At 70.5% G+C, this 57,464-nt stretch carries 49 protein-coding genes, 1 tRNA gene and 2 pseudogenes (2 of these 52 running past the window's edge); 25 read left to right on the top strand and 27 right to left on the bottom strand.

Annotation, left to right across the window (positions count from 1 at the left end; genetic code table 11):
• A protein-coding gene (locus tag ACWGJM_RS18830) for an alcohol dehydrogenase catalytic domain-containing protein (RefSeq protein ID WP_453412786.1) crosses the window boundary here: on the bottom strand, nt 1–852 show its 5' portion. It extends 360 nt beyond the left edge of the window; the window shows 852 of its 1,212 coding nt (coding positions 1–852); it begins with the start codon at nt 850–852; the stop codon falls past the left edge of the window.
• Between the two features lie 182 nt (nt 853–1,034).
• On the opposite strand from ACWGJM_RS18830, the gene ACWGJM_RS18825 reads away from it, so the two are divergent.
• The 3 genes from ACWGJM_RS18825 to ACWGJM_RS18815 all read left to right on the top strand — a co-directional run bounded on the left by ACWGJM_RS18825 (nt 1,035) and on the right by ACWGJM_RS18815 (nt 3,473).
• Nucleotides 1,035–2,327, top strand: a complete 1,293-nt coding sequence (locus tag ACWGJM_RS18825; RefSeq protein ID WP_453412785.1) for an ROK family transcriptional regulator — start codon at nt 1,035–1,037, stop codon at nt 2,325–2,327.
• 119 nt (nt 2,328–2,446) lie between these two features.
• Nucleotides 2,447–2,908 (top strand): GntR family transcriptional regulator, encoded by a 462-nt coding sequence (locus ACWGJM_RS18820; protein WP_453412784.1) that lies wholly within the window; start codon nt 2,447–2,449, stop codon nt 2,906–2,908.
• Between the two features lies 1 nt (nt 2,909).
• Nucleotides 2,910–3,473, top strand: a complete 564-nt coding sequence (locus ACWGJM_RS18815; RefSeq protein WP_453412783.1) for an HD domain-containing protein — start codon at nt 2,910–2,912, stop codon at nt 3,471–3,473.
• On the opposite strand, the gene ACWGJM_RS18810 is transcribed toward ACWGJM_RS18815, so the two are convergent.
• Nucleotides 3,461–3,934, bottom strand: a complete 474-nt coding sequence (locus tag ACWGJM_RS18810) for an NUDIX domain-containing protein (RefSeq protein ID WP_453412782.1) — start codon at nt 3,932–3,934, stop codon at nt 3,461–3,463. The genes ACWGJM_RS18815 and ACWGJM_RS18810 overlap by 13 nt on opposite strands.
• A gap of 3 nt (nt 3,935–3,937) precedes the next feature.
• Nucleotides 3,938–4,705 (bottom strand): helix-turn-helix domain-containing protein, encoded by a 768-nt coding sequence (locus ACWGJM_RS18805; protein WP_453412781.1) that lies wholly within the window; start codon nt 4,703–4,705, stop codon nt 3,938–3,940.
• Nucleotides 4,706–5,307: 602 nt separating this feature from the next.
• Here ACWGJM_RS18805 and ACWGJM_RS18800 point away from each other — a divergent pair.
• The 13 genes and pseudogenes from ACWGJM_RS18800 to ACWGJM_RS18740 all read left to right on the top strand — a co-directional run bounded on the left by ACWGJM_RS18800 (nt 5,308) and on the right by ACWGJM_RS18740 (nt 16,302).
• The gene (locus tag ACWGJM_RS18800; RefSeq protein WP_453412780.1) at nt 5,308–5,532 is read left to right on the top strand and encodes a hypothetical protein; all 225 of its coding nucleotides are present in this window, start codon (nt 5,308–5,310) and stop codon (nt 5,530–5,532) included.
• 112 nt (nt 5,533–5,644) lie between these two features.
• A complete protein-coding gene (locus tag ACWGJM_RS18795; protein ID WP_453412779.1) occupies nt 5,645–5,914 on the top strand; it encodes a DUF6284 family protein in 270 nt (89 codons plus the stop codon).
• Nucleotides 5,911–6,189, top strand: coding sequence for a DUF6303 family protein (locus ACWGJM_RS18790; protein WP_453412778.1), 279 nt, complete (start codon nt 5,911–5,913; stop codon nt 6,187–6,189). Before ACWGJM_RS18795 ends, ACWGJM_RS18790 begins: the two co-directional genes overlap by 4 nt.
• A complete protein-coding gene (locus ACWGJM_RS18785) occupies nt 6,186–7,046 on the top strand; it encodes a protein spdB (protein ID WP_453412777.1) in 861 nt (286 codons plus the stop codon). The genes ACWGJM_RS18790 and ACWGJM_RS18785 overlap by 4 nt, the downstream gene beginning before the upstream one ends.
• Nucleotides 7,046–7,372: pseudogene (locus tag ACWGJM_RS18780) on the top strand (RRQRL motif-containing zinc-binding protein); the annotation flags it as partial. The gene ACWGJM_RS18785 and the pseudogene ACWGJM_RS18780, both read left to right, overlap by 1 nt.
• A gap of 22 nt (nt 7,373–7,394) precedes the next feature.
• Nucleotides 7,395–7,712, top strand: a complete 318-nt coding sequence (locus tag ACWGJM_RS18775) for a hypothetical protein (RefSeq protein WP_453412776.1) — start codon at nt 7,395–7,397, stop codon at nt 7,710–7,712.
• A 127-nt stretch (nt 7,713–7,839) separates the two neighbouring features.
• Entirely contained in the window at nt 7,840–9,957 is a 2,118-nt protein-coding gene (locus tag ACWGJM_RS18770) for an FtsK/SpoIIIE domain-containing protein (RefSeq protein WP_453412775.1), read from the top strand.
• Nucleotides 9,958–10,161: 204 nt separating this feature from the next.
• Nucleotides 10,162–10,626, top strand: a complete 465-nt coding sequence (locus ACWGJM_RS18765; RefSeq protein WP_453412774.1) for a hypothetical protein — start codon at nt 10,162–10,164, stop codon at nt 10,624–10,626.
• Nucleotides 10,627–10,812: 186 nt separating this feature from the next.
• On the top strand, nt 10,813–11,859 hold the full coding sequence (locus ACWGJM_RS18760) for a DNA cytosine methyltransferase (protein WP_453412773.1): 1,047 nt from the start codon (nt 10,813–10,815) through the stop codon (nt 11,857–11,859).
• A complete protein-coding gene (locus tag ACWGJM_RS18755; RefSeq protein ID WP_453412772.1) occupies nt 11,856–12,704 on the top strand; it encodes a bifunctional DNA primase/polymerase in 849 nt (282 codons plus the stop codon). The genes ACWGJM_RS18760 and ACWGJM_RS18755 overlap by 4 nt, the downstream gene beginning before the upstream one ends.
• Nucleotides 12,705–12,706: 2 nt before the next feature.
• Nucleotides 12,707–14,176 carry an ATP-binding protein gene (locus ACWGJM_RS18750; protein WP_453412771.1) on the top strand — a complete coding sequence of 490 codons (1,470 nt, stop codon included), beginning with the start codon at nt 12,707–12,709 and terminating at the stop codon, nt 14,174–14,176.
• A 453-nt stretch (nt 14,177–14,629) separates the two neighbouring features.
• Nucleotides 14,630–14,830: a helix-turn-helix domain-containing protein gene (locus ACWGJM_RS18745; protein WP_453412770.1), complete on the top strand. Its 201-nt coding sequence runs from the start codon at nt 14,630–14,632 to the stop codon at nt 14,828–14,830.
• A gap of 65 nt (nt 14,831–14,895) precedes the next feature.
• On the top strand, nt 14,896–16,302 hold the full coding sequence (locus ACWGJM_RS18740) for a tyrosine-type recombinase/integrase (RefSeq protein ID WP_453412769.1): 1,407 nt from the start codon (nt 14,896–14,898) through the stop codon (nt 16,300–16,302).
• 45 nt (nt 16,303–16,347) lie between these two features.
• On the opposite strand, the gene ACWGJM_RS18735 is transcribed toward ACWGJM_RS18740, so the two are convergent.
• The 11 genes from ACWGJM_RS18735 to bldG form a co-directional block, all read right to left on the bottom strand.
• Nucleotides 16,348–16,421: transfer RNA gene (locus ACWGJM_RS18735), tRNA-Thr, on the bottom strand.
• Between the two features lie 119 nt (nt 16,422–16,540).
• On the bottom strand, nt 16,541–18,199 hold the full coding sequence (locus ACWGJM_RS18730) for an alpha/beta hydrolase (protein WP_453412768.1): 1,659 nt from the start codon (nt 18,197–18,199) through the stop codon (nt 16,541–16,543).
• Nucleotides 18,200–18,287: 88 nt separating this feature from the next.
• Nucleotides 18,288–19,493 carry a DNA polymerase III subunit delta' gene (locus tag ACWGJM_RS18725; protein WP_453412767.1) on the bottom strand — a complete coding sequence of 402 codons (1,206 nt, stop codon included), beginning with the start codon at nt 19,491–19,493 and terminating at the stop codon, nt 18,288–18,290.
• 99 nt (nt 19,494–19,592) lie between these two features.
• Entirely contained in the window at nt 19,593–22,784 is a 3,192-nt protein-coding gene (tmk, locus tag ACWGJM_RS18720; RefSeq protein ID WP_453412766.1) for a dTMP kinase, read from the bottom strand.
• 202 nt (nt 22,785–22,986) lie between these two features.
• On the bottom strand, nt 22,987–25,806 hold the full coding sequence (topA, locus tag ACWGJM_RS18715; protein WP_453412765.1) for a type I DNA topoisomerase: 2,820 nt from the start codon (nt 25,804–25,806) through the stop codon (nt 22,987–22,989).
• A gap of 262 nt (nt 25,807–26,068) precedes the next feature.
• Nucleotides 26,069–26,266 (bottom strand): hypothetical protein, encoded by a 198-nt coding sequence (locus ACWGJM_RS18710; RefSeq protein WP_453412764.1) that lies wholly within the window; start codon nt 26,264–26,266, stop codon nt 26,069–26,071.
• An 851-nt stretch (nt 26,267–27,117) separates the two neighbouring features.
• Complete coding sequence (locus tag ACWGJM_RS18705) at nt 27,118–28,656, bottom strand: DUF7059 domain-containing protein (protein WP_453412763.1); 1,539 nt, start codon at nt 28,654–28,656, stop codon at nt 27,118–27,120.
• A gap of 19 nt (nt 28,657–28,675) precedes the next feature.
• Nucleotides 28,676–29,290, bottom strand: coding sequence for a small secreted protein (locus ACWGJM_RS18700; protein WP_453412762.1), 615 nt, complete (start codon nt 29,288–29,290; stop codon nt 28,676–28,678).
• Between the two features lie 195 nt (nt 29,291–29,485).
• Complete coding sequence (locus ACWGJM_RS18695; RefSeq protein WP_453412761.1) at nt 29,486–31,891, bottom strand: sodium-translocating pyrophosphatase; 2,406 nt, start codon at nt 31,889–31,891, stop codon at nt 29,486–29,488.
• 319 nt (nt 31,892–32,210) lie between these two features.
• A complete protein-coding gene (locus ACWGJM_RS18690; RefSeq protein ID WP_453412760.1) occupies nt 32,211–32,642 on the bottom strand; it encodes an ATP-binding protein in 432 nt (143 codons plus the stop codon).
• Nucleotides 32,643–32,927: 285 nt separating this feature from the next.
• Nucleotides 32,928–33,269, bottom strand: coding sequence for an anti-sigma factor antagonist BldG (bldG, locus tag ACWGJM_RS18685; RefSeq protein ID WP_010986038.1), 342 nt, complete (start codon nt 33,267–33,269; stop codon nt 32,928–32,930).
• Between the two features lie 81 nt (nt 33,270–33,350).
• On the opposite strand from bldG, the gene ACWGJM_RS18680 reads away from it, so the two are divergent.
• Entirely contained in the window at nt 33,351–35,894 is a 2,544-nt protein-coding gene (locus tag ACWGJM_RS18680; protein ID WP_453412759.1) for a DEAD/DEAH box helicase, read from the top strand.
• Here the strand turns inward: ACWGJM_RS18680 and ACWGJM_RS18675 are convergent.
• The 7 genes and pseudogenes from ACWGJM_RS18675 to ssd form a co-directional block, all read right to left on the bottom strand.
• A pseudogene (locus ACWGJM_RS18675) lies at nt 35,863–36,255 on the bottom strand (Rv3654c family TadE-like protein); the annotation flags it as partial. The gene ACWGJM_RS18680 and the pseudogene ACWGJM_RS18675 overlap by 32 nt on opposite strands.
• Nucleotides 36,252–36,614: a TadE family type IV pilus minor pilin gene (locus ACWGJM_RS18670; RefSeq protein WP_453412758.1), complete on the bottom strand. Its 363-nt coding sequence runs from the start codon at nt 36,612–36,614 to the stop codon at nt 36,252–36,254. The gene ACWGJM_RS18670 and the pseudogene ACWGJM_RS18675, both read right to left, overlap by 4 nt.
• Nucleotides 36,615–36,684: 70 nt before the next feature.
• Entirely contained in the window at nt 36,685–36,885 is a 201-nt protein-coding gene (locus ACWGJM_RS18665; RefSeq protein WP_453412757.1) for a DUF4244 domain-containing protein, read from the bottom strand.
• Nucleotides 36,886–37,014: 129 nt separating this feature from the next.
• Nucleotides 37,015–37,803 (bottom strand): type II secretion system F family protein, encoded by a 789-nt coding sequence (locus ACWGJM_RS18660; protein WP_453412756.1) that lies wholly within the window; start codon nt 37,801–37,803, stop codon nt 37,015–37,017.
• Nucleotides 37,800–38,675, bottom strand: a complete 876-nt coding sequence (locus ACWGJM_RS18655) for a type II secretion system F family protein (RefSeq protein WP_453412755.1) — start codon at nt 38,673–38,675, stop codon at nt 37,800–37,802. Before ACWGJM_RS18655 ends, ACWGJM_RS18660 begins: the two co-directional genes overlap by 4 nt.
• Nucleotides 38,668–39,906: a TadA family conjugal transfer-associated ATPase gene (locus tag ACWGJM_RS18650; RefSeq protein WP_453412754.1), complete on the bottom strand. Its 1,239-nt coding sequence runs from the start codon at nt 39,904–39,906 to the stop codon at nt 38,668–38,670. Before ACWGJM_RS18650 ends, ACWGJM_RS18655 begins: the two co-directional genes overlap by 8 nt.
• Complete coding sequence (ssd, locus tag ACWGJM_RS18645; protein WP_453412753.1) at nt 39,903–40,997, bottom strand: septum site-determining protein Ssd; 1,095 nt, start codon at nt 40,995–40,997, stop codon at nt 39,903–39,905. The genes ACWGJM_RS18650 and ssd overlap by 4 nt, the downstream gene beginning before the upstream one ends.
• A gap of 585 nt (nt 40,998–41,582) precedes the next feature.
• Between ssd and ACWGJM_RS18640 the strand changes: the two genes are divergently transcribed.
• Nucleotides 41,583–42,413 carry an HAD family hydrolase gene (locus ACWGJM_RS18640; protein ID WP_453412752.1) on the top strand — a complete coding sequence of 277 codons (831 nt, stop codon included), beginning with the start codon at nt 41,583–41,585 and terminating at the stop codon, nt 42,411–42,413.
• A 365-nt stretch (nt 42,414–42,778) separates the two neighbouring features.
• Here ACWGJM_RS18640 and ACWGJM_RS18635 read toward each other — a convergent pair whose 3' ends face one another.
• On the bottom strand, nt 42,779–43,603 hold the full coding sequence (locus ACWGJM_RS18635) for an oxidoreductase (protein WP_453412751.1): 825 nt from the start codon (nt 43,601–43,603) through the stop codon (nt 42,779–42,781).
• A gap of 100 nt (nt 43,604–43,703) precedes the next feature.
• Here ACWGJM_RS18635 and ACWGJM_RS18630 point away from each other — a divergent pair, with 100 nt between their 5' ends.
• Nucleotides 43,704–44,684: an ATP-binding protein gene (locus tag ACWGJM_RS18630; protein WP_453412750.1), complete on the top strand. Its 981-nt coding sequence runs from the start codon at nt 43,704–43,706 to the stop codon at nt 44,682–44,684.
• Nucleotides 44,685–44,702: 18 nt separating this feature from the next.
• Here ACWGJM_RS18630 and ACWGJM_RS18625 read toward each other — a convergent pair whose 3' ends face one another.
• Nucleotides 44,703–45,968 (bottom strand): hypothetical protein, encoded by a 1,266-nt coding sequence (locus ACWGJM_RS18625; RefSeq protein ID WP_453412749.1) that lies wholly within the window; start codon nt 45,966–45,968, stop codon nt 44,703–44,705.
• Between the two features lie 321 nt (nt 45,969–46,289).
• Here ACWGJM_RS18625 and ACWGJM_RS18620 point away from each other — a divergent pair, with 321 nt between their 5' ends.
• Nucleotides 46,290–48,590: a SulP family inorganic anion transporter gene (locus tag ACWGJM_RS18620; RefSeq protein WP_453412748.1), complete on the top strand. Its 2,301-nt coding sequence runs from the start codon at nt 46,290–46,292 to the stop codon at nt 48,588–48,590.
• 91 nt (nt 48,591–48,681) lie between these two features.
• On the opposite strand, the gene ACWGJM_RS18615 is transcribed toward ACWGJM_RS18620, so the two are convergent.
• Nucleotides 48,682–49,323: a hypothetical protein gene (locus ACWGJM_RS18615; protein ID WP_453412747.1), complete on the bottom strand. Its 642-nt coding sequence runs from the start codon at nt 49,321–49,323 to the stop codon at nt 48,682–48,684.
• Nucleotides 49,320–49,973, bottom strand: a complete 654-nt coding sequence (locus tag ACWGJM_RS18610; protein ID WP_453412746.1) for an RNA polymerase sigma factor — start codon at nt 49,971–49,973, stop codon at nt 49,320–49,322. The genes ACWGJM_RS18615 and ACWGJM_RS18610 overlap by 4 nt, the downstream gene beginning before the upstream one ends.
• 149 nt (nt 49,974–50,122) lie before the next feature.
• Here ACWGJM_RS18610 and acs point away from each other — a divergent pair, with 149 nt between their 5' ends.
• From acs to ACWGJM_RS18585, 5 genes are all read left to right on the top strand, one after another.
• A complete protein-coding gene (gene acs, locus ACWGJM_RS18605) occupies nt 50,123–52,078 on the top strand; it encodes an acetate--CoA ligase (protein ID WP_453412745.1) in 1,956 nt (651 codons plus the stop codon).
• Nucleotides 52,079–52,260: 182 nt separating this feature from the next.
• A complete protein-coding gene (gene nhaA, locus ACWGJM_RS18600) occupies nt 52,261–53,706 on the top strand; it encodes a Na+/H+ antiporter NhaA (RefSeq protein WP_453412744.1) in 1,446 nt (481 codons plus the stop codon).
• 55 nt (nt 53,707–53,761) lie between these two features.
• Nucleotides 53,762–54,253 carry a phage holin family protein gene (locus ACWGJM_RS18595; protein ID WP_453412743.1) on the top strand — a complete coding sequence of 164 codons (492 nt, stop codon included), beginning with the start codon at nt 53,762–53,764 and terminating at the stop codon, nt 54,251–54,253.
• Nucleotides 54,250–55,197, top strand: coding sequence for an alpha/beta fold hydrolase (locus tag ACWGJM_RS18590; protein ID WP_453412742.1), 948 nt, complete (start codon nt 54,250–54,252; stop codon nt 55,195–55,197). Before ACWGJM_RS18595 ends, ACWGJM_RS18590 begins: the two co-directional genes overlap by 4 nt.
• 185 nt (nt 55,198–55,382) lie before the next feature.
• On the top strand, nt 55,383–55,562 hold the full coding sequence (locus ACWGJM_RS18585; RefSeq protein WP_355938962.1) for a hypothetical protein: 180 nt from the start codon (nt 55,383–55,385) through the stop codon (nt 55,560–55,562).
• Between the two features lie 62 nt (nt 55,563–55,624).
• Here the strand turns inward: ACWGJM_RS18585 and ACWGJM_RS18580 are convergent, their stop codons facing one another.
• Both ACWGJM_RS18580 and ACWGJM_RS18575 read right to left on the bottom strand, forming a co-directional pair.
• Entirely contained in the window at nt 55,625–56,824 is a 1,200-nt protein-coding gene (locus ACWGJM_RS18580; protein ID WP_453412741.1) for a MarP family serine protease, read from the bottom strand.
• Between the two features lie 13 nt (nt 56,825–56,837).
• A protein-coding gene (locus ACWGJM_RS18575) for an NUDIX hydrolase (protein ID WP_453412740.1) crosses the window boundary here: on the bottom strand, nt 56,838–57,464 show its 3' portion. 105 nt of this gene lie beyond the right edge of the window; 627 of the gene's 732 nt are visible here — the last part of the coding sequence; its start codon lies off the right edge, out of view; it ends in the stop codon at nt 56,838–56,840.

Here is a 57,464-nt window from a genome sequence, read left to right as displayed (position 1 = left end):
ATTAAGACCGGACAACAGGTAGATCACGCCTCCGGGTTCGACGTGATGCTCAGCCTCAAGGATCGCCGCGACGCTGTTGGCAGTGACGATGACCAGAGGGAACCGCCTGCTGCGATCACCCGGGCCAAAGCGCCGGGCGCGGGGAGTGTCGAGCACCCAGACCGCGATGTCGACCCGCTGGGCGAGATCGTCCTTCATGACCACCTCAGCACAGCCCTCATCCAGAAGCACAGCACCAGCCAGTGCGCCGATGGGGCCGACTCCCAGAATCAAGCTGCTCGCGACAGAGCCACCCGCTTCACGAACGCCTGCCGCGGTAAGCACCTGCTGCCGGAGGAGGGACGCCGATCGGACGCACGCGAGCGGCTCGACCATGGAGAAGAGAGCGGCAGGAGGAAGGCCCAGGATGCCCTTAGGCACAGACGCCGGAGGTATCTTCACAAGCTGGCCCACCGGAAACAGTCCGACGGTGCAGAAGGAGCCGTCCCACCGGAAGCCGGCGTGTGTCGTGCAGCCCCGTCCCTGACATCGAAACGTCAACGGGTCGGAGGCGTTGGGGCACCACGTGTCATGTCCAGAGACCCACTGGTGCGGCCTGAGCACTACGAGATCGCCACGCTCAAGCCCATGGGTGCCAGGGCCGACTTCAATCACCCTTCCCACCAACTCGTGACCGAGGCGGACGTTGACTCGGTGACCGATGTCCTTTTGCCCAGCCACAGTGTTGAGGTCCGAGCCGCAGAGGGTGCACGCAACGGGTTCCACCCAGCACTCCCACAACCCGGGGTTGGGCAGTCGCCGGGCGACCATGAGTGCCTGCCGGCCGACGAGGCGAATCTCTGTGTTCTTCATGGTGGACTCCGATGTTCCCCGAGGAACTTAAGGCGCAGTTTACTCGCTGAAGCAAGACTTGCGGTAGTGAAGACTGACGTAAGTCAAAATCACTCAACTTCAACGGGTAACTCAAAGCAACACCGAGTAAGCTCTGAGTCAGTGCACCCCTCGGTGCCAGACGACGATCGAGAGGCGAAGTCATGTGGGACCGGCTCGCGATGCAGGTGGCGGGGCCTGAAGCGCCGGTAAGCGGCGCCGTCCAATCGCAGGTGCTTCGCTCGATCGCTCAGCATTCCGGCCAAGTCATTCGGCGCGACTTGGCCGAAGAGCTCGCAGTCTCCCCTGCCACCATCAGTAAGGCGGTAGCGCACCTTCAGGCTCTGGGGCTCTTGACTGGGAGCCCGACAATCGCGGGTAGCGTGAAGGGCCTGGGTCGCCGCGGCGAAATCCTACAGTGGGCAGATAATTACGTCCTCCTCGGAATTCGGATCGTGGACGCAGAAAACAGGCCGTCCGAACTCGTCGGCATGGTCACCAATCTCGGACGTGAACCCCTGACCGATAACGAGGGAGGTCCCCACCGTCATTCTGTCAGCCCTGCAGGGCGCGAAGACTCCACCAAATTCACGGAAGAGCTAATCGCTTTTATCGATCGCCTGACTGATCCCGTCATTGAGCGCGGGCACCGAGTCCTGGGATGTGGAATTTCAGTCTCGGGGCATGTGGACCAAGGCGTCGTCCGACTTTCCTACAGCGCGGGTTGGGGCGGTCCAGAAGCGGAGGACGGGTTCCCTCTGGAGGAGCAGCTCGTTAACCTTCCATTTGATGTCGCGCTGGACAACGACGTAACCAGCCTTGCCCTTCACCAAAACATTTCTGGTCGGCCTTGCGAGAGCTACGCCGTCGTTGCAGTCCTCCCCGAAGGCGTTGGCGGTGGATTGGTTATTCATGGTGGCACGTGGCGAGGATCTCAGGGCATGGCTGGGGAGATCGGTCACATCACCACACGCGTGGGGACGCGAGCATGCCATCGATGCGGCAAGGAGGGATGCGTCGAAGCATATTCGACGCCATATGCTCTTCTTGATCAAGCGAAGCCACTGGGAATCACCGATCTAGAAGAACTGGCATCTCGCCCCTCAACTGAGGAATCCATTGTGAGGCTCTTCCGCGCTGGCGGCCGCGCACTCGGTCAAGGTCTAGAGCCTTTGATTAACTGGGTTAATCCTGCAAGTATCTACATCTACCTCCCTCCATCCCTCAGCATGGAAAACAGGTTCTTGGCTGGGCATGCATACCGGGAGGAGATCGAAAGCGAGGTCCAACGCAGCTTCTCAACAGGTGCTACGACACGCCTCGTCTACGAAGTTAAATCCGAAATGGAAATGGACGATTTCGGGGTGCGTGCTGCCGCATCCCTAGTCCTCGGTCGACTGATCGACCATGTCGAAAAGCAACGTGACTCAAAATCTCTTTTGAGGCGGTCAAATTGATCTAGAGGAGCCCCTTGCACCTTCGCGATGGGTCTGCCTCACCGGCTGAACGCGAATACTGGCTCACGCAGCCGCATGGGAGACTTCAGCCTGACACCGAACTGCAGAGGGGAGAGCGCGTGCCGCAGCAGCCCAGCCCTCGGGGCACCTTCCAGAAGATCGCTGACGCGGTTAAGTCTCGGATCGAGGATGATCCGGACATGACGGAGCTTCCGTCTGCGGCTGATCTCATGCGGGACTACAAGATCTCGCGCGGGGTTGTCCTTCGGGCGTTCGCCGTCCTCCAGCGAGACGGCCTCGCCGAACCGGTGCCGGGCGGACGATGGCGTGTCGTGCGAGCAGACGAGCAAGCCGACCGTCGCCCACTGGAAAACCGGATCGCAGACATCATCAGGGATGAAGGTCTTGAAACAGGGGCAGCGTTCCCCAGCGCTTCCACTCTGGCCGAGCGTTTCGGCGTCTCGCGGCCCACGGTGACCAAGGCGCTGGAGAAGTTGCAGGCCGTCGGCGTGCTGGCGGGGGGCGGACAGGGCAAGGTGCGGACGGTCCGCGCCGTGCCGATTCGAGAGGAGCGTTCGTAGCTTGCCGAAGTTGACGGAGTGGGCCTATCCGCTGGCTGAGTCCCTGCTCGCCGAGCCGCTGCCGCGACGGTGGCAGCACTGTCTTGGAGTCGCAGAGAGGGCACGCACGATCGCGCTCGTTCTCGACCAGGACGCGGATCTGCTGGAAGCAGCGGCGGTGCTACACGACATCGGCTATGCGCCGGACCTGGCCAAGACGGGCTTTCACCCGCTGGACGGCGCACGCTACCTCCGGGACGTGGTCGGCGCCAACGAACGGGTCATCAACCTGGTTGCTCACCACTCCTGCGCGTGGATGGAGGCGGAAGCGCGTGGCATACGCGAGGAGTTGGACGGCGAGTTCCCCCGCGAGCACGAGCACCTGAACGATGCTCTCTGCTATTGCGACATGAACACCACGCCGGACGGCACGCCCACGAACCCCATCGACCGCATCAACGAGATCGCGGGGAGGTACGGGCCGGAGAGCCTGATCGGGACGTTCATCCGTCGGGCCGAACCCGAAATCCTGGCGTGCACGTCTCGCGTACTCGAGCGGGTCGCCGCCAAGCGTCAGCCGATGTAGGGAGCCGGCCGGGCCCGGTCCATGGCGTGCTCGATCCGGAGCCGCATGGTGGGGTGCACGTCCAGTGTTTTCAGGTCCGCCGGGGCGACCCAGCGGACCTGAGTCGTCTCGTGGCTCGTACGGAGTTCACCGCCGACCGGCCGCGCGCGAAAGCAGATGCTGAACTGCTGGCGGACCTCGCCGTCGTCGTACTGCATCACGTGTCCGGGGTCCGTGTAGATCCCGGACATGTCGACGACTTCAGCTTCGATCCCGGTCTCTTCCCAGACCTCACGCACGACTGTGTCACTGATCGACTCCCCCACGTCGTGACCACCACCGGGCAGTGCCCAGCGCCCATTGTCGGAACGCTGGATCATCAGCACTTCCCCCGCGTCGTTCTGCACGAACGCGACGACGGACGGCACGACCGAGTTGGCCGGCGGGGCGTCAGGATCGTGCAGGTAGTCGATACGGCTCATGGCTCAGGCTCCCGTGATGGTCGCTATGTCGTGCTCGGTAATCGGCCGGGCGTTCTCCCAGGTGTGTTCGATGCTATTCGCGTACGTGTTGAACAGACCGCCGCCGGGGAGACGGCGCAGGTGCAGAACCGGCGCCATGTAGGCACCGATGCCGTACACATGCGGATTCACCAGCATCTCGTCATCTGCGCGGTAGATGGAGTTGTAGAGCGTCGAGTCGTGCAGCCGGAACCCGATGTCCGGGTGACTCCGCATGAGAGGGCGGTACAGGAGCAGGGCGTTGCGGATCTTGCCGTCCATGATCTGGTGGCCCTCGTCTATCCCGCGCTGTCGGACGGCCGCGCAGTCGGGTTCTCCGAGCAGGATGCGCACCTGTGCTCCCGCTTCCACCTTCGCTTTGACCAGGTCGTGGAACAGCGGATCCTCGGACAGGAACAAGCCGGAGTAGACCAGGACGTCCAGGTTGCGCTCAGCGCGCCCGTAGAGCTCTCGCCAGAGTCCGGACGGCACCGCGTGCCGGTGCGGGTAGACGGTCCCTATCTCGGCTTTGGCCAGGTCCGTCGCGCTGTCGACGGCGCGGCCGTCCTCCCAGAGCGTCGTCACGTCGACCTTGAGCGCCGCCGCCGTCGCGTACTGGTGACGCCGGTACGGCACTTTGCCCTGGGTGATCCAGCGTTCGACGGTCTTCGGGTTGACCTCGATCGCTTCCGCGAGGCTCTGCACGGTCATGCCTCGGGCGAGGAGGGCGGACCGTAAGCGCTCGTTCGACATCTGTACCCCCGCTGGGACTTCTAGGGACTTCTTGACCGTAGCCACAAGTCCCGAAGCTGTCCACGGGCGGGGTAACCAACTCCCCTGACCTGCAGAGATTCTGAATGTGCGCCAAGAAGTCCCGGCGCGAAAACCCGAGGATCCGCCGATGTACTTGACGGACCCTCATGCAGTACCTGTAAAACAGGTACTGCAACGACCGAACGAAACACCTCGGTCGGAAGGCGGCTTCATGCCGCATGCGCAGAAGGCGGGGACGCTGCAATCCCGCTTAAGGCCAGGCAGAACAGGGTTTCGGCCCGCACTGGCGAGGTGGCCCGGTGACCGCGAGCAACGGCCGGAGTGTGGGGACGTGGTCCCCCTTGCAGTGCTTCACCCCTGTTGACCTCGCTTGATGGGAACGCCCATTGCACCGACGAAGAGCGTGGGCGCCGCCGTGATGGACCGGCCGGCGGGCGCCAGAACGTCATGCGGTCCGCTCTCTACCTGCCATCGCAGCGGCTAGCGCTGCGGCCGGTTGCCTCCCTCGCCCGTCTGGGCCCGCAGCGCGCGGAGTCCGTACGGGCGGGGCTGAGGGGAGCCGGACATCCGTTCGCCACCGCATGACGGACGGGGCGGTCATCCACCAGTCCAGCGACCCGAGAGGGGAAGCAATGCGCCGGATCACCAACCCCAAGCACCCGAAAGTCGACCAGGTCGGTACGGACGTCGACTACGAGGGCGAGCCGCACCGGATCACAGACGTCGGCGGTAGCTGCTTCAAGCTCGTGCGCCTGCGAGACGGCTACGGCCGGAACGTGAAGATCACCGAGGTCAATGACCGCTAGAGCACATTCGCCGCGTGGCTGACGCGGCTTCACCCAGAACGGCGCGCGGCTCCCGGGTGGCACCCCGAGAGCCGCTGTCGGGCCGTTGCACCTGCTAGGGAGACCACGACCCATGAACCCCATCGTCACTGTTCAGGAAGCTGTTACCGCGTTCGCCGACTGGATCGAACCGACCGACGCGGAACTGGCCGCGATCGAGCAGGAGATGCCGCTGATCCTGGCGGAAGTCGACCTCATCGACGCGCAGATCATGACCCTGGACCGCACGCCGACCGAGCTGGACACCCGCCGCACGCGCCGTGCGCTGGCCCGGGTGCTGGCCGAACGGACCATCCTGGCCAACCGCACCGCGGGCGCGAGCGTGCCGGGGGGCGCGGCGTGACCACGCTGACCGCGCAGATGTCGAGCGACGGCCAGCCGTGGCGCCTGTACGTCGTGCTGTACGGGGCGAGCGAGTGGCCCACCTTCCGCTGGGAACGGTCCGGCCCGGTGCCCACCGGCGCGGAGCGCCGCGCCGCCCTGGCCGCCCTCGGGTACGAGGTGGCGCCGGGTGCCGCCTGGTCGTGGACCGAAGACCACCGGGACCCCGACGACGACAGCACCCCGACCCTCCTGATCGCGGCCGTCACCGTACGCCCGACGGGGGGTGCGGCGTGAAGGCCAAGACCGTGCTGCCCGCCGTCGCGATGACTGCGGTGTCCATGGTCCTCACCCTGGCCGTGATCATGATGTGGATGGGCACAGCCGTGCCGTGGCTGGTCGCCCTGGTCGTCGGTCTCGGGATCGACGGCGGATGGCTGGCAACCCTCGCCTACGAACGCAGGCTTGCCGCGCAGGGCGACCACAGCCGCATCGTGACCGGTGTCGGCTGGTGCTTCGGCCTGGTCGCGGCCGGCGTCCTGGTCGCTCACGCGCTCACCGCCGAGGAATCCGCCCGCGCTGCGTGGCTGGCCGTGGCGTGGCTGCCGCTCGCGGCCAAGGCGCTCTGGCTGGTCCACGGGATGTGGGAGCGCACCGCGCTCACCCCCGCCGCCCTCAGTGCGATCCGGGGGATTCAGCAAGAGGCCCGCGACGAAGCGGCCGTGGCCCGCGCCCGACTCCGGGCCGAGGCCGCCACCGAGGAGACCCGGCTGACCGCCGTGACCAAAGCCGGGGCCCGCGTCGCACGCGTCCAGGCGAAGACCGCTCAGACCCTCGCGGGAGCGTGGTCGACGCTGGAGACGGCCCGCGATGGCGAGGACACCGGCAGGGCACTGACCAGCGTGACGACCCGCGTCACACCCGGCGTCACACCACGCTGGGAACTCCCGGTCTGGGGCCCCACCGAACCGGTCCCGGCGCTGGAGACGGCACCGGCGCTCACCGATGAAGCGCTGGACGCGCTGGTCGAGGAGATCCAGCACAGCGAGGTCCCCGCCCTGTCCTACCGGGAGATGGCCGCCCGCTTCCGTGCGGCCGGCCACTCCGCCTCTGAGGTCCGTCTGCGGGCCGCGTGGAAGCGCGTGGTGGCGTGATGGGGGCGCTGCCGGTGTTCCGGTGGCGCCTTGCCCCGGACGGATACGCCACCCGCCGCCAGCTGCGGGCCCGCGGTCTGCGCCCCGGCGGCCAGGACGTGGCCGCTCAGCTCGAACGGCCACGCCGCCGCCGCGCGCCGCTGGTCGCCCACCTCTACCGGGTCGACCTGGCCAAGCCGGTCCGGCCCATGACGCCGGCGCGGTGGGCGGCGCTGGCCAAGGCCAACGCCGCCCGCCGCACCTGCCCGCAGTGCCGCACCGATGCCGGATACGTCATCCCGCCCTCGCTCGGCACGTGTGTGCCCTGCGCCTACCCCGACCACCCCCGTCCCCGAGGAGTACCTGACCATGGGCAAGGCCGACACCCGCCGTATCGACCGAGCGATACGGGAGACCAACCGCAAACTCGAAGCGGTCCGCAAGCGCGAGTTGTGGCCGCTGGACGGCAGCGAGCGGCGCGCGATCCTGCGGGCCGCTGTCGGCGGCTCCTACCGGACCGTCAAGGGCCGCAGCACCGACCGCGCAGAGCAGCGGATCGAGTCGGCATGGCAGGCCGCCGAGACCCGGCTCATCGCCGAGATCACCGCGCTGCAGATCGAGCGGCATCAGGTCGTGCGCGAGGCCGCCAAGGCCAAGGCCGCCAAGAAGTCGTCGAGCTGGTGGTGACCGCACAGGCGGCAGGCACCCCCGCCGCCTGACCGCACACGCCCCGCCCACGCCACCACCGGGCGGGGCGACCCTTCCCCTCAACTCTCCCAGCCCCTGTCTTGGGGCAGTCAGGAGTCTTCCTGCCATGGGTGACACCGTCGTTCACCTGCACAAGGACACCGCACCGCCGACCGAACCGGCCACCGTGACCACGCTGACCGTGGTCCCCGACCCCGTACCGCCCACGCCCGTGCCGCCGTGGGTGCGCTCCGGACGCGCCGTCAAGCACGCGGTCACGCACGAGAACACCCGCGCCGTCGGCCGCGCCGTGGCTCGCCACGGGCTCTACACCTTCAACGGGGGCCGGATCGTGGCCCGCCGTACTTGGGACGGCCGCACCGGTGCCCGGTATGAGCGCATGCTGCGGGCCGCCGAAGCGGCCGGGACTTACGAGGTCGCGGAGGAGTGGGAGGAGCGGTTGCAGCGCTTCCGCGAGGCACGCCACCGCCGCCGCATGGACCTGCTGCACTCGCCCGTCGACGCGGCCAAGGGCGTCGCCGTCGGCACCGGCATGAGCATCGGCGTGCTGGTCGCCCTCGGAATCGTGATGGCCCTCAACTCCAAGAACGTCGGGGACGTCATCACCCCACTCCAGGCCACCATCGACTTCATCGCCACGCTCATCCGGATCGTTCAGGTCGTATGGGGCCCCGCCGTCACGATCGGCCCGTTCCTGGCCCTGCTCGCCCTGTGGACGGTCGGCAGCAAGCAGCAGGCCGCACCACAGTGGGCGCTGCCCGCCAACGTCCGGACGGGCGAGGGCGAGCCGATCACCCCGTCCATCGTGGTCAAGGCCCTGCGCGACCTTGGGGTGCCCGCGCTGCGCAACGCCATCAAGGAGATGGGCGACGCCGGCGCGAGCATGCTCGGGCCGATCACGATCGCCGGATGCGGGGTCGAGGTCGACGTGACCCTGCCGTCCGGGGTGTCGACCAACGAGGTGCAGAACAAGCGCCGCAAGCTCGCCGAGAACCTGACCCGCCACGAACACGAGGTGTTCATCACGATCCCGCAGGCCGCGCGGACGGTGCGGCTGTGGATCGCGGACTCCGGAGCGCTGGACGAGCCGATCGGCCCCTCCCCGCTGGTCACCGACGACACGATGACCGCCGACTACGCCAAGGGCCGCGCCCCGTGGGGGCAGGACCTGCGCGGCGACGCCGCCGCCTTGAGCCTGTACCAGCGCCACCTGCTCATCACGGGCCTGTCGAACCAGGGCAAGACCGTGGCCCTGCGCTCCCTGGCCCTGTGGCTGTCGCTGGACAAGTCGGTGCAGTTCCTCATGGGCGACCTCAAGGGCGTGGGCGACTGGGCCATGTTCGACGGGCTCGCCACAACCCTGATCCAGGGCCCGACCGATGAGCACGTGATTCAGGTGACCGAGATGGTCGAGGGCGCGGTCGACGAGATGAACCGCCGTATCCAGGCGCCGCCCGGCACCGTGTTCCCGCCGCTGATCGTGCTGGTCGACGAAGCGCAGGTGGCCTTCATGTGCCCGGCCAAGGACGCCGACAAGCGCCCCTATGGCGGGTCCAAGGCCAACTCCCGGTACTTCATGGCCGTGAGGAAGATCCACAACCAGGGACGGGCCGTGAACGTCCTGATGTGGCAGGGCACCCAGGACCCGACCAACGAGAACCTTCCCAAGCTGGTCCGCGAGGGCGCCCACACCCGCGCATCCCTCGCCCTGGGCACCGAGTCCCAAGCCCGCATGGCACTCGGGGACAAGGCCGTCGACGGGGGCGCCGCTCCGAACCTTCTGCGTCCGGGGCTTGACCGGGGAACCCTGGTCGTTGCCTCCGACGGGATCACCATCCCGGCCGGACAGTCGTCCATCACCGTGCGCACGCACTACATCGATGACGACGCCGCCGAGGCCATTACCAACCGGGCCAAGGCCCTGCGCGACGGCGTGACCACCCTGCACGCCATCGACCGGGGCGAGGAACACGATCCGCTCGCCGACATCGCCGCCGTCATTGGCGACGCACCCCGCGTGCGGACCAAGGACGTCCTCGCGCGTCTCGCCATGCGGAACCCGGACACCTACGGCGGCTGGTCGTTCATCGACCTCAAGCGCGTCCTGGACGACGCCGGCGCCGAGCCCTACAAGTCCGACGGCGTCATGGTCGTCGCCCGTGACCGGGTCGCCCGCGCCCTCGCCAACCGCGACGAGGACGGTTCCGCTTCCACCCACGGATAACAGGGAGCCGACCCCCGAAGGGTCAGGGACGCAGGGAGAACTCCCTGACCGCCTCCCTGACCCGCCTCCCTGGCCCTGACCTGCACAGATCATCGTTCAGGGAGTCAGGGAGGCGCGCAGGTCAGACCCCCGAAACACGCCTCCACGACGCCCCCGGCAGGGGGTGTCTCTGCCTCCCTGATCCACGTTCGGAAGGGATTCCGCATGTACTCCGACCACACCCCGAAGGTGTCCGTTCAGCGGGCCGTAGAGGTCCACCACCCGACCCCGTACCCGCCCCCCGCCGTGGCGCCGGCGACCGTCGTGCCGGTGCAGCCGGGCACCGTTCCGGCGGTGGCGAGCATCGTCCTGCCGAACGGCCGAGTCGTCACCGGCTACGCCATCAACCCCGCCCAGCCCGAACCGGTCGCGGCCAAGCCGGCCGTGTCCCGCACGGCCGTGAACGTCGCCCTCGGGGGCGTCGGGTTCCTCGCGGTGTGCAGCGGGCTGATCCTGCTCACCTCGTTCATCGCCGCGCTCACCGCGTTCATCACCCAACTGATCACCCTCGCGGCCGTGATCTTCGGTGGATGGATCGCCGTGCAGCTCTTCAGCGCGAGCGGCCACCGCGGCGGCACCACCGTGAACATCCGCAAGGCCGTGATCAAGCGCAACAAGTTCTACAGCTAGCTACGCCAAGGGCGGCCCCCGCATCTCGCCAAAGAACCGGGGCCGCCCTTGTCCACCTGCCAACCACTTGACCTGTGGAGGTCTCCCAGCATGACGCAACCCGCCCCCATCCGGCGAGTGCCTGGTGCACCACCGACCATCGTCGATCTGTTCGCCGGCCCGCGTGGCTGGTCCGAAGGACTCAGGATGCTGGGTCTGACGGACATCGGCCTGGAGTGGGACGCGGCGGCCTGCACGACCGCGCAGGCCGCCGGCCACGCGACCATTCAGACCGACGTGGCTGCCCACCCGACCGACTCGTTCAAGCACGGCATCACCGGCCTCATCGCCTCCCCGCCGTGCCAGGCGTGGTCGAGGGCCGGGAAGCGCGCCGGCCTCGCCGATCAGGTGATCGTGCAGCAGGCCGTCGACGACCTCGCCCATGGCCGAGACACCCGCGCCGTACTGCTCGCTCAGTGCAAGGATGCGCGGTCCCTGCTCGCCGCTGAACCGATGCGTTGGCTGTACGACCTCCGCCCCGGGTGGGCGTGCCTGGAGGAAGTCCCCGACGTTCTCCCGCTGTTCCAGCAGTACGCGGGCCTCCTCCGCATCTGGGGCTACAGCGTGTGGGTCGGCATCCTCAACGCTGCCGACTACGGCGTGCCGCAGACCCGGAAGCGGGCCATTCTCCTGGCCTCCCGCACCCGGGGCGTGAGCGCGCCCGAGCCGACGCACGCCAAGACCCCGGTAGTCGATCTGTTCGGCGGGTGCCCGGATTCCTGGGTGTCCATGGCTGACGCGTTGGGTCTGCCGTCCGGTGTCACGGTCAACACGCGCGGCGACCGCTCCAAGGACGAGCGGGGACGGGCGACCGGCGGCAACGAGTTCACGGCCGACGGGCCGAGCAACGCGTTGACCGGCCGGGCGCGCTCCTGGAAGCTGCGCAGCGGGCAGGGTTGGAAGCTGCCTTCCGGCGACGTCGAACGGTACGAGCGGGCGCTGAGCGAACCGTCCTTCACCATCACCGGTACCGCGAACCGCTGCAAGTGGGTGGGAGACGGCGTCGAGGAGCGCAACCTGACGCTCGCGGAAGCGGCCGTCCTCCAATCGTTCCCGGTCGATCACCCGTTCCACGGGACCCGGACCAAGCAGTTCGAGCAAGTCGGCAACGCTGTGCCGCCGCTGCTCGCCGCGCACATCGTCTCCGTGCCCACCGGCATCCCGGTTCGCTCGGCCTTGGAGGTGGCGGCATGACCACACCGGTGCACCCCCAGCACACCGCACTGAGTCTGGCCGCATCCGGGTTGCCGGTGCTGCCCCTGCGCCGGGGCAAGGTCCCTTTCGGCAACTGTCCCGACTGCGTCGACAACGCGTGCGGCGGCCGGCCGAACATGAAGGCGCCAGGTCCCTGCCGGTGCCCGGTCCCGTGCCACGGATGGGCCGCCGCCACCACCGACCCGGACGTCCTCTCCTCCCCGGCCTGGACGACCGCATGGCGACGGGCCATCTGCGTCGCCTACCACCCCGGCGGCGCCGGTCTGACCGTGGTCGACCTCGACAATGCGGAAGCCATCGCATGGGCCCGTACCGCCCTGCCGGCCACCCGGACCGTGCCGACGATGCGCGGGGAGCACTGGATCTACCGGGGCGCCATGACCGGACGCAACGCGGTTCGCTCCGGTGTCGACATCAAATCGACCATGGCCTACGCCCGCTACCTCGGACCCGGCGCCGGCACCATGACCGACCTGCCAGACACCGTCCGAGAGCTGGTCGTGAGGAAAGCCCCTGCGGCCCGGTCGGCACCTCATGCCGTCACCGTGCCCGCACGGGTCGGAAACGGTGAGTGCCCTCACCACACGCCCGCCTACCTAGACCGTGGGATCGCCATGGCCGAGCAGCGCATCGCCGAGGCCCGTAGCGCGGTCCACGCCACGGTGTACCGGACATTCCTCGCCGTGCTGTCCACGCACGGCCGGTGCGGCTGCCTCACCGACACCCACATGACAAGGCTGTTCACCGCCGCGCAGGCCAAAGGCGAATCCCCGCGGCACTGCGCCGACGCGTGGGCCAACGCCCGCACCACGTTGGGACTGTGAGCATGTCCGACGACGACAAGACCCCCGCCCGCGAAGTCATCGCCGACTACGCGCAAGCCCACTTCCGGTACTTCCGCACCGCCGACGGCACCGTGTACGCGCAGAAGAACGGCCACCCCGTGGCCCGCCCGATCCGCTCACAAGGCACCTCGGGCAGCCACCGCCAGGAACTCATGGTCGGCCTCTTCCGCGACGGACTCGGCGTGTTCAACGGCACCGCCCTGAAAGAGGCACTGGACTTGATCGAAGCACTCGCGATGAGCCAGGACGTACAACCGGTCCACATCCGCGTCGCACCGGGATACGACGGCGCGACCTGGCTCGACCTTGGCCGCGACGACGGGCAATCCGTCCGCATCCACCCCACCGGATGGGACATCGCCGTTCCCGACCCACAGGAAGTCTGCTGGCGACGCACCCAGCTCACCGGCGAACTCCCCATGCCAGCCAAGGACACCAACGGCAAGGGCATCGACCTGCTCCTGAGGCTGTGCAACTTCGCCAACGCCGAGACCGAATGCCTAGCCATCGCCTGGCTCATCGGGTGCCTCGGGCCGTCCGTGCCCGTCCCCGCCCCCTTCCTCACCGGCCCGCAGGGCGCGGGGAAGTCCACCGGCGGACGGATGCTCGTGAGGGTCATCGAAGGCATGAGCGGCGACCTGCGCCGCGCTCCGAAGGACGAAGAGAACCTGATCGCTGCCGTGGCCGCCGGATGGGTCACGGCCCTGGACAACCTCTCCCACCTCGCCCCGGACCTGTCCGATGCGATGTGCTGCATCGTCACCGGGGCCGAGACCGTCAAGCGCGCCCTCTACACCGATGGCGACGTGGTCCGGGCCCGCTACCGCCGCCCGCTGCTGCTTACCGGCATCGACGTGGGCGTGATCCGGCCCGACCTCGCCGAACGGCTCCTGCCGCTGCGCCTGGAACGCCCCCGCACCCGGCGCACCGAGGCGGAACTCTGGGGAGAGTACGCGGAAGTCCTGCCGGTCCTCCTCGGCTCCCTCCTGGACCTCACGGTGCAGGTGCGGGCGGCTGAGGCGGACATCCCGACCGATCTACGCATGGCCGACTTCGCGCACCTGTGCGCGCAGCTCGACGCGGCGACCGGTCTGGGAGCGCTGGGCGCCTACCGGGCCAGCCTGGACGACCTCAACGACGACGTCATCGAGGGCGACCTGTTGGCGCAGACGGTGCTGAAGCACGCCGCCGACCTGGAACCAGGCACCGAGCAGCGGATGACGTCCTCTGAGTGGCTGCACTGTCTCACGGGCCTCTACAGCGGCGAGGACTGCCGCCCCCTGCCCAAAGGCTGGCCGACCACCGGCAAAGTGCTCTCAGACCGTCTCAAGCGCCTTCAGCCCACCCTCGCCGCCCGCGGCGTCCTCATCGACTGGGGCCGCACCCGAACAGCCCGCTACATCGAAATGACCCGGCCCCCAGCCCCGCACGAGCAGGAACCGGCCTTCTGACCGGCGGAGCCACGCCCCGTACAGACAAGAGGAGCACCCCGGGCCCGGCGTGCTCTTCTTGCTGTTCGGCGGCGGCGCCGCCCTGCGATGGTCGCGCCGCGAAGCGGCTCCTTCTTCACGCTCTGAGCCGCGCACCACAACAGACATCCCCCTCTCTTGTCCGAAGGAAAGAGACGCTGCGTCACCTGCGTCACCCAAGGACGGAAAACGGCCCATGACCTGCCGCTACAGCGGTGACGCAACCGGCCTGCGGCTGTGTCACCCCGCGTCACCCGCGTCACCCAGTGACGGAAGCCCGCGTCACCGGATGACGCTCCCCGAACTCCCTGCGTCGCACGAAACCGCAGGCCAAATCCGCGAATGACTCAGACAACGCAGTGACGCAGAAATCCACACCTCGGACACACGCAGGCTCCCGAGAAGCCCCCACGAGCACCTGAGGAGTACGCCCCGATGAGTACCCCCGTACTGGCCCACACCCAGTTGCTCTACACCCCGGAGGAAGCCGCCAAGGTTCTCCGCTTCGGACGCTCCACCGTGTACGAGCTGATGGCCGCCGGCGACCTGAAGTACGTCAAGCGCGGTCGCTCCCGCCGCATCCGCTGGGACGTGCTTGAGGCCTACGCGAACAGCCTCGAACTGCTCCCCAACTGAACGAGCCCACCCCGAAGCCGTCCCGGATAAATCCTCCGGGGCGGCTTCCTGCATGGAGGAGTGCATTGAGCACCCGTAAGCCGAACATGGAGTCGTCCATCTACGAGGGCAGTGACGGTTGGTGGCACGGCCGCGTGACCATGGGCGTCAAGGACGACGGCAGCCCCGACCGGCGCCATCGCCGGGCCCGGACGGAAACCGAGGTCAAGCGCAAGGTCCGCGAACTGGAAAACCTGCGCGACAAGGGACGCGCGCCCAAGGCCGGCCGCAAGCCGACCGTGGAACAGTGGATGACGACCTACCTCACCGACATCGCATCCCTGAAGCTCAAGCCGCGCTCGCTGGACGACTACTGGTCGAAGACCAGAAACGACATCATCCCCGGGGTCGGGAAGCACCGGCTCGACAAGCTCCAGCCAGAGCACCTGGAACGGATGTACCGCGTCATGCTCGACGAGGGGCACGCCCCCTCGCACGTTCTCAAGGTGCACCGCATCCTGTCGCGCGCGCTGAAGATCGCTCACCGCCGCCGCCTGGTCGTTGAGAACGTGGCCACCCTCGTGGACCCCCCAACCGTCGACGAGACCGAGGCAAACCCGTTCACGACCGAAGAGGCAAAGGCATTCCTGGAGGCCGCCGCCAAACGCCCAACGTTCATGCGGTGGTGCGTCGGTGTCGGCATGGGCTTCCGACAGGGCGAAACCCTTGGCCTGAGGTGGCCGTACGTCGACTTCGACAACGAGCTGTTCCGCCCTCAGTGGCAGCTTCAACGACTCACATGGCGGCACGGGTGCGCAGATCCTCAGGCGTGCGGTGCGAAGTTCCACCGGTTCGAGCCGTGCCCGGACGGCTGCACCGCCCACAAGGGCTACAAGCGCGGCTGCCCGAAGCCGTGCCCTAAGGGCTGCACCGGGCACGCCCGCGCCTGCCCCGACCGGAAAGACGGCGGGTTGGTCTTCACCCGCCCCAAGACCAAGAAGAGCCGGAACGCCGTGCCGATTCCGCCGCCGTTCCTCCCCTACCTGCGCGAGCACAAAGCACAGCAGGAAGAGGCACACGCCGAAGCCGGGGACGGATGGGAGGATCACAAGCTGGTCTTCTGCCGACCAGACGGGCGCCCCCTCGACCCCCGGCAGGACTGGGAAGAGTTCAAGGAGCTACTGGACGAAGCCGGGATCGACGACCGCCGTCTGTACGACGGAAGCCGCCACACCGCCGGCACGATCCTGAACGAACTCGGGGTCGACATGCCTACGATCATGGAGATCCTGCGGCACACCCAGATCAGCCAGACCCGCCGGTACGTGCAGGGCCGGTCGCATCTTTCGAAGGACGCGATGCGCCGCATGGGGGACCATTTCATGCCCCGCCCGGCCAGCGCGGCCCCCGCCCCGGAGCCCCCAACTGAGACCAGAACTGAGACCGCCGACAGTCGCGCGGCCCGCTCCCAACGCCGTCGCCGCGTCCGCTGAACGAGAAAGCCCAGCTCAGACACTGTCTGGGCTGGGCTTAGGAAGAGCCGCTTTCGGGATTCGAACCCGAGACCTACGCATTACGAGTGCGTTGCTCTGGCCATCTGAGCTAAAGCGGCGCGTTGTGCGCACCATGGTGCGATCAGCAACGTCGGTAAGTCTACACAGTTTCCGGGGGTGCTTCGTACACGCCCCGGGGCGGGGGCTCCGGGGCGTGTGGTGGGACTGGGAGCTGGGGTTATGTGCAGCGCTTGGCGGGAGCGGGGGGTGTGCCGCGGAGGAGGTAGCTGTTGATCGCGGAATCGATGCAGGTGCTGCCCCGGCCGTAGGCGGTGTGGCCGTCGCCGACGAAGGTGAGGAGGCGGGCCGAGGAGAGCTGGTGGGCCAGGGACTGGGCCCAGCGGTAGGGGGTGGCCGGGTCGCGGGTGGTGCCGACCACGACGATCGGGGCGGCGCCCTCGGCCTGGATGCGGTGGGGTTCGCCGGTGGGTTTCACCGGCCAGTACGCGCAGTTCAGGGAGGCCCAGGCCAGGCCGTCACCGAAGACCGGGGAGGCCTTCTCGAAGGCGGGGAGGGCCTTCTCGACCTGGTCGGGGGTGGAGAACGCGGCCGGGAGGTCCAGACAGTTCACGGCGGCGTTGGCGAACATCAGGTTCGTGTAGCGGCCGTCGGGGTCGCGTTCGTAGTAGCTGTCGGAGAGGGCCAGCAGGCCCGCGCCGTCGTTGTTCTTCATCGCCGAGCCCAGGGCCGCGCGCAGTTGCGGCCAGGTCTCCTGGTCGTACATCGCGGCGATCACCCCGGTCGTGGCGAGGGCCTCACCGAGCTTGCGGCCGCTCGCGTCGCCGGCGGGGATGGGGTGGGCGTCGAGCTTCTGGAAGAAGGCCTTGAGGTTGTGGCCGACCTGGGCGGGCGTCGTGCCCTTGTGGCCGAGCGGGCAGTCGCCGTGCCGTACACAGTCCTTCGCGAAGGCCTGGAACGCCGTCTCGAAACCCGCGGTCTGGTCCAGGTTCATGCGGCGCGCGGAGAGGGAGGGGTCCATCGCGCCGTCCAGGACCACCCGGCCCACGCGCTTGGGGAACAGGCCCGCGTACGTCGCCCCGAGGAACGTCCCGTACGACGCCCCCACGTAGTTCAGCTTCCGGTCGCCCAGTACGGCCCGCAGGATATCCATGTCCCGGGCCGCCTCCACCGTGGAGACATGGCGGAGCAGCCGGGGGTCGTGCGCCCCGCAGCCGCCGGCGAACTTCGTGTACGCCTTGACCAGCGCGTCCGTCTCCTTCTGGTTGTCGGGGGTGGCGTCCGTCTGAGTGAATGCGTCCATCTGCCGTGAGCTGAGGCATTCGACGGGCTCGCTGCGGGCGACACCTCGCGGGTCCATCGCGACCATGTCGTAGCGGGCGCGGACCTGGGCCGGGTAGCCGATGCCCGCGTACTGCTGGAGATAGCCGACCGCCGAGCCGCCCGGTCCGCCCGGGTTGACCAGGAGCGAGCCGATGGGCTTGCCCTTGCCGGTGGCCTTCTTGCGCGCGACGGCGAGCCGGACGTCTCCCGCGCCGGGCTTGTCGTAGTTCAGCGGCGCCTTCATCGTGGCGCACTGGAAGCCGGGGACACCGCAGCTGCGCCAGGTCAGTTTCTGCGTGTAGTACGACGTGAGGCCGGACGGGGTGGCGCTCGGCAGCGCGGCGAGCGCCGCCTCGGCCGCGCCGTCCGCCGCACGCGTCGTGCTCGTCGCGCTCCCGGAGGAGCAGGCGGAGACGAGCAGCGCGGCGGCCGCGATCAGGGGTACGGCCGCCCTGCCGCGGCGGGGCCGGACGGGAGGGGTGGCCCGGGGGGCTCTGGTGGCCCCGGAGGTCTCGGTGGTTCGGGCGGTCGGGCGGAGGATTCGCCTGAGGTGCATCAGGCGAGCGTAACGCTGTGCCATGGATCGGATGCCCTACGTGTGCGCCGTGCCTCTTACGGGTGATGCCGTCAATCTTGTGTGCTGGTCACCCCGCTCTCAGAGCCATCGTCATCGCCTCCACCGCCAGCAGCGGCGCCACGTTGCGGTCGAGGGCCTCGCGACAGGCGGCGATCGCCTCGATGCGGCGGAGTGTTGATTCCGGGGAACTGCCCCGGGCGAGCCGCTCCAGGGCGTCCTCGGCGTCCCCGTTGGCGATCGCCACACGGGAGCCGAGCTGGAGGGCGAGGACGTCGCGGTAGAAGGCGGTGAGGTCGCCCAGCGCGACGTCCAGGCTGTCGCGCTGCGTACGCGTCCTGCGCCGCTTCTGCATGTCCTCCAGGTCCTTCATCACGCCCGCCGTACCGCGCGGCAGCCGGCCGCCCTGGGCGGCGCCGAGAGCCGCCTTCATCTCCTCGGCCTCCTTGCCGTCCATTTCCTCGGCGAGCTGCTTGGCGTCCTCCGCCGCCGCGTCCACCAGTTCCTGCGCGGCCTTGAGGCAGGCGCCGACCTCATCGAGCCGCAGCGGCAGCTTCAGCACGGCGGCGCGGCGCTCGCGGGCGCCGGGGTCGGTGGCCAGGCGGCGGGCCCGGTCGACATGGCCCTGGGTGGCGCGGGACGCCGCGGCGGCCACGCCGGGTTCGACGCCCTCGCGTCGTACGAGCATGTCGGCGACGGCGTCGACCGAGGGCGTGCGCAGGGTGAGGTGGCGGCAGCGGGAGCGGATGGTGGGCAGGACGTCCTCGATCGAGGGGGCGCACAGCAGCCAGACCGTACGGGGGGCGGGCTCCTCCACGGCCTTGAGGACGGCGTTGGCCGACTTCTCGTTCAGCCGCTCGGCGTCCTCGACGAGGATGATCTGCCAGCGGCCGTTCGCCGGTGCGGTGAACGACTTGCGGACCGTGTCCCGCATGTCCTTCACCAGGATCTCGGCGCCGACCGCGGCAACCGTGTTGACGTCGGCGTGGGTGCCGACGAGCGCGGTGTGGCAGCCGTCGCAGAAGCCGCAGCCGGGGGTTCCGCCGAGGGCGCGGTCGGGGCTCACGCACTGGAGGGCGGCGGCGAAGGCCCGCGCCGCCTGGTTGCGGCCCGAACCGGGCGGCCCCGTGAACAGCCAGGCGTGCGTCATCCGCGACGCCTCCGGCGGGGGCGCGTCGGCGGCGGCCGCGGTGACGAGGGCGTCGGCGTCCCGAGCGGCGGCCTCGAGCACCGCGCTCACCTTCTCCTGCCCGACGAGGTCGTCCCACACCGTCATGGGTCACGCCGCCCTTCCGTCACGTTCACCTTGCGCAGTCCATTGTGCGGGGCGGCACTGACATTGATGGTGACACTCGGGTCCGGGCGAAGGAGGCGCTCAGCGCCCCCGGCCCCGCCGGCGCCCCGGCCCCTCGTCGGGGTCCTCGTCCTCCCGGTGCGGTCCGAGCAGTTCGTCCGCCAGCGACGGCAGGTCGTCCAGCGGCGTCTCCTCGGCCCAGTCGGGCCGCTCCCGCCGCCGGGGCGCCCCGTCCTCGTCGACCTGCGGCAGCTCCCGGGTCCGGTCGCCGGAGCCGTCGGGGTCCGCGGCCGCCCGCTCGTCGCGGAAGAATCCCTTCGGCATCCGGTCCGCGGGATCCGTGTTCCGCACCGGCGGCAGCACGGCCGTCTCGTCCGCCGGGCCCGGAGCGACCGGGGGCAGTACGGCGGTCTCGTCGGCCGCACCGGAGGGCACCGGCGGCAGAACCGCCGTCTCGTCCGCCGCCCCGGCGGGCGCCGGTGGCTGCGGCAGCTCCGCCGTCACCTCGGAGTCGGCGTCCCTGTCCCGGACGGGCCGCAGCACGGCCGTCTCCTCCACCGGACCGCCCGACGCGTTCTTCGGCGTCACGACGGGCGTGGGCACGGTCAGCGCCTCCGGCGGTGCCGCGGCGGCGTCGGGCACCACCGGGCGCGGACCGGCCTGCGCCTCGGCCGCGGCCCGCTCGGCCGCCCTGCGGGCCTCCTCGGCACGCAGCAGCGCCTCCTCGGCTTTCCGCTGCTTCTCCAGACGCCGTGCCTCGGCCTCGGCATGCAGCCGGGCCTGCTCCTCGGCCTCCTGGCGCCGCCGCTCCTCCTCGGCCCTGCGACGGGCCTCCTCCTCGGCGCGGGCCTTCTCCTCGGCGAGCAGCCGCTGCCGCTCCTCCTCGGCCCGGCGCTTCGCTTCCTCGGCCCGCTGCCGGGCCTCCTCCGCCTGCCGTTCGGCCTCCCGGCGCTGCGCTTCCTCCAGCTCGCGCCGCTTGCGCTCCTCCTCCTCGGCGCGCAGCTTGGCGAGCTGCTCCTGGCGCTCGCGCTCCAGGCGCTCCTCCTCGGCCTTGCGGGCGGCCTCCTCCTCGGCCCTGCGACGGGCCTCCTCCTCGGCCTTCTTCCGTGCCTCCTCCTGGGCCTTGATCTCCGCCTCGGACAGCGGGAGCACGGTGTCGAGGCGGTGCCGGATCACGGTCGTGACGGCCTCGGGTTCCTGACCGGCGTCGACGACCAGGTAGCGGCCGGGGTCGGACGCGGCGAGCGCGAGGAAACCGGCCCGCACACGCGCGTGGAACTCGGCGGGCTCCGACTCCAGCCGGTCCGGGGCCTCCGTGAACCGCTCCCGGGCGGTCTCCGGCGAGACGTCCAGCAGGACGGTGAGGTGCGGGACGAGGCCGTTGGTCGCCCAGCGGTTGATGCGGGCGATCTCGGTCGGGGACAGGTCGCGGCCCGCCCCCTGGTAGGCCACCGACGAGTCGATGTACCGGTCGGAGATGACGACGGCCCCGCGCTCCAGGGCGGGCCGTACGACGGTGTCGATGTGCTCCGCGCGGTCGGCGGCGTACAGCAGCGCCTCCGCCCGGTGGGACAGGCCCGCCGACGACACGTCCAGCAGGATGGACCGCAGCCGCTTGCCCACCGGGGTCGCCCCGGGCTCACGCGTGAGCACGACCTCGTGGCCCTTGGCCCGGATCCATTCGGCGAGAGCCTCGGCCTGGGTGGACTTGCCGGCGCCGTCGCCGCCCTCCAGGGCGATGAAGAAGCCGTTGCCCGCCGGGACCGTGGCGGGGTCGTCGCCGCCGAGCAGCGCGTCCCGCAGGTCGTGCCGCAGCGGCACTCCGGAGCGGTCGTCGGCCTTGGCCAGCACCAGCGCGGCCACCGGCAGCAACAGCGCGCCGACCAGCATCAGCGTGAACGCGGCGCCGCCGTGCGCGAACACGAACTTGCCGTTCTCCAGACGGTGCGGGCCGATGAGCGCCGCCACCAGGGGCGCGATCAGCGCGCCGAGCGCCACGAAGACCCGTACGACCGCGTGCAGGTGCTCGGTCGTGCGCGGCCGGCGGTACTCCTCGGTCTCCTGGTCGAGGAGGGTGTGCCCGGTGTTGGCGGCGACACCCGCGCCGACGCCGGCCAGCGCGGAGATCAGCAGCACGCTGGTGACGTCCGGGACGAGACCGGCGGCCAGCAGCGCGATGCCGGTGAAGGCGATCGCCAGCGCCAGCATCCGGCGGCGGGAGAGCGAGGGCAGGAGGGAGGGCGCCGTACGGATGCCGACGACGACCCCGCCGGTCAGCGCGAGCACCAGCAGCCCGTACAGCACCGGGCCGCCGCCCAGGTCCTTGGCGTGCAGCACGGCCACGGCCACGGCGGCGGAGATCGCTCCGGCGACGGCGGCGCAGGCCAGGACGAGCAGCGGCAGCGCGCTCGTGCGGCCCTTGTCGACGCCCGTGCCGGTCTTGGGGCGGCGCAGTCCCTCGAGCGGGGACCGCGCGCGGGGGGTGCGCGTGGCGGGCAGTTGCAGGGAGGTCAGCACGGACAGGGAGGCGGCGAACAGCCCGGCCGCCACATACGACCCGAGGGCCGCCTGGTGCTGGGCGAACCAGGCGATCCCGGCGCCCAGCAGATTGTTGAACAGCGAGGCGACGACGAGGACCACGGCGGCCAGGGGGATCGCGACGAAGCTGGTGCGCAGCGACAGGCGGCGCAGTGCGTCCATGTGGTCCGGCAGTGGCCGTACCGTCGCACCCTCGGGGGGCGGGGCGGGCAGCAGCGCGGGGGCCGCGCTCTCCCGGCACACCGTCCAGAACCGCTCGGCGACCCCGGTGACGAACGCGGTGACCAGCAGGACGGCCAGCGCGTTGGCGGGGGTCCAGTCGATCCACAGGGGGGCGACGATCAGCAGCGCGGCGCGCAGCCCGTCGGCGCCGGCCATGGTCCAGCGGCGGTCGAGCGGCCCCTCCTGGGAGGTGAGCGAGGTGAGCGGTCCGAGGAGGACGGCTCCGAAGAGGAGGGTCGCCAGGATGCGCGCCGCGAAGACGGTCGCCACTGCGAACGCCACGCCTCGGTAGCCACCGCCGAACGAGCCTTCGGCGATCGCCGCCTGGAGGGTGAGGACGACCAGGACGAGGAGCGCGAGGGTGTCACCGACACCGCTCACGAGCTGTGCGCTCCACAGCCGCCTCAGCTGAGGCCGGCGCAGCAGCGCACGGACCGCGCGCTCACGGGAGTCCGCCACGAGGGTGTCGTCGGGGGCCGGGTTGTGGGCCGTAGGCTGCTCGGCTCGCGTCATGCTGTCAGCCTATCGGCAGCGACTGACAGCCCGCCGTGGCCGTCCGAACGTGCGCACACCCCGACACCAAAGTGATGCCGGGGCGTTCTTTTCGCGAAGTGTTCGTGCGGTCGTGTGAAGGGCCAGAGGGTGCCGGACTGTCAGTCTTCCGGCATTTTGGTCAGTCCTCCGGCTCCTTGCCTCGGGCCTGTGACGCCTTGCCTCAGTCCTCCGCCGTCTTGGAAGCCGTCGCCTTCTTCGCGGTGGTCTTCTTGGCGGTGGTCTTCTTCGCGGCGGTGGTCGTCTTCTTCGCGGCAGTCTTCTTGGCCGCGGTCTTCTTCGCCGGGGCGGCCTTCTTCGCGGGCGCCTTCTTCGCCGTCTTCTTGGCGGGGCTCTTGGCCCGCTTCTCGGCGAGCAGCTCGAAGCCGCGCTCCGGGGTGATCGTCTCGACGCTGTCGCCGGAGCGCAGGGTCGCGTTGGTCTCCCCGTCGGTGACATACGGCCCGAAGCGGCCGTCCTTGACCACGACCGGCTTGCCGCTGACCGGGTCCTCGCCCAGCTCCTTCAGCGGCGGCTTGGCGGCGGCGCGACCGCGCTGCTTGGGCTGGGCGTAGATCGCCTGCGCCTCCTCCAGCGTGATCGTGAAGAGCTGGTCCTCGGACTGAAGGGAACGCGAGTCCGTGCCCTTCTTCAGGTACGGCCCGTAGCGGCCGTTCTGCGCGGTGATCTCCACACCGTCCGCGTCCGTGCCGACGACGCGCGGCAGCGACATCAGCCTGAGGGCGTCCTGAAGCGTGACCGTGTCCAGCGACATCGACTTGAACAGCGAGGCCGTACGCGGCTTGACGGCGTTCTTGCCGGTCTTCGGGGTGCCCTCGGGGAGCACCTCGGTGACGTACGGGCCGTAGCGGCCGTCCTTGGCGATGATCTGGTGACCGGTCTCCGGGTCGGCGCCCAGCTCGAAGTCGCCGCTCGGCTTGGCGAGCAGTTCCTCCGCGAGCTCGACGGACAGCTCGTCCGGCGCCATGTCGTCCGGGATGTCCGCGCGCTGGTGCTGCTCGGTGTCCTTCTCGCCGCGCTCGATGTACGGACCGTACCGGCCGACCCGCAGCACGATGTCGTTGCCCACGGGGAACGACGACACCTCGCGCGCGTCGATCGCGCCCAGGTCGGTCACCAGCTCCTTGAGACCGCCGAGGTGGTCCCCGTCGCCGTTGCCGGCGTCGGCCGCGACGCCCGTGACCGACCCCTCGCCGAAGTAGAACCGCTTCAGCCACGGCACGGCCTGCGCCTCGCCGCGCGCGATGCGGTCGAGGTCGTCCTCCATCCTTGCGGTGAAGTCGTAGTCGACGAGCCGCCCGAAGTGCTTCTCCAGGAGGTTGACCACGGCGAAGGACAGGAAGGACGGCACCAGGGCCGTGCCCTTCTTGAAGACGTAGCCGCGGTCGAGGATCGTGCCGATGATCGACGCGTACGTCGACGGGCGGCCGATCTCGCGCTCTTCCAGCTCCTTGACCAGCGAGGCCTCGGTGTAGCGGGCCGGGGGCTTGGTGGCGTGCCCGTCGACCGTGATCTCCTCGGCGCTCAGTGCGTCGCCCTCGGTGACCTGCGGCAGGCGGCGCTCGCGGTCGTCGAGCTCGGCGTTCGGGTCGTCGGCGCCCTCGACGTAGGCCTTCAGGAAGCCGTGGAAGGTGATCGTCTTGCCGGACGCGCTGAACTCGACGTCCCGGCCGTCGGCGGCGGTGCCGCCGATCTTCACGGTCACGCTGTTGCCGGTGGCGTCCTTCATCTGGGAGGCGACGGTCCGCTTCCAGATCAGTTCGTAGAGCTTGAACTGGTCGCCGGTCAGACCGGTCTCGGCGGGCGTGCGGAAACGATCACCCGAGGGCCGGATCGCCTCGTGCGCCTCCTGCGCGTTCTTGACCTTGCCGGCGTACGTGCGGGGCGTGTCCGGCAGGTACTGGGCCCCGTACAGCTGCGTGACCTGGGCGCGGGCGGCGGTGATCGCCGTCTCGCTCAGGGTTGTGGAGTCCGTACGCATGTACGTGATGTAGCCGTTCTCGTACAGCTTCTGCGCGACCTGCATGGTCGCCTTCGCGCCGAAGCCGAGCTTGCGGCTGGCCTCCTGCTGAAGCGTCGTCGTACGGAACGGGGCGTACGGCGAGCGGCGGTACGGCTTGGACTCGACGGACCGGACGGAGAAGCGGGTGTTCTCCAGGGCGGCGGCGAGGGCGCGGGCGTTCGCCTCGTCGAGGTGGAGGGTGTTCGCGCTCTTGAGTTGTCCCAGGGAGTCGAAGTCGCGGCCCTGCGCGACCCGCCTGCCGTCGACGGTCTGGAGGCGGGCGACCAGCGACGACGGGTCCGACGGGTCCCCCGCGCGGCCGGTCGCGAAGGTGCCCGTCAGGTCCCAGTACTCAGCAGAACGAAAAGCGATGCGCTCGCGTTCCCGCTCCACGACGAGTCGGGTGGCGACGGACTGGACGCGGCCCGCCGACAGGCGCGGCATGACCTTCTTCCACAGCACCGGCGAGACCTCGTAGCCGTAGAGGCGGTCGAGGATGCGGCGGGTCTCCTGGGCGTCGACCATGCGCTGGTTGAGGTCGCGCGGGTTGGCGACGGCCTCGCGGATCGCGTCCTTGGTGATCTCGTGGAACACCATCCGCTTGACCGGGACCTTGGGCTTCAGGACCTCCAGGAGGTGCCACGCGATGGCCTCGCCCTCGCGGTCCTCATCGGTGGCGAGGAAGAGTTCGTCGGAGTCCTTCAGCAGGTCCTTGAGCTTCTTGACCTGGGCCTTCTTGTCGGCGTTGACGACATAGATCGGCTCGAAGTCGTGTTCGACGTCCACGCCGAGGCGGCGGACCTCGCCGGTGTACTTCTCCGGCACCTCCGCGGCGCCGTTGGGGAGGTCGCGGATGTGCCCGACGCTCGCTTCGACGACGTAGCCGGGGCCGAGGTAGCCCTTGATCGTCTTCGCCTTGGCAGGCGACTCGACGATGACGAGTCGGCGGCCGCCGTGTGCGGTCTCGCTGGTCGGGGACAACTTCGCTCTTCTCTCCGGTCGACGCTGGGGCCTCCCCAGGCCTTGGTCCCGGGGGCGTGGCGTTGCTGTGTGGCTCGCTCTTGTGACGCTGCGGAGTGTGACGGTACATCCCGCCCCCGTGTCAAACGGGAAAAGCTCACAACGGCCACTCGAACGGTAACCCGACTACCGCCCTTCCTGCCGCCCGGAGTCCTCAGCCGACCGTCCGTCCCTGTCCGGAGCGTGACGCTCCCCTTACCGGACGACATGGTGCGGGCCGCCTTCAGAGGCGGGTCAGGCAGTACGTTCCAAGGCTCAGCGCGATCACTGCGGCGAGGCCCGCGAGGGTCACGGATGCGACCTGACTCACACCGAGGGCGACCGGCTCGCCGCGCCGGACCCGAGTGACGGTCCACACCAGCAATGCGGCTCCGAACAGGGCGAACACCGCTCCCGCGAAGATCGCCGGTCCGCTCTCCATGATCCCGTGCGCCCCTTGTCTGCCGTCTGCGAGTGCCCAGCGCGGGGAGAGTGACACGTCCGGGCGGCGGGCGGGCGAACCCGAGGTGAACACCGGGCCGACAACACTCCGCGTGCTCCTTCGCGCGCCTCGGGGCGGCCGGGGGGCGCCGATATTTTTCCGGTCGATTTCTTGCCGCCGGCATACCCGGGGAACGCCAGAATCCGGTTCCCACACTTCTTGGCCGGTTTCCGACGGCTGCCGTCCCGAGGCTCCGGGGCGGCCGGTGGACCGGGCTCAGGCATCCGACGGCGGGAGGGCCGGGCGCGCGGGCCGAGGGTCAGGCAAGGGGCCGGGCACGCAGGCCGCGCCGGCGGGGCGTCTGGTCCGCTGCCGACTCGGCGAAGCCCGGTCCGGTTGGTCCGCGGCCTGGAGCTGCGAGGGCAGCCCGCGTACCAGGCGGGCCGGATCGTGGCGGCCGGTGGCCCGCGGCGTCGGCGACCGGGTCCCTGGGGCGGGTCTCAGGAGGACGCCTCGGGGTCATCGGGCTCCCGTGGTCCTCAGCCGGGCAGCCCTTTGGTCGCAGCCATCAGTCCGCCCGCGCTCGACCGACCGGGCTCGGCCCGGCTCCCCGGCCCCTGAGCCATCGACCCGATGCCCACACGAGCCAGTGGCCTCGGCCCGGCACCCCGGGCCTGCCGGCCTCGGCCCGGTGACATCTCCGGGCATCCCGGCCCGGGCCGCAGGCCGTACGGCCTCGGCCCGGCGCCCTGGTCCCCCCGAGAACTAGCCCCACGCCCTCGCCCCGGCGGCTCCGGCCCAACGGCCTCGGCCCCGCGCCCCGGGCCGTCGCAGGCGCCCGGCCCCCGGTCTCAGCCCGCCGGCTCCAGGAATCCCTGTTCCACCAGCAGCCGGATCTGTGCCGGTGTGCGGTCGCGCAGGATCACGGGGTCCTCGCCCATCAGCTGGGCGATGGCGTCCAGGATGCGGCCCGCGCTGAGGGTGCCGTCGCAGACGCCCGCGAAACCGGCGCCGACCGTGTCCACCTTGGTGGCGCGGCGCATCCCGCGGTGCTGGCGCAGCACCACGTGCTCCGGGTCTTCGGCACCGGGCAGCCCGACCTGCTCCTGGACCACCTCCGCGGCGAGCTTGAAGTGCCCGGCGAGCAGTGCCGCGTCGTCGTGCTCCCGCAGGTAGTCGAGGCGTTCGAAGTGGGCCCGGACCGTGTCTCCGAGCGGCTGTTCGATCGGGTGCGGCCACTCCTCCACGGTGACCGAGGGCTCGGCGGCCCCGGTCCTGCGCAGCGTGATCCAGCCGAAGCCCACCCCCTTGACCTTTTGCGCCTCGAACTCCTCCAGCCAGGCGTCGTACCGCGCCTGGTACTCGGCCGGGCCGGACCGGTGGTCACCGGCGTCCCTCAGCCACAGCTCGGCGTACTGCGTGACGTCCTGCACCTCGCGCTGCACGATCCACGCATCGCACCCGCGCGGCACCCAGGACCTGAGCCTGTCCTGCCAGTCCTCCCCTTCCACGTGCTGCCAGTTGGCGAGGAACTGCGCGAACCCGCCCTCGTTCAGCCGTTCCCCCGCTCCTTGAACGAGCGAGCGGCACAGATCGTCCCCGCCCATCCCGCCGTCGCGGTACGTCAGCCGTGCGCCGGGTGAGATCACGAAGGGCGGGTTGGACACGATCAGGTCGTACGTCTCCCGCTCCTTGACGGGCTCGAACAGCGAGCCCTGCCGCAGGTCGGCGGCGGGGGCGCCGGACAGCGCCAGGGTCAGCGCGGTGATGTGCAGGGCGCGCGGGTTGAGGTCGGTCGCCGTCACGCGCGTGGCGTGCCGGCCGGCGTGCAGCGCCTGGATGCCGGATCCGGTGCCGAGGTCGAGCGCCGCGCCGACGGGTGTGCGGACGGTGATGCCCGCGAGGGTGGTGGACGCGCCGCCGACACCGAGGACGACGCCTTCGTCGCGGCTGCCGATTCCCCCCGCGCCGCCCACCGCGCACCCGAGGTCGGACACGATGAACCAGTCCTCGCCGCCGGGCCCGCCGTACGGCCGTACGTCCACGGTCGCGGCGACGTCGCTCCCGGCGGCACCGCCCGGGCGCACCAGCCAGCCGCTCTCCAGGCACTCCTCGACGGGCAGAACGTCCGCCACGCGCGCGTGCGGCACGGGCTGCTGTAGCAGGAAAAGCCGTACGAGCGCTTCCAGGGGCGTGTCGCCGCGGGTCGCCCGGAGCGCGGGCACGGTCTCGCTGCGGGCCAGCGCCGTATACGCGGGCGCGCCGAGCAGTTCGAGCAGCCCGTCGGCGGTGAAGGAGGCGCCGAGCAGGGCGTCGCGCAGCCGGGCGGCGACGTCGGGGCGGTCGGCGGACGGCAGGGAGGGCACAGTGGCGTTACTCACGCCCCCCATTGTGACCCGCGGGCCGTGCTCAGCCGGCGGTCGCCGGCGCCGAAGCCGACGCGGACACCTTCTTGCAGCTCGCCTGCTTGGCGATGGCGTCCTTGACGTCGCCCTGCTCCAGGTTCTTCAGCGCGGCGGTGCCGCTCTGGCTCTGCTTCTGCAGATCCGTCATCTGGGTGGCGATGTCGTGCAGCCCGGTGGCGAACTTGCCCTGGCTCTTCGTGTCCAGCGCGTCGACCTTCTTCTTCAGGTCGGCGTAGGCAGCGGAGAGGTCGTTGAGGTTCTTGACGGCGTCCTGCTGCCGCTTGGCGCCACTGTCGACCCCGGGAGGCGCCCCGGCACCGCTGATGGCCTCGGCGAGCGCCTTGTAGCCGTCGGACATGTCCTGGAAGGCCTGGGAGTCGGTCTTCTGGATGGTCGCCGGCGGGTTGGAGGTGTCCGAGGCGGTCTTCGTGATGGCGGCGTTGGCGGCCTTGATCTTGGCGTCCTGTGCCGGCACGGCGTCGCAGACCTGCTTGGCCCACGCGTCCAGCTTCGGGTTGCCCTTGTCGCCGCTACTGCATCCCGTCAACGCCACTGCCAGTACCGCACCGCCGGACAGCGCGGCCGCGAGCTTCTTGTTCACCGGTTTGGTCCCTTCCATGGCTCTCGGCCCCCGGAATCTACACGCCGTACGACGGACGCCCTAGTAATAACATCCGTTAAGACCGTATTGGCACTCTTTGAACCATGGGAGACAAGGCTCACGGTGAGGGGGCGCCCACACGTGAAAGCGGGCGGACGGCGCGCCAACGCGCGCCGCCCGCCCGCCCCTTGACCAGGGCATCCGTAAGACGGCCTACGAAACCACCGCAGGGTCAGCCGACTTCGACACCCGTTCCGCGTTTCCCTCCTCATCCCCCACGGCGATGCCGCGCCGCTTGGAGACGTACACCGCGCCGGCGATCACGATGAACGCGAGGACCGCGATCGCGATCCGTACGCCGACGTTCTTGTCCGCTCCGTAGGAGAACTTGATCACCGCGGGCGCGATGAGCAACGACACCAGGTTCATGACCTTCAGCAGGGGGTTGATCGCGGGACCAGCGGTGTCCTTGAAGGGGTCGCCGACCGTGTCGCCGATCACCGTTGCCGCGTGGGCCTCGCTGCCCTTGCCGCCGTGGTGGCCGTCCTCGACGAGCTTCTTGGCGTTGTCCCAGGCACCGCCGGAGTTGGCGAGGAACACCGCCATCAGCGTGCCCGCGCCGATCGCGCCCGCCAGATACGAGCCGAGCGCCCCGACGCCGAGCGTGAACCCGATGAAGATCGGCGCCATGACGGCGAGCAGACCGGGCGTGGTGAGTTCCCGCAGGGCGTCCTTGGTGCAGATGTCGACGACCTTGCCGTACTCCGGCTTCTCGCTGAAGTCCATGATCCCGGGGTGCTCGCGGAACTGCCGCCGCACCTCGTAGACCACGGAACCCGCCGACCGCGACACCGCGTTGATCGCCAGCCCCGAGAAGAGGAAGACGACCGCCGCGCCCGCGATCAGGCCGACCAGGTTGTTGGGCTGCGAGATGTCCATGATCAGGCTCATCGGCGCGCCCGGTCCGGACAGCTTCTCACCGACGTCCTGCGCGCCGGTGGTGATGGCGTCGCGGTACGACCCGAACAGCGCCGACGCCGCGAGCACGGCGGTGGCGATGGCGATGCCCTTGGTGATGGCCTTGGTGGTGTTGCCGACCGCGTCCAGGTTGGTGAGTACCTGCGCGCCCGCGCCCTGGACGTCGCCGGACATCTCGGCGATGCCCTGCGCGTTGTCGGAGACCGGCCCGAAGGTGTCCATCGCGACGATCACACCGACCGTGGTGAGCAGGCCGGTGCCGGCCAGCGCCACCGCGAACAGCGCCAGCATGATGGACGTGCCGCCGAGCAGGAACGCCCCGTACACGCCGAGGCCGATCAACAGGGCGGTGTAGACGGCCGACTCGAGGCCGACCGAGATACCGGCGAGGACGACGGTGGCCGGGCCGGTGAGCGAGGTCTTGCCGATGTCCCGGACCGGGCGGCGGGTGGTCTCGGTGAAGTAGCCGGTCAACTGCTGGATCACGGCGGCGAGCAGGATGCCGATGGCCACCGCGACCAGGGCGAGGATCCGGGGGTCGCCGTCCTTGCCCTTGATCGCCGCGTCGGTGACGCCGTCGAGGTCGGCGTACTTGGCGGGCAGGTAGACGAAGACCGCGACCGCCACCAGGGCGAGTGAGATCACCGCCGAGATGAAGAAGCCGCGGTTGATCGCGGACATGCCGCTGCGGTCGGAGCGGCGCGGGGCCACGGCGAAGATGCCGATCATGGCGGTGATCACGCCGATCGCCGGCACCAGCAGGGGGAAGGCGAGTCCGGCGTCGCCGAAGGCCGCCTTGCCGAGGATCAGCGCGGCGACCAGGGTCACGGCGTACGACTCGAAGAGGTCGGCCGCCATGCCCGCGCAGTCGCCGACGTTGTCGCCCACGTTGTCGGCGATGGTCGCGGCATTGCGCGGATCGTCCTCCGGAATGCCCTGTTCGACCTTGCCGACCAGGTCGGCGCCGACGTCGGCGGCCTTGGTGAAGATGCCGCCGCCGACACGCATGAACATGGCGATGAGGGCGGCGCCGAGGCCGAAGCCCTCGAGCACCTTCGGCGCGTCGGCCGCGTACACCAGCACCACACAGGAGGCGCCCAGCAGGCCGAGCCCCACCGTGAACATGCCGACGACGCCGCCCGTGCGAAAAGCGATCTTCATGGCTTTGTGCGAGACGGTGGTGAGATCCTTTTCCGGCTCGCCCTCCGCCGGAGTCGCTTCCCGGGCCGCCGCGGCTACGCGCACGTTGCTGCGTACGGCGAGCCACATGCCGATATAGCCGGTGGCCGCCGAGAACGCGGCACCGATCAGGAAGAACACCGACCGTCCGGCACGCTGATTCCAGTCGTCCGCGGGCAGCAGCATGAGCAGGAAGAACACGAGGACGGCGAATACGCCGAGCGTGCGCAGCTGCCGACCGAGATAGGCCTTGGCACCTTCCTGGACCGCTTCCGCGATCTGCTTCATGCTGTCGGTGCCCTCGCCTGCCGCCAGCACCTGGCGCACCAGGACGCCTGCGACCAAGAGCGCGGCCACCGCGACGGCCGCGATGACCGCCACGATGATCCGGTTGTCGTCGGTCAGGACTGCGGCTGCGAAGGTTGTGGGGTCCAGCTGATGAGGGGTAGAAAGCCCCGCCATTCGTCCTCCTTGACGCTTGGGCTGAGCTCAAGATGTGGACGGATTCTAGGTACCGGAACCTGATCTAAACAGAGCGCGGTAAACGGAATTAGCCTTCACCTGCTCTTCAGCAAATGATCGACATCGCGCCACAGAACCCGAAAGAGGTAATGCCTCAAAACCATTGACGCTTGATCAAATTATCGGCGGTTGATCGTGAATTCGTTCACGAATTCTGGCGTGTGTCGACAATAAGACAGGACGCCAGATGACGCCAGCGCAGGGCGACAACGCAGAAAGGACCCTGCTGAGCAGGGCCCTTCGGGTGATGCGGGGTCGTTCAGGCGAGGGCGACGGCCGGCGGTGTGGTCGGCCAGGTCATGCGGATCAGCCCACCGTTTTCCCCGGTGCTGACCTCCACGTCGTCGACGAGGCCGCTGATGACGGCCAGGCCCATCTCGTCCTCGTCGGCCTCCACGTCCGCGTCCGGTGCGGCTCCGGCGGACGTCCCGGGGACCGCGTGCGGCGCCTCGTCGCCGACCTCGATGGAGAACTGTTTCTCGTCTTCGATCAAGGCCACCTTCACCGGCGCCGTAATGCCGACGCTCTGGTGCAGTCCGACGGCACGGGAGCAGGCCTCGCCCACGGCGAGCCGGACCTCGTCGAGGACGGCCTCGTCCACCCCGGCCCTGCGCGCCACCGCTGCCGCCACCAGCCGGGCGGTCCTGACGTGCTCGGGCAGCGCGCTGAAGCGGAGTTCGACGGTGGCCATGCATCCCCCTCGGAACATCGGGCTGCGGTCGGGGGCCGGGCCGCCGAGAGCCCGTGCCCCCTGATGAACTTCTTCCGCCCGGGCGATCGACACCCGGGAAACGGACAGGCCGAATCGACCGGACGACCGGGTCGACGGCACACGAGGCCTCAGGCCCCGCGGCACCTCGACGGCTCGGACCCGGGAGGCCCGGGTTCGCCGCCACGCTCCGGGCCGCCTCGGCGGCTCCGCAGTGTGTCGTCGGCCCGGGACCGACCGTGACCGAGACCGGTCGGGTCACCCGAGTCAGTCGGTTGCCGCCACCGCTTCCTCGACCGAGGTGTGAATCGGGAACACCTTGGTGAGACCGGTGATGCGGAAGATCTTCAGAATGCGCTCCTGGTTGCAGACCAGGCGCAGCGAGCCCTCATGGGCACGCACCCGCTTCAGGCCGCCGACCAGCACGCCGAGACCGGTGGAGTCGAGGAAGTCCACGCCCTCCATGTCGACGACGAGATGGAAATTCCCGTCGTTCACCAGCTCGACCAGCTGCTCGCGCAGCTTGGGCGCGGTATATACGTCGATTTCACCACCGACCTCGACGACCGTACGATCGCCGACGGTACGGGTCGACAGGGACAGGTCCACGGATCCTCCAGCACCTTGCTATCGAGCGGTCGCCCCTCGGGCACCTCGGCTTGCGGCCCCCGGGACGCATCGCCAGCCGCGATGGCATTCAATCACTTACCGGCAGGCGTGCACGACGCCTTGGCTCCATTGTCCGTCACGTCAGTGACACACTCGGTGCCGATGGCCAAGAATCACCGAACCGATCGACCCCCGGCGGAGCCTGTGTCCCGGTTCTCGCCGGGCACGGTCCTGGACCGGCTCGCCTCGGGACCGAGCCGGGCCTCGCGCATCACTCATACGGAGCACTTGCCCCCGCGCGCGGGTCGCCATGCCGTTTGGCCTGATCGAATTCGCTCGGAGGTGATCGCCGCCGTACAGGCGTGCGGTATCGAACACCCCTGGGCCCACCAGGCACTCGCCGCCGAGCACGCCCTGGACGGCGACTCGGTGGTCGTCGCCACGGGCACGGCGTCCGGCAAGTCCCTGGCCTACCTCGTCCCCGTGCTGTCCACGCTCCTGGACGGCTCGGAGGCGGCGAACGGCCGCGGAGCCACCGCCCTGTACCTGGCCCCGACCAAGGCCCTCGCGGCCGACCAGTGCCGTTCGGTGAAGGAACTTTCACAACCGCTGGCTTCCGCGATTCGTCCGGCCGTGTACGACGGTGATACTCCGTTCGAGGAACGCGAGTGGATCCGCCAGTACGCCAACTACGTCCTGACCAACCCCGACATGCTGCACCGCGGCATCCTCCCCTCCCACCCCCGCTGGGCCTCCTTCCTGAAGGCACTCAAGTACGTCGTCATCGACGAGTGCCACACCTACCGGGGCGTCTTCGGCTCCCACGTCGCCCAGGTCCTGCGACGGCTGCGCCGCCTGTGCGCCCGCTACGGCGCCTCCCCGGTGTTCCTGCTGGCCTCGGCGACCGCCGCCGAGCCGTCCGTGGCCGCTCGCCGGCTCACCGGACTGCCGGTGGTCGAGGTCGCCGACGACGCCTCTCCGCGCGGAGAACTCGTCTTCGCCCTCTGGGAGCCCCCGCTGACCGAGCTGCACGGCGAGAAGGGCGCCCCCGTCCGCCGTACCGCCACCGCCGAGACTGCCGACCTGCTCACCGACCTCACCGTGCAGGGCGTCCGCTCGGTCGCCTTCGTACGTTCCCGGCGCGGGGCCGAGCTGATCTCGGTGATCGCCCAGGAACGCCTGGCCGAGGTCGACCGCTCCCTCGCCCGGCGTGTCGCCGCCTACCGGGGCGGCTACCTCCCCGAGGAGCGCCGCGCGCTGGAGCGTGCCCTGCACTCCGGCGAGCTCCTCGGGCTGGCCGCTACGACGGCCCTGGAGCTCGGCGTGGACGTCTCCGGCCTGGACGCCGTGGTGATCGCCGGGTACCCGGGCACGCGCGCGTCCCTGTGGCAGCAGGCGGGCCGGGCGGGCCGCTCCGGCCAGGGCGCCCTGGCGGTACTGGTCGCCCGCGACGACCCTCTGGACACCTTCCTGGTCCACCATCCCGAGGCCCTGTTCGACCAGCCGGTGGAATCCACCGTCCTCGACCCCGACAACCCCTACGTCCTCGCCCCGCACCTGTGCGCGGCCGCCGCGGAGATCCCGCTGACCGAGGAGGACCTGGAGCTGTTCGGGCCCGCCTCCTCGGAGCTGCTGCCGCAGCTGGAGGCCGCGAAGCTGCTGCGCCGCCGTACGAAGGCCTGGCACTGGACCCGCCGGGAACGGGCCGCCGACCTGACCGACATCCGCGGCGAGGGTGGCCGGCCGGTGCAGGTCGTCGAGGCCGGCACCGGACGCCTCCTGGGCACTGTGGACGCCTCGGCCGCGCACTCGACGGTGCACGAGGGCGCGGTCCACCTGCACCAGGGCCGTACGTACCTGGTGCGCTCCCTGGACCTGGAGGAGTCCGTCGCCCTGGTCGAGCAGGCCGACCCGCCGTACTCGACGGTCGCCCGCGACACGACGTCGATCTCCGTCCTGGAGACGGACATCGAGGTCCCCTGGGGCGCGGGACGGCTGTGCTACGGCTCGGTGGAGGTCACCAACCAGGTGGTCTCCTATCTGCGCCGGCGTGTCATCACCGGTGAAGTGCTGGGCGAGACGAAACTCGACCTCCCTCCTCGGACGCTGCGCACGCGTGCGGTGTGGTGGACGGTCACCGAGGACCAGCTGGACGAGGCCCGGATCAACCCGGAGATCCTCGGCGGCGCCCTGCACGCCGCCGAGCACGCCTCGATCGGAATGCTGCCGCTCTTCGCCACCTGCGACCGCTGGGACATCGGCGGGGTGTCGGTCCCCCTGCACCCCGACACGCTCCTGCCCACCGTCTTCGTGTACGACGGCCACCCCGGCGGCGCGGGCTTCGCCGAGCGCGCCTTCCACACCGCCCGCGACTGGCTCACCGCCACCCGCCAGGCCATCGCCTCGTGCGAGTGCGACGCCGGCTGCCCCTCCTGCATCCAGTCCCCCAAGTGCGGCAACGGCAACGATCCACTGCACAAGCGGGGCGCGGTGCGGCTGCTCACGGTGCTGTTGCGGGAGGCGCCGGAGGAGAAACCGGAGGAAGAGGAACTGGAGGGGGAGAAACCGGAGGAAGAGAATCCGGAAGAGGGGAAGCCGGTCCGGCAGGCCCCGCCCGCGATCTGACCTCCGCCGCGAACGGCCCCCGGCCGGACGCCGCCGTCACGTCCGAGGTCTTGCCCACGATCGCGCACCGCACCAGACGTACCCCCTGGGCCCGCGCCACCCGGTCGGCCCGGGCGCAGGCCCCCGTGGCGCCGTCGGCCCAGTGGTCCGCCGCCGCGAGCGCCGCGAGATCGGCACCGCCGGCCGCGCGGTGCCGGGCGACGAGGGCCTGTCCGAGGGCGAGGAGCGCGCCGAAGACCACGCACAGCACGGCGATGGCGGCGACACTCCAGACGGTCGCGGATCCCCGGTCGCGGCTGCGGCACGAGAAATCGCGGCGGCCCGCGAAGTCCCGACGGCGGCCCGCGAAGCGGTCTCTCATGGCCCCGCCCCCGCCCCGGCGGGCGCGGCGGGCGGCCCGGCTCCAACGGTCTCCTCCGCCGCGGCCACGGCCTCCTCCCGCACCTCGAAGGGCAGGCCGGTCAGCACCGGCGGCTTCGCAACGACCGTCACCCGCACTTGTTCACCCTCACGGGCTACGGTGATCTTCGCGCCGTCCGGTGCCGCCTCGCGGGTCACCGCCACCACCGCGTCCGGGGCGTCCTGACGGGCCGCCGCCCGGGCGCCGGTGCGCGCGGCGTCCACGCACTGGAGCTGCGCGGCCATCACGAACAGCCCCCAGACCAGCGTCATGGTGAACGCCACCAGCACCGGCAGCACCACGGCCGCCTCCGCGGTCACGAACCCGCGGTCCGTGTTCCGTCCCCGGGCGCGCCCTCGGTCCCGCACCGGGGCGTGCCCGCATCGGCGTTCACATCCGCGCACTGAGGGCTCGTTTCACGATGGCCTGTAGTTCCGCCCGGACCTGCCCGCTCGTCACGACCTCGTAGAGCAGCATGGCGAACCCCACCGCCGCGATGATGCCCATGGCGTACTCCGAGGTGACCATGCCCGCGTCCCGGCGCCACCGCGCCCGCAGTTGCCGCCCCGCGCCCTTCGGCTTCTTGCTCATCTCAACCCTCGTGTGCTTGCTCATCTCAACCCCATGAGGTTCGTTCCAACGACCACTTCTGATCACTTCGCCAGTTGCTTCACTTCGCCGGCTGCTTCACTTCGCAGTTGCATCCCCCGGCCACCTCCGTCACCCACCACCCCCTCCCACCACGCCGCTCGCCAGCCCGATCACCACCGGCAGCACGCCGACCGCGATGAAGGCGGGCAGGAAGCACAGCCCCACCGGCGCGCTGACCAGAACGGCCGCCCGTCTGGCCCGTGCGGTCGCGGCCCGCGCCCAGTCCGCGCGCGCGTCCGCCGCGAGCCGCGCGACCGGTGTGGCCGCCGGGAGCCCCGACTCGTCCGCCCGCTCCAGCAGCCGGGCCAGGGCACCGGCGCCCGGAATCGAGGCCAACCGGCGCCAGCCGTCCGCCGGTTCGCCGCCCAGGCGCACCTCCGCGGCGCCCTGTGCCAGCGCCTCCCCGACGGGGCCTCCTAGGGCCTCGCCCACGGCCCGGGCGGCGACCACCGGCCCCGCTCCGGCCGCGATGCAGGCGGCCAGGAGATCGGCGGCGAGCGGAAGTTGGCGGGCGGTCGTCGCGGCGTCGAACCGCACCGCCCGGCCCGCGTCGTCCCCCTGCCGACTCCGCCACCGCCACAGCACCGCGGCGGCCACCAGGCCCACCGCGGCCCCGCCGACGCCACCGACCAGGACCCACCCGGTGGCCACCACTCCGGCCATGGGCAGCCATCGCCGTACGGCACCCCGTACATCCGTGGACAGCCGCGGGGGCGGGGGCTGCAAGGCCAGCAGCTGGGCCAGGCGACGCCGCGCCCAGCGCTTGCGCCGCGCCATCTCGATTCGTCGCACCAGCCATCCGAGGGCCACGACCACCGAGACGGCCGTCCCCAGCCTGTGGACGAATTCGGTGCTCATACGGCCTCCGCTGCGCGCACGATCCGCGCCGACCACCACAGCCCGGCGGCCTCCAGCAGTCCGCCGACCAGCAGACATCCCATCCCCGCCCCGCTGTGCAGCAGGACGTGCAGAGGGTCGGCGCCCATGGCCGTACCGAGCAGGAGACCGAGGGCCGGGAGGGCGGCGAGCATCACCGCCGTGGCCCGGGCACCCGCCAACTGGGCTCGCAGGTCGGCACGTTGGTCCCGTTCGGCGCGCAGCGCCGCGTCGAGTCGGTCGAGGCCCGCCGCGAGCCCGGCGCCCTGGTCCACAGCCACCCGCCAGCAGGCCGCGAGCCCCAGCAGCCCCTCGGCGCCCGGTTGCCGGGCCGCCCCCGCGAGCGCGCCCGGTACGTCGCCGCCGAACCTCGCCGCCGCAAGCACGGTCGCCTGCGCCCCGCCGAGCCCGCCGGAGTCCCGCGCGGCGTACAACAGCGCCTCACCCGGCTGCCGTCCGGCGCGCACCTCCCCCGTGAGCGCCCCGCACAACGCGATCACCGCGTCCCCGCGCCGTTCACGCACCCGCCGTGCCTCCCTGGCCAGCCGCAGCCGGCGCAGCACCGGCACCCCGGCCGCCCCCGCGACGACCGGAACGACCGAGGCGCCCAGCAATGCCAGCACCAGTCCGCCGGCCAGCGCCCACCATTCGCCCCGCAACCGGCCACCCAGTCGCCGCAGTTCGCCGACGATCTGCCGGACGGAGGGCGGAGCGGCCCCCACCACTCCGCCGCCCGCGAGCAGCAGCCGTGCCCGCCGCGCCCCGTAGTGCCGTCCGCCCGTCAGCCACGCCGCCGCTCCGACGCACGCAAGAGCGGCGCCCATGGCCACCTCACCCGTCGAGACCTCACCCATCTCCCTCGCCTCCTTCGTCACCGTGGTCGTTCGCCTCGCCACCCGGTTCGCCTTCGACGTCGCTTCGCAGCAGCCCGCGCAGCCGCTCCCATCCCCGCTCCCGCGCGAAGGCCTCGGGGCCCCAGCGCAGCGCCGGCACCGTCCGCACCAGCCCGCAGGGATCCCGCTCCAGCACGTGCACCTCGGAGATGCGGCGCCGTCCGGTCCGGTCGCGTACGAGGTGCAGCACCACCGACAGCGCGGCCGCCAACTGGCTGTGCAGCGCGGCCCGGTCGAGCCCGGCGGCTGTGCCCAGCGCCTCCAGGCGGGCCGGTACGTCCGCCGCGGCGTTGGCGTGGACCGTGCCGCAGCCGCCTTCGTGTCCCGTGTTCAGCGCGGCCAGCAGGTGCACCACCTCGGGGCCGCGGACCTCGCCCACGACGAGCCGGTCGGGGCGCATCCGCAGCGCTTGGCGCACCAGGTCCTCGAGGGTGACCAGGCCCGCGCCCTCCTGGTTGGCGGGCCTGGTCTCCAGCCGTACGACGTGCGGATGGTCCGGTCGCAGCTCCGCGGAGTCCTCGGCGAGCACGATCCGCTCGCCGGGTCCGACCAGCCCGAGCAGTGCGCTCAGCAATGTCGTCTTACCGCTGCCCGTGCCGCCGCTGACCAGGAAGGACAGCCGCGCTCGCAGCAGCGCCCGCAGGATCCGGTCCCCGCCGGGCGGCACCGTGCCCGCGGCGACCAGCTCGCCGAGCGTGAACGCCCGGGGCCGTACCACCCGCAGGGACAGACAGGTGCAGCCGACGGCCACCGGGGGCAGCACCGCGTGCAGCCGGGTTCCGTCGGGCAGCCGGGCGTCGGCCCAGGGGCGGGCGTCGTCGAGCCGGCGTCCGGCCACCGCGGCCAACCGCTGCGCGAGGCGTCGTACGGCCGCCGCGTCGGGGAAGGTCACGCCGGTGATTTCCAGTCCGCCGCCGCGGTCCACCCACACCCGGTCCGGGGCCGACACCAGGACGTCGGTGACCGACGGATCGGCGAGCAGTGGCTCCAGCGGCCCGCTGCCCACCAGCTCGGACCGCAGCTCGGCGGCTGCCCCGAGGACTTCGGCGTCGCCGAGGACCCGTCCCTGTTCCCGCAGCGCCTGTGCCACGCGCGCGGGTGTGGGTTCCGCTCCGCTCTCGGCCAGCCACCGTCGCACACCGTCGAGCAGCGCCGGGGAGTCCGCCCGTTCGAGCTGGGGAAACGCGCTCATACCCCGCCCGCCTCCACCAGGGCCTGCTCCCAGAACCGCGTGCAGAAGCGCGCCAGTGGCCCGCGGCCGGCCGCACCGGGTGGTTTGCCGCCGCCGCTCGGGCGCAGCAGCCCTGGATCGACAGGCACCTCGCCGACCAGGGGCAGGCCGAGCAGCCGTGCCACCTCGCGGTCGTCGAGTCCGGGCGCGTAAGGCCCGCGTACCGCCACTCTGAGATCGCGCAGGACCATGCCGACGGCGGATGCCACCCGTCCGGCCGCCGCGACGGCACGCAGTTCGGCGGGCACGACGAGGAGCGCGAGGTCGATCTGGGCGAGCGCCTCGGCGACCCCGTCGTCGAGGCGGCGCGGCAGGTCGACGACGACGGTGCCTCCGCGTCGCCGGGCTGCGGCGAGCACCGCCCGCACGGCCTGGGACGGGATGGCAACGCAGTCACCGCGGTCCCAGCTGAGCACCCGTAAGGAGTGCAGCCGGGGCAGCGACTCCTCCAGGGCACCACCGCCGACCCGGCCGCGTGAGGCGGCGAAGGCGGGCCAGCGCAGCCCGTCGGCGCTTTCTCCGCCGAGGAGTACGTCGAGTCCGCCGCCGAGCGGATCGGCGTCGACGAGCAGGGTGCGCAGTCCCGCGCGCGCGGAGGTGACGGCCAGGGCACAGGCCAGCGTGGACGCGCCGGCCCCGCCTCGGCCGCCGATGACGCCGACGGTCAGCGCCGGGCGGCCCGCGCCCTCGGCGACGTCGGCGATGCGGTCGACCAGCCACTGCTCGCCCTCGGGAAGCATGAGGACGTTGTCGGCGCCGATCTGGACAGCCCGTTTCCAGACCCCGGCGTCGTCCTGGTCGCGGCCGATGAGTACCACCCCCTGTCGGCGGGCGGCGCCGCGGACGCGGTGCGCCGCGTCGTCACCGACCAGGACGAGCGGGGCCGCCTCCCAGCCGCCTCCGCGTTCCGGTACGCCGTGATGGACCTCGGGTGTGGCACCCGCCGCCGCGCACAGGCGCAGCAGGTCGTCGAGGAGTTCGGCGTCCTCGGTGATGATCAGTGGCTGCCCGGCGGTGTCTGGCTGTGGATCATGAGTGGCGGTCTTGGCCATGGCGTGTTCCCCCTTCGCCGCGTCGTGCGCGCAGTCCCCTGCGGGCACGCGATTCCCAAACGTGTGAAGAACCGGCAAGCGGTCTCCATATGAGCGACCGATACAAACCGGCCATAGACGCTCCGGCAAACAGAACCGGCCATGAACTCGCCGCGGTCGGAGCGCGCTGGAATCACGGTGCAGCGATCCCGGAAATCGTGTGGATCTTGGTGGAAAACTGTGGACAACTCAGCGGTTGTGAATATCGCCATCACTCATACCGGTGACCCCGGTAACCGGCCCCGGTTCGACTTCCGCAGAGCACCCTGTCGACTACCGTGAGTAACGAATCATGAACATGCAGAGACGGTGGCCGTCGTCGGACACCGACGGCCACCAACCGCTTGAAGGAAGAAGAAAACCCGCCTGGACATGCGACGACCCCCGCCGGGGGGGAGAGCGGGGGTCGTCCCCACGGCCGACTCGGGGGGGGAGGAGTCGGACCGGGTTAGCACGGTCGCGAACGATCCGTGACTTCCATGGTGTACCCGAGAGCCCTCTCAGGCAAACCCACGCGCCCCACCTTACGCCGAATGGTGGGCGCCTATGCTCAGGGTCGTGGAAAACCACTCCTTGCCCCGCACAGCGGCCTTCTTCGACCTGGACAAGACGGTCATTGCGAAGTCGAGCACACTCACGTTCAGCAAGTCGTTCTACCAAGGCGGGCTGATCAACCGCCGGGCCGCGTTGCGTACCGCATATGCCCAGTTCGTCTTCCTGGTCGGCGGACTCGACCACGACCAGATGGAGCGCATGCGCGAGTACTTGTCGACGCTGTGCCGCGGCTGGAACGTACAGCACGTGAAGGAACTCGTCGCCGAGACCCTGCACGACCTGATCGACCCGATCATCTACGACGAGGCCGCTTCCCTCATAGAGAGGCACCACACGGCCGGACGCGACGTGGTGATCGTCTCCACGTCGGGCACCGAGGTGGTCGAGCCGATCGGCGAGCTGCTCGGAGCGGACCGGGTGGTGGCCACCCGCATGGTCGTGGGCGACGACGGCTGCTTCACCGGCGAGGTGGAGTACTACGCCTACGGTCCCACGAAGGCCGAGGCGATCAGGGAGCTGGCCGAGTCGGAGGGATACGACCTCGCCCGCTGCTATGCCTACAGCGACTCGGCGACCGACCTGCCGATGCTCGAGGCCGTCGGCCATCCGCACGCCGTGAACCCCGACCGCGCCCTACGCCGCGAGGCACTCGCGCGCGGGTGGCCCATCCTGGACTTCCACCGGCCGGTGCGGCTCAAGAAGCGACTGCCCACGCTGTCCGTACCGCCGAGACCGACTCTGGTCGCGGCGGCAGCGATAGGAGCGGCGGCCACCGCGGGCCTCGTCTGGTACGCCAGCCGGCGCCGGAGCTCAGCGATCTGAACCATTTGTGACCCTTTTTGACCTAAAAGTAAAGAACCGTGAGCAGGGGTTCCACTTGCTCCAGGCTTGCAGTACAAAGGACTTAGCGGCCCGCGAGACCGAAGGGCATCCGAGAGGATCACCTTTAAAACGCATCTGGCCCACGGACCGAGCATGAAAATCGAGCACCCACGCGACGTCGACCCGTCGATTACGGGCCAGCCGCACCAGGTGACGGGCAAAGCTCCCGACCTGATGGGCAATATATCGAGGACGCCTGGTAACCCGGTGATCATGCCAGCGGCGGTACGAGCACTCGTACCGCCGCAACCCTGTTCGGGCCCCTTCGAAGGGGCCTTTTTCGTCGGGTTCCCATCAGGTTCCCGTCAGGCCGCCCCGCGCTGCAGCGCCTCGCACACCGCCGTCGACTCGCGCACGCCCAGCTCCACCGCCCTGCCGCAGTGGGCGATCCACGCCGCCATACCCTCCGGGGTTCCGGAGACATAACCGTCCAGGGCCGCCAGGTACGCGGCGCGGCCCAGCTCGGCGTGACCCACCTCGGCCGGGCAGACCGCCTTCGGGTCCAGGCCGCTGCCGATCAGGACGATCCGCTCGGCCGCGCGCGCGACCAGGCCGTTGTGGGACACGAAGGGGCGCAGCGCGAGCAACTCGCCGTGCACGACCGCGGCCGTCACCAGTGCGGGCGCGGAACTGTCCGCGATGATCAGCTGGGAGAGGCCCTCCAGCCGCCCGGACACCTCCGCCGCGTCCGGCAGCGGCAGCTCGATCAGCGGCTCGTCGACCGGCTCGCCGGCCTGGCGCGGCCGGCCGACCTCGTCACCCTTGCCCGCCGCGGCGACCAGATGCAGCCGGGCCAGCACCCGCAGGGGCGACTGCCGCCAGATGGACAGCAGCTGGCCGGCCTCCGCGGTCAGCCGCAGGGCCGCGCCCACCACGCGCGCCTCGTCGTCGCCGCTGAAGTCGGTACGCCGGCGCACTTCCTCCAGGGCCCAGTCGGCACCGGACAGCGCCGCGGAGCCACGGGCGCCGCGCAGCGCCGCTTCGGAGGTGATCGCGTTGCTGCGGCGCCGCATGATCCGGTGCCCGTAGACCCGGTCCACGGCCTTGCGCACGGACTCCACGGACTCGGCCACACCGGGCAGCGAGCCCAGGGTCGCGAGCGGATCGGCGGACGCGCCTGTCGTACTCATGAGTACGACCCTACGCACCCCGGCGCCGCACCCCACGAAGGAGTGGTCTTCTTCACTCCACCAAGCACTCAGGGCTACCGACTGACTACCCTTGGTGAACATGAAAATTGCTTTCGTCGGGAAGGGCGGCAGCGGCAAGACCACACTGTCCTCCCTCTTCATCCGCCACCTCGCGGCGGCCGGCGCGCCGGTGGTCGCCGTCGACGCCGACATCAACCAGCACCTCGGCGCCGCACTCGGCCTCGACGACGCGCAGGCGGCCGCGCTGCCCGCCATGGGCGAGCAGCTGTCGCTGATCAAGGACTACCTGCGCGGCAGCAACCCACGCATCGCCTCCGCCGCCACGATGATCAAGACGACCCCGCCCGGCGGGGGCTCGCGCCTGCTGCGGGTGCGGGAGCCCAACCCGGTGTACGACGCCTGCGCACGACCGGTGGAACTCGACGGCGGCGCCGTCCGTTTGATGGTCACGGGTTCCTTCACGGACGCCGACCTGGGGGTCGCCTGCTACCACTCCAAGACGGGAGCGGTGGAGCTGTTCCTGAACCACCTGGTCGACGGCCGCGACGAGTACGTCGTGGTCGACATGACTGCGGGCTCGGACTCCTTCGCCTCCGGCATGTTCACCCGCTTCGACATCACGTACCTCGTCGCCGAACCGACCCGGAAGGGGGTCTCCGTCTATCGCCAGTACAAGGAGTACGCCCGCGACTTCGGCGTCACCCTGAAGGTCGTCGGCAACAAGGTGCAGGGTCAGGACGACCTCGACTTCCTGCGCGCGGAAGTCGGGGACGACCTGCTGGTGACCGTCGGGCACTCGGACTGGGTGCGCGCGATGGAGAAGGGCCGGCCGCCCCGGTTCGAGCTCCTGGAGGATGCCAACAGCCACGCTCTGCGCACCCTTCGGACCGCCGCCGACGCGATGTACGAGCTGCGGGACTGGGAGCGGTACACGCGCCAGATGGTGCACTTCCACCTCAGGAACGCGCAGTCCTGGGGCAACGAGCGCACCGGGGCCGACCTGGCGGCGCAGGTCGACCCCGGCTTCGTGCTCAGCGAAGCGGTCGCCGCTCCCGCCTGACGGCCACCGCCCCGGTGCTCACTGCGGGACCGCCGGCGCCCCCGGCACTCCCTTCGGGGCCGGGGCGGTGCGGCCCGACAGGAAGGACGCCCAGCCCTGCCTGGGGGCCTCGCCCACCTTCAAGGTGCGCAGCCTGGCCAGCACCTGCGGGTCCTGGGCGTCCAGCCAGTCGGCGAGTTGCCGGAAGGAGACGCAGCGCACCTCGGGCTTGTTGCACACCTGTTCGACGACCTCGTCGATGGCGTGCATGTAGGTGCCGCCGTTCCAGGACTCGAAGTGGTTACCGATGATCAGGGGTGCGCGGTTGCCGTCATAGGCGCGGTAGAAGCCCTTGAGCAGGCCGTCGCGCATCTGGTCGCCCCAGTAGTCGTACTTGGCCGGGTCTCCCTGGGTCGAGGTGCCGGACTGGTTGACCATGAAGTTGTAGTCCATGGTCAACTGCTCGTAGGAATGCCCGGGAAAGGGCACGAGCTGCATCGACAGATCCCACAGGCCGTGCTTCTTCTTCGGCCAGACCTGGTCGTCGACCCCGCTGGTGTCGTAGCGGAAGCCGAGCTCGCGGGCCGCCTTCATGAAGTTCTTCTGCCCTTCCAGGCAGGGCGTACGGGCGCCGATGAGCTCCTTGTCGTAGTCGAAGGGCAGCGGAGCCGCCTTCGTCATGCCGGTGTTGGTCTTCCAGGTCTTCACGAACTGCTTGGCCTGGGCGATCTCGCTCTTCCACTCCGCCACCGACCACTTGCCGACCCCGCCGTCCTCGCCGCAGAAGTGGCCGTTGAAGTGGGTGCCGATCTCGTTGCCCTCCAGCCAGGCCAGGCGCAGTTGCGTGACGGTGTCGGCGATGCCCTGCTCGTCGTTGAAGCCGATCTCGGAGCTGCCCTGCGGGTGCTGCGGCGGCGTGTAGAGGTCGCGCTTCTCCTTCGGCAGCATGTACACGCCGCTGAGGAAGTACGTCATCGTCGCGTTGTTGGCCTTGGCGACGCTGCGGAAGTGGGAGAACAGCTTCTGGCTGTCCTCGCCCGCCCCGTCCCAGGAGAAGACGACGAACTGGGGAGGCTTCTGACCGGGTTCGAGCCGCTCGGGTCTGGGCAGATGCGGCTGCGATCCGGTGTACGCGGTGGAGCCGTCGCCGATCAGCTGGAGCACGCTGTTGGGCGGTGGCGCTCCCTTCTGCGGGCCGGGCGCCCCTTCCTTCGAACCGCTGGAGCCGCCGGCGCAACCGGCCAGCGACGCGGCACAGGCCGCGGCGGCCATGGCTCCCGCGGCGATCCTCTGGGTGGCGGCCATGTTCCGCCCACCTTCTTCCTTCTCTCGGACAAACGCTGACGAGGGCGTTCTGTGGTGATCTGCTGGGTTTGCCGACAGTGCCGCCAAGGTCGCACGAGGCCGAGAAAGGAATTAATACGACAAGCCGATAAAAAGCTCGCATCACTCGGGCGGGTGAAGTAATGCGCCATTTGCGCCAAAAGTCCTTGCGTGGCTTTTACTCTGCATTACGATTCATTTACCGAATGTTGATTCATGCGTTGATCCATCCCGCCGCTGCACGCCGTGACCCACGGCCGCGACCAATTCCGCGACCGCGCTGCCCCGGAGGAGACGGGAAACATGTCAGCCTGCGCACCCACCCAGCCCCAGACCCCGGCGCGGACCGAGCGCCCCCACCAGCCGCACAGTCCACCCCGCCGCTTCCGCGTCGCCGGCGCCGACCTGTCCGCGTCGATCGCCGTCTTCCTCATCGCCCTGCCCCTGTCCCTCGGCATCGCCCTCGCCACAGGCGCCCCGCTCCAGGCCGGGCTGGTCGCCGCCGCCGTCGGCGGGATCGTCGCCGGGCGACTGGGCGGCTGCCCGCTCCAGGTCAGCGGCCCCGCCGCCGGACTCACCGTCGTCACGGCCGACTTGATCGGCCGCTACGGATGGCGGGCGACGTGCGGCATCACCGTCCTCGCCGGTCTCGCCCAGCTCGGCCTGGGCTGCCTGCGCGTGGCACGCTCGGCGCTCGCCGTGAGCCCGGCCGTGGTGCACGGCATGCTCGCCGGCATCGGCGTCACCATCGCCGTCGCCCAGCTGCACATCGTGCTCGGCGGCAGCCCGCACAGTTCCGTCCTCGACAACATCCGCGCCCTGCCCGGGCAGTTGGCCCAACTGCGGCCCGCCGCCGTGATGATGAGCGCGCTGACGCTGACCCTGCTGCTGGCCTGGCCGAGACTGCCCGGCCGCCCCGGCCGTCTGCTACGCCGAATCCCGGCCGCGCTCGTCGCCGTCGCCGGGGCCACCGTGACCGCCTCGCTCACCGGGCTGACACTGCCCAGGGTCGACCTGCCGTCCTGGCGCAGCCATGCCCTGGCCGGGCTGCCCGAGGGACCGGTGCCCGGCGTCGCCGCCGCCGTGCTGACCACCACCCTGGTGTGCAGCGTGCAGTCGCTGCTCGGGGCGGTCGCCGTGGACAAGCTGGTCGCCGGGCGTCCCGGTCCGCAGGCCCGCGTCGGCCGCTCGAACCTGGACCGGGAGCTGCTGGGCCAGGGTTCCGCCAACATCGTCTCCGGGGCGCTCGGCGGACTACCGGTCGCGGGGGTGGCCGTGCGGAGCTCGGCGAATGTTCAAAACGGCGCCGTGAGCCGGAACTCCACGATGCTGCACGGCGTTCTCGTAGTAGTCGCCGCGCTGCTGATGGTCCCGATCCTGGAGCTCATCCCGCTCGCCTCGCTCGCCGCCCTGGTGATGGCCGTCGGCATCCAGATGGTGTCCCTGCACCACATCCGCACGGTGACCCGCCACCGCGAGGTGCTGGTGTACGCCGCCACCACCCTCGGCGTGGTCGTCCTGGGTGTCCTGGAGGGAGTGGTGTCCGGGGTCGCCGTGGCCGTCGCCGTCGCCCTGCACCGCCTCGCCCGCACCCGCATCACGCACGAACAGAAGGGAGGAGTCCATCACATCCACGTAAGAGGTCAGTTGACGTTCCTCGCGGTGCCCCAGCTCAGCCGAACCCTGCATCTCGTACCCCCAGGAGCCCACGCCGTCGTGGAGTTGGACGGTTCGTTCATGGACCACGCGGCGTACGAGTCACTTCAGGACTGGCAGCACGCGCACACCGCGCAGGGGGGCTCCGCCGAGATGACCGGCCGTCAGGGCGGCGGTGTCCGGACCACCACGTCCGAACACCGCAGATCCAGACCCGACGGCAGACCGCACGACAGACCAGACGAGAGACCCGCCGGCAGACCGCACGACGGCCCCGGCGGCAGACACGACCTGGCACGCGGCATCAGCGCGTTCCAGCGCGACACCGCGCCCCTGGTGCGGGGCGAGCTGGCGCGGCTGGCGCGGGAGGGGCAGCGGCCGTCCCAGCTCTTCCTCACCTGCGCCGACTCGCGGCTCGTCACCTCGATGATCACCTCCAGTGGTCCGGGCGACCTCTTCGTCGTGCGCAATGTCGGCAACCTGGTCCCGCTGCCGGGCGAGGAGAGGGGCGACGACTCGGTGGCGGCCGCCATCGAGTACGCGGTGGACGTGCTGAAGGTGCGCTCCATCACGGTGTGCGGGCACTCCGGGTGCGGGGCCATGCAGGCGCTGCTCGACTCCGAGCCGGGCGGCGCGCGGACATCGCTGAGGCGGTGGCTCCGGCACGGACTGCCGAGCCTGGAGCGCATGGCCGACGGCACCCGCCCCGGAGCACGGCTGGCCGGCCGGTCCGCCGCGGACGCGGCGGAGCAGCTCTGCCTGACCAACGTGGTCCAGCAACTGGCGCACCTGCGTGCGCACGACTCGGTCGCGCGAGCTCTGCGGGACGGGGCGCTGGAGTTGCACGGGATGTACTTCCACGTGGGCGAGGCCCAGGCGTACCTGCTCGACGGAGCGAGCGGGGACGAGCTGTTCGACCATGTGCGGGAGGCGGATCTGCCGGCGTGACCCGCCCCTCTCTGCGGGCGGCCCAGCCCCCCTGCGGGCGCCCCCGGCCGGCACGGGCCGGGGGCCGCCCTCTGCGGGGACCAGGGGCCGCCTAGCCGACGGACTCCGGTTCGCAGGGTGCGATCTTGCCCTTGACCGCGTAGAAGAACTCGCTCGGCGTCGCCTCGGGGTCCTTCTGGCTGATGTTCTCGATCGCCAGGGAGTCGCCGGGGTTCAGGGTGACCTGCCAGAGGTGCCGCAAGGCCGGGTCGGTCGGGCCGACCGGGACGGAGCCCTCCTTGGGCTGCTTCTTCCCGATGAAGCCCCGCATCATCTGGTTCGACAGCAGCTCACCGCGTGGTTGCGCGCACTGGTGGCCGTACGCCAGGTCGTCGACGGTGACGTGGATGCCGTCGGCACGCAGTCGTTCGGTGAGTTGGCGCTGGCCCGTCGGGCCGATGCCGACCTTCAGCAGGCTGAAGGTGACGGTGCCGTCGCCGTGGCGGTCCAGCGCGTACGCCGGTGATTCGGCCGGGGAGCCGGGCACCAGTACCATCGCGAGCCCGGCGACCGCGCAGGCCCCGGCGGCGAGGGCGAGACGGCGGCGGGTGAACAGCGGACGGCCCGGAGCGGGTGCTTCGGGCCCACCGATGTGCTCGCCTGCGTCGAGCGTCCGCCGTGCGACCTCACGTCGCTCGATCTCTGCCTGCAACTCCGCCAGCAGCCGGTCCTCGAACATGGCCTTCGTTGTCACGCCTCTCCCCCAGTTCCTCCGTTGACGTACGACAGTGACGTGCCCCTCGGGCCCGGGGCGGGCGGTTCCGCGTCCGTGCGCTGGGACTCCGTGCGCAGGGACTTGCGGGCCCGGTGGAGCCGCACGCGGGCGGTGACCTGGCGGATGCCGAGCGCGGCCGCCGCCTCGGTGACCGTGAGCTGATCGACCGCGATCAGTTCCATGACGGCCCGCTCCCCCTCCGGGAGCCGCTCCAGTGCGGCCAGGGCGCGGCGGCCCGGGCTCTCCGCGTCGAGCTTGTCCTCGAGGCGGGAGATGTCGTCGCCCTCCAGCAACCGCCGCCCCGAGATGCGCCGGACACGCTCGGTCTCCCGGGCCACGCGGCGGTGCTCGCCGGAGACCACGTTGCGGGCGATGCCGTAGAGCCAGGCCGTCTCGCTGCCCCGGGACGGCCGGTAGGTGTGGGCCGAGTCCAGGACCGCGAGGAAGACCTCGGCCGTCAGGTCGGCCACCGTGTGGGCGTCGGCGACACGCCGGGCCACGAAAGATGTCACCGCATCCACATGGCGCCGGTAGAAATCTTCGAAGAGCTGTGGGTCGCGAGCCGCCGCAGCCGGCCCGCCCCGTATCACTTCCACTCGGTCTCCCCTTCGTCGCCGGTGGCGGTTCATCTGTACTTGGGCCGGGACGTGAAAGGCGTTACAAGAGCAGACCGATATATAGGTCTAAACCAATTTTCCGTCGGCCCTTGTCACCGGACCCCCGGGTCTGATGAGCTGTGGCCTGGGACACAACGGACACCCTGCGATTGGGAGATGTCGTGAGCAACGAAAGCCTGGCCAACCTGCTCAAGGAAGAGCGCAGGTTCGCGCCGCCCGCCGAACTGGCCGCGAACGCCAACGTCACGGCGGAGGCGTATGAACAGGCCAAGGCTGACAGGCTCGGCTTCTGGGCCGAGCAGGCACGCCGGCTGACCTGGGCCACCGAGCCCACCGAGACGCTGGACTGGTCGAACCCGCCGTTCGCCAAGTGGTTCAAGGACGGCAGTCTCAACGTCGCCTACAACTGCGTGGACCGCCATGTGGAGGCGGGGCACGGCGACCGGGTCGCCATCCACTTCGAGGGCGAGCCCGGCGACAGCCGGGCGATCACCTACGCCGAGCTGAAGGACGAGGTGTCCAAGGCGGCGAACGCCCTGCTGGAGCTCGGGGTTCAGAAGGGCGACCGGGTCGCGATCTACATGCCGATGATCCCGGAGACCGCGATCGCGATGCTGGCCTCGGCCCGGATCGGCGCCGCGCACTCGGTCGTCTTCGGTGGCTTCTCCGCGGACGCGCTCGCGACGCGCATCCAGGACGCCGACGCCAAGGTCGTCATCACCGCCGACGGCGGATACCGGCGCGGCAAGCCGTCCGCGCTCAAGCCGGCCGTGGACGAGGCGATCGCCAAGGTCGACAACGTCGAGCATGTGCTCGTGGTCCGCCGCACCGGCCAGGAGGTCGCCTGGAACGGCGAGCGGGACGTGTGGTGGCACGAGGCCGTCGACCGGCAGTCCGCCGAGCACACCCCGGAGGCGTTCGAGGCGGAGCACCCGCTGTTCATCCTCTACACCTCGGGTACGACGGGGAAGCCCAAGGGCATCCTGCACACCTCCGGCGGCTATCTGACGCAGACGGCGTACACGCACTGGGCGGTGTTCGACCTCAAGCCGGAGACGGACGTGTACTGGTGCACGGCCGACGTCGGCTGGGTCACCGGGCACTCGTACATCGTGTACGGGCCGCTGGCGAACGGCGCGACCCAGGTGATGTACGAGGGCACGCCGGACACCCCGCACCAGGGCCGGTTCTGGGAGATCGTGCAGAAGTACGGGGTGACGATCCTGTACACGGCGCCGACCGCGATCCGTACGTTCATGAAGTGGGGAGACGACATCCCCGCGAAGTCGGACCTCTCCTCCCTCCGCGTCCTCGGCTCGGTCGGCGAGCCGATCAACCCCGAGGCGTGGATCTGGTACCGCAAGAACATCGGCGCCGACCGCACGCCGGTCGTCGACACCTGGTGGCAGACCGAGACCGGCGCGATGATGATCTCGCCGCTGCCGGGCGTCACCGCCGCCAAGCCCGGCTCCGCCCAGACCCCGCTGCCCGGCATCTCCGCGACGGTCGTCGACGACGAGGCGCGCGAGGTGCCCAACGGCGGCGGTGGCTACCTGGTGCTCACCGAGCCGTGGCCGTCGATGCTGCGTACCATCTGGGGCGACGACCAGCGGTTCATCGACACGTACTGGTCGCGGTTCGAGGGCAAGTACTTCGCCGGTGACGGGGCGAAGAAGGACGACGACGGTGACATCTGGCTGCTGGGCCGGGTGGACGACGTGATGCTCGTCTCCGGGCACAACATCTCCACCACCGAGGTCGAGTCCGCCCTCGTCTCCCACCCGTCCGTCGCCGAGGCGGCCGTCGTCGGCGCCGCCGACGAGACCACCGGTCAGGCGATCGTCGCCTTCGTGATCCTGCGCGGTACGGCGTCCGAGGACGACAAGCTCGTCGGCGAGCTGCGCGACCACGTCGGCAACACGCTCGGCCCGATCGCCAAGCCGAAGCGGATCCTGCCGGTGGCGGAGCTGCCGAAGACCCGCTCCGGCAAGATCATGCGGCGTCTGCTGCGGGACGTCGCGGAGAACCGCCAGCTCGGTGACGTCACCACGCTGACCGACGCCACGGTCATGAACCTCATCCAGGCGAAGCTGCCGGCGGCACCCAGCGAGGACTGAGCAGGACTGAGCAGGGCTGTTCAGGGGCACCCGCGCGTCGCACGCCGGGTGCCCCTTTCACCGTGCGCAGGGTGCCCTGTCACCGCACGTTAGGTAACGTAAGCAAAAAACGTCCACATCAGGTGCGCCGGGAAGTCTGGTCGGCATGTGCTCCGTCCTGCCCACCGACCGGAGGTCACCCCGTGCCCGCGCCCCGCACCACCGCTCCCCGCAAGGTCCTCGGACGGCTGTCCCTGCCCGAGCGGACCTACGTCGCGGATGCCCTGCGCACCGAGACCGTCGGCGGTGTGCTGCTGCTGGTCGCCGCCGTCGCGGCCCTGGTCTGGGCGAACGTCCCGGCGCTGCACCACAGCTACGAAAGCGTCAGCCACTACCGCCTCGGCCCCGCAGCCCTCGGTCTGAACCTCTCCGTGGCGCACTGGGCGGCCGACGGACTGCTCGCGGTCTTCTTCTTCGTAGCCGGCATCGAGCTCAAGCGCGAGCTCGCCGTCGGTGACCTCCGGGACCCGAAGGCCGCCGCGCTGCCCGTGGTCGCCGCGCTGTGCGGCATGGCCGTACCGGCGCTCGTCTACACCCTCACCAACATCACCGGCGGCGGCTCGCTCGCCGGCTGGGCGGTGCCCACCGCCACCGACATCGCCTTCGCGCTCGCCGTGCTCGCGGTCATCGGCACGGCGCTGCCCAGCGCCCTGCGTGCCTTCCTGCTCACCCTGGCCGTCGTCGACGACCTGTTCGCGATCCTGATCATCGCGGTCTTCTTCACCGAGCACATCGACTTCGCCGCGCTCGCCGGCGCGGTCGCCGGGCTCGTCGCTTTCTGGCTGCTGCTGCGCGTGGGCATACGCGGCTGGTACGTGTACGTGCCGCTCGCGCTGGTCATCTGGGCGCTGATGTACAACAGCGGCGTCCACGCCACCATCGCGGGCGTCGCCATGGGACTGATGCTGCGCTGCACCACCCGCGAGGGCGAGCAGCACTCGCCCGGCGAGCACATCGAGCATCTCGTGCGCCCCCTGTCGGCGGGGCTGGCCGTGCCGCTGTTCGCGCTGTTCAGCGCCGGGGTGGCGGTCTCCGGCGGGGCGCTCGCGGACGTGTTCACCAAGCCGCAGACGCTCGGCGTGGTGCTCGCGCTGGTCGTCGGCAAGACGATCGGCGTCTTCGGCGGTACGTGGCTGACCGCCCGCTTCACCCGGGCCTCGCTCAGCGATGACCTCGCATGGGCCGACGTCTTCGCCGTGGCGACGCTCGCCGGCATCGGCTTCACGGTCTCGCTGCTCATCGGCGAGCTCGCCTTCGAGGGCGACGCGGTCCTCACCGACGAGGTGAAGGCCGCCGTACTGACCGGGTCGCTGATCGCGGCGGTCTGCGCGACGGCCCTGCTGAAGGTGCGCAACGCCAAGTACCGCAGGTTGTGCGAGGAGGAGGAGCGGGACGAGGACCTCGACGGCATCCCGGACATCTACGAGCAGGACAACCCGGCCTACCACTTGCGCATGGCGGAGCTCCTGGAGCGCAAGGCCGCCGAGCACCGGCGTCTCGCCGTGGACCTCGCGGAGACGGCCGCCGGACGCCACACGAGTGCCGAAGTGCCGGACAGGGCAGGCGAGGAAGGCGACCGTCCGGCATGATCTGACGAGACGGTACAAAACGAGACGGCACGAAAAGACGGAGAGGGAGACCGCGATGAGCGCACCCGACGGCAGCCCGGTCGGCGCCGAACGCAGCATCGGCCAGCTGTTCGCCTCGGCGACGACCGAAATGTCGGCGCTGGTGCACGACGAGATCGCACTGGCCAAGGCCCAGCTGAAACAGGACGTCAAGCGCGGCGCGACCAGCGGCGGCGCCTTCACGGTGGCCGGCGCGGTGCTGCTGTTCTCCCTGCCGATGCTCAACTTCGCCCTCGCGTACGGCATCCGGACCTGGAGCGGCTGGAACCTGGCGGTCTGCTTCCTGCTGTCCTTCGCGGCCAACGTCCTCGTCGCCGGCGGTCTCGCGCTGATCGGCATGTTCTTCGCGAAGAAGGCGCAGAAAAACAAGGGCCCGCAGAAGGTCGCGGCGTCCATGAAGGAGACGGCGGGCGTCCTCCAGAAGGCCAAGCCGCACCCCCGCCAGGCGCCGGCCCTGGAGGACCGGTCCCCCGCGGCCATCGAGGCTGTGGCACGCTCGTCGTCATGACGGACCCCGCCGCTTCGGCACACCCTTTCTCGGTCGCACGGCTGGACGTTCCCGGCGGCCGGGAGGTGAAGCACCGGGACGTCGCCGCCAACGGCGCCCGCTTCCACATCGCGGAGCTGGGCGACGGCCCGCTGGTGCTGCTGCTGCACGGCTTCCCGCAGTTCTGGTGGACGTGGCGGCACCAACTCGTCGCGCTCGCCGACGCGGGCTTCAGGGCCGTCGCGATGGACCTGCGGGGCGTGGGCGGCAGCGACCGCACCCCGCGCGGGTACGACCCGGCCAACCTCGCCCTCGACATCACCGGCGTGGTGCGCTCCCTCGGCGAGCCGGACGCCGCGCTGGTCGGCCATGACCTGGGCGGCTACCTGGCGTGGACGGCCGCCACGATGCGGCCCAAGCTGGTGCGGCGGCTCGCGGTGGTGTCCATGCCGCATCCGCGGCGCTGGCGCGCGGCGATGCTGCGGGACGCCCGGCAGACGGTGGCCGGCTCCTACATCTGGGGGTTCCAACGGCCGTGGATCCCGGAGCGGCAGCTGACCGCCGACGACGGGGCGCTGGTGGGCGAGCTGATCCGGGACTGGTCCGGGCCGCGGCTGCCGGACGACGAGGCGGTGGAGACGTACCGCCGGGCCATGTGCATCCCGTCGACCGCGCACTGCTCGATCGAGCCGTACCGCTGGATGGTCCGGTCGCTGGCCCGCCCGGACGGTATCCAGTTCAACCGCCGCATGAAGCGGCCGGTTCGCGTGCCCACGCTGCATCTGCACGGCTCCCTCGACCCCGTCATGCGCACGCGGAGCGCGGCCGGTTCGGGCGAGTACGTCGAAGCCCCGTACCGCTGGCGGCTGTTCGACGGGCTCGGGCACTTCCCCCATGAAGAGGACCCGGTGGCCTTCTCCTCGGAGCTCATCAACTGGCTGAAGGATCCGGAGCCCGACCGCTGACGCGCGCGTGCCCCGGATCCGGCCCGGTCGGCCGAAAAGACCCGGACCGGATCGGTGACCGCGCCAATGCGCCCGGTATCCGAACCTGAACACCTGTTCCACGAACGGCCACATGCCCAGCGCATAGGCCAATTGAGGGGCTCCGAGGCGGTTATCGACCTTGGGGCAGGGGCACACGTCCGGGTATGGGCTGGACGCACGACTACAGTGACGCACCCCGTAACCGACGCTCGGCCACCGGCCTGAGCTCGCACCGGGGAGGCGCTCCGCAGATGCAGGGCACGGACCTCCGGGTGGGAATCCCGCGCATCCTGCGCCGCCGGGCCCGCTGGGTCTCGGTACGCCTGCGTCATCCCCGCGGCTGAGCCCCACGCGACCGACCACGGCCGGGCCCCGCCGCGGCTGAGCCTCGTCGGCGACCGTCGCCCTAGAGAGCGCAGCTGTCGGTGCCCACCTGCTGGTTCGCGGAACGTCCCTGGTCGATGTCCTGCTGGATCTCGTCCGCGGTGAGCGCGTAACCGGTCTCGGCGTCGTCGAGGGACTTCGCGAAGACCACGCCGTACACCTTGCCCTTGGGCGTGAGCAGCGGGCCCCCGGAGTTGCCCTGGCGGACGGTCGCGTAGAGCGAGTAGACGTCACGGCGGACGGTGCCGCGGTGGTAGATGTCCGGGCCGTTGGCGGTGATGCGTCCGCGTACACGCGCGGCGCGGACGTCGTACGACCCGTTCTGCGGGAAGCCCGCGACGATCGCGCCGTCGTCGCTCGCCGCGTCCTTCGCGGAGAAGCTGAGGGGGCGTGCCTTCAGGTCGGGGACGTCGAGGACGGCGATGTCGCGGTGCCAGTCGTAGAGGACGACCTTCGCGTCGTACTTGCGGCCCTCTCCGCCTATCTGCACGGTCGGCTCGTCCACGCCGCCGACCACGTGCGCGTTGGTCATCACGCGGCGGTCGGCGAAGACGAAGCCGCTGCCCTCCAGGACCTTGCCGCAGCTCTGGGCGGTGCCCATGACCTTGACGACGGACCGCTGGGCGTGCGCGGCGACCGCGCTGCCCGCCAGGGCCGGGTCGGGGGGCTGTACGTCGGTGATCGGCTCGTTGGCGAAGGGGCTGAAGACCTGCGGGAAGCCGTTCTGCGCGAGGACGGAGGAGAAGTCCGCGAACCAGGTGTTCGCCTGGGCGGGCAGCGCCTGGGAGACCCCGAGGAGCACCTTGGAGTTGCGGACCTCCTTGCCCAGCGTCGGCAGCGTGGTGCCCGCGAGGGCGGAACCGATCAGCCACGCCACGAGGAGCATCGCGACCACGTTGACCAGGGCCCCGCCGGTGGCGTCCAGGGCGCGGGCGGGGGACCAGGTGATGTACCGGCGCAGTTTGTTGCCGAGGTGGGTGGTCAGGGCCTGGCCGATGGAGGCGCAGACGATCACGACCACCACGGCGACGACGGCGGCGGTCGTGCTGACCTGCGCGTTGTCGGTCATGGCGTCCCAGACGACCGGCAGCGTGTAGACGGCGACGAGACCGCCGCCGAGGAAGCCGATCACCGACAGGATGCCGACGACGAAGCCCTGGCGGTAGCCGACGATCGCGAACCACACGGCGGCGACCAGCAACAGGATGTCCAGCACATTCACGGGGATCACCCTGTCATGACCGCCAGTCGAGCGGGACCTGCTTCTCCCGGTCCCACGGGCGCTCCCAGCCCGCGTAGTGCAGCAGGCGGTCGATGATCCCGGCCGTGAATCCCCAGACGAGTGCCGATTCGACCAGGAATGCCGGACCTCGGTGACCGCTGGGGTGGACGGCTGTGGCGCGGTTGGCGGGGTCCGTGAGATCCGCCACGGGGACCGTGAAGACCCGGGCGGTCTCGTTCGGGTCGACAACGCCCACCGGGCTGGGCTCGCGCCACCAGCCGAGCACCGGGGTGACGACGAAGCCGCTGACCGGGATGTACAGCTTGGGCAGCACGCCGAAGAGCTGCACCCCTGACGGGTCGAGACCGGTCTCCTCCTCGGCCTCGCGGAGTGCGGCCCGCAGCGGTCCGTCGCCCTTCGGGTCGCCGTCCCCGGGGTCGAGGGCGCCGCCGGGGAAGGAGGGCTGCCCGGCGTGGGAGCGCAGCGAGCTCGCGCGCTCCATCAGCAGCAGCTCGGGACCGCGCTCGCCGTTGCCGCCGTTGCCGCCGTCGCCGTCGCCATCGCCGTCGCCGAACAGGATCAGCACCGCGGACTGGCGGCCCGCGCCGTTCTCGGGCGGCAGGAAGCGGCTGAGCTGTAG

This window comes from Streptomyces sp. NPDC054834 (assembly GCF_053611185.1).
The sequence above is the reverse complement of the archived record's forward strand: the minus strand, read 5'-3'. Positions and strand labels throughout refer to the sequence as shown.

Excerpts from the sequence above, each read along its gene's own strand:
- ACWGJM_RS18800 (WP_453412780.1), top strand. The coding sequence starts at position 5,308 with ATGACGGACGGGGCGGTCATCCACCAGTCCAGCGACCCGAGAGGGGAA.
- ACWGJM_RS18590 (WP_453412742.1), top strand. The coding sequence starts at position 54,250 with ATGACGGACCCCGCCGCTTCGGCACACCCTTTCTCGGTCGCACGGCTG.
- ACWGJM_RS18655 (WP_453412755.1), bottom strand. The coding sequence starts at position 38,675 with ATGGGTGAGGTCTCGACGGGTGAGGTGGCCATGGGCGCCGCTCTTGCG.
- ACWGJM_RS18695 (WP_453412761.1), bottom strand. The coding sequence starts at position 31,891 with ATGGCGGGGCTTTCTACCCCTCATCAGCTGGACCCCACAACCTTCGCA.
- ACWGJM_RS18710 (WP_453412764.1), bottom strand. The coding sequence starts at position 26,266 with ATGGAGAGCGGACCGGCGATCTTCGCGGGAGCGGTGTTCGCCCTGTTC.
- ACWGJM_RS18825 (WP_453412785.1), top strand. The coding sequence starts at position 1,035 with ATGTGGGACCGGCTCGCGATGCAGGTGGCGGGGCCTGAAGCGCCGGTA.
- ACWGJM_RS18755 (WP_453412772.1), top strand. The coding sequence starts at position 11,856 with ATGACCACACCGGTGCACCCCCAGCACACCGCACTGAGTCTGGCCGCA.
- ACWGJM_RS18690 (WP_453412760.1), bottom strand. The coding sequence starts at position 32,642 with ATGGCCACCGTCGAACTCCGCTTCAGCGCGCTGCCCGAGCACGTCAGG.
- ACWGJM_RS18660 (WP_453412756.1), bottom strand. The coding sequence starts at position 37,803 with ATGAGCACCGAATTCGTCCACAGGCTGGGGACGGCCGTCTCGGTGGTC.
- ACWGJM_RS18625 (WP_453412749.1), bottom strand. The coding sequence starts at position 45,968 with ATGGCCGCCACCCAGAGGATCGCCGCGGGAGCCATGGCCGCCGCGGCC.
- ACWGJM_RS18640 (WP_453412752.1), top strand. The coding sequence starts at position 41,583 with ATGCTCAGGGTCGTGGAAAACCACTCCTTGCCCCGCACAGCGGCCTTC.
- ACWGJM_RS18745 (WP_453412770.1), top strand. The coding sequence starts at position 14,630 with ATGAGTACCCCCGTACTGGCCCACACCCAGTTGCTCTACACCCCGGAG.
- ACWGJM_RS18805 (WP_453412781.1), bottom strand. The coding sequence starts at position 4,705 with ATGTCGAACGAGCGCTTACGGTCCGCCCTCCTCGCCCGAGGCATGACC.
- ssd (WP_453412753.1), bottom strand. The coding sequence starts at position 40,997 with ATGGCCAAGACCGCCACTCATGATCCACAGCCAGACACCGCCGGGCAG.
- ACWGJM_RS18630 (WP_453412750.1), top strand. The coding sequence starts at position 43,704 with ATGAAAATTGCTTTCGTCGGGAAGGGCGGCAGCGGCAAGACCACACTG.
- ACWGJM_RS18810 (WP_453412782.1), bottom strand. The coding sequence starts at position 3,934 with ATGAGCCGTATCGACTACCTGCACGATCCTGACGCCCCGCCGGCCAAC.
- ACWGJM_RS18700 (WP_453412762.1), bottom strand. The coding sequence starts at position 29,290 with ATGGAAGGGACCAAACCGGTGAACAAGAAGCTCGCGGCCGCGCTGTCC.
- ACWGJM_RS18795 (WP_453412779.1), top strand. The coding sequence starts at position 5,645 with ATGAACCCCATCGTCACTGTTCAGGAAGCTGTTACCGCGTTCGCCGAC.
- ACWGJM_RS18725 (WP_453412767.1), bottom strand. The coding sequence starts at position 19,493 with ATGACGGTGTGGGACGACCTCGTCGGGCAGGAGAAGGTGAGCGCGGTG.
- ACWGJM_RS18665 (WP_453412757.1), bottom strand. The coding sequence starts at position 36,885 with ATGAGCAAGAAGCCGAAGGGCGCGGGGCGGCAACTGCGGGCGCGGTGG.
- ACWGJM_RS18595 (WP_453412743.1), top strand. The coding sequence starts at position 53,762 with ATGAGCGCACCCGACGGCAGCCCGGTCGGCGCCGAACGCAGCATCGGC.
- ACWGJM_RS18610 (WP_453412746.1), bottom strand. The coding sequence starts at position 49,973 with ATGAACCGCCACCGGCGACGAAGGGGAGACCGAGTGGAAGTGATACGG.
- tmk (WP_453412766.1), bottom strand. The coding sequence starts at position 22,784 with ATGACGCGAGCCGAGCAGCCTACGGCCCACAACCCGGCCCCCGACGAC.
- ACWGJM_RS18680 (WP_453412759.1), top strand. The coding sequence starts at position 33,351 with ATGGCATTCAATCACTTACCGGCAGGCGTGCACGACGCCTTGGCTCCA.
- ACWGJM_RS18585 (WP_355938962.1), top strand. The coding sequence starts at position 55,383 with ATGGGCTGGACGCACGACTACAGTGACGCACCCCGTAACCGACGCTCG.
- ACWGJM_RS18770 (WP_453412775.1), top strand. The coding sequence starts at position 7,840 with ATGGGTGACACCGTCGTTCACCTGCACAAGGACACCGCACCGCCGACC.
- ACWGJM_RS18750 (WP_453412771.1), top strand. The coding sequence starts at position 12,707 with ATGTCCGACGACGACAAGACCCCCGCCCGCGAAGTCATCGCCGACTAC.
- ACWGJM_RS18635 (WP_453412751.1), bottom strand. The coding sequence starts at position 43,603 with ATGAGTACGACAGGCGCGTCCGCCGATCCGCTCGCGACCCTGGGCTCG.
- ACWGJM_RS18650 (WP_453412754.1), bottom strand. The coding sequence starts at position 39,906 with ATGAGCGCGTTTCCCCAGCTCGAACGGGCGGACTCCCCGGCGCTGCTC.
- ACWGJM_RS18765 (WP_453412774.1), top strand. The coding sequence starts at position 10,162 with ATGTACTCCGACCACACCCCGAAGGTGTCCGTTCAGCGGGCCGTAGAG.
- ACWGJM_RS18705 (WP_453412763.1), bottom strand. The coding sequence starts at position 28,656 with ATGGGGGGCGTGAGTAACGCCACTGTGCCCTCCCTGCCGTCCGCCGAC.
- ACWGJM_RS18775 (WP_453412776.1), top strand. The coding sequence starts at position 7,395 with ATGGGCAAGGCCGACACCCGCCGTATCGACCGAGCGATACGGGAGACC.
- ACWGJM_RS18760 (WP_453412773.1), top strand. The coding sequence starts at position 10,813 with ATGCTGGGTCTGACGGACATCGGCCTGGAGTGGGACGCGGCGGCCTGC.
- ACWGJM_RS18730 (WP_453412768.1), bottom strand. The coding sequence starts at position 18,199 with ATGCACCTCAGGCGAATCCTCCGCCCGACCGCCCGAACCACCGAGACC.
- ACWGJM_RS18620 (WP_453412748.1), top strand. The coding sequence starts at position 46,290 with ATGTCAGCCTGCGCACCCACCCAGCCCCAGACCCCGGCGCGGACCGAG.